Annotated in this window: 54 protein-coding genes, 1 tRNA gene and 1 pseudogene (2 of these 56 cut by a window edge); 21 read left to right on the plus strand and 35 right to left on the minus strand. The window is 43.6% G+C overall.

Features of this window, described 5'->3' with window-relative positions:
* From DX073_RS12710 to DX073_RS12720, 3 genes are all read left to right on the plus strand, one after another.
* A protein-coding gene (locus tag DX073_RS12710) for a DNA-directed RNA polymerase subunit alpha (RefSeq protein WP_065255087.1) crosses the window boundary here: on the plus strand, positions 1-16 show its 3' portion. 989 nt of this gene lie to the left of the window's left edge; the window shows 16 of its 1,005 coding nt (coding positions 990-1,005); its start codon lies beyond the left edge, outside the window; the stop codon is at positions 14-16.
* Between the two features lie 18 nt (positions 17-34).
* Complete coding sequence (rplQ, locus tag DX073_RS12715) at positions 35-394, plus strand: 50S ribosomal protein L17 (RefSeq protein ID WP_029102652.1); 360 nt, start codon at positions 35-37, stop codon at positions 392-394.
* 479 nt (positions 395-873) lie between these two features.
* Positions 874-2,400 carry a fumarate hydratase gene (locus DX073_RS12720; RefSeq protein ID WP_115008397.1) on the plus strand — a complete coding sequence of 509 codons (1,527 nt, stop codon included), beginning with the start codon at positions 874-876 and terminating at the stop codon, positions 2,398-2,400.
* 72 nt (positions 2,401-2,472) lie between these two features.
* On the opposite strand, the gene DX073_RS12725 is transcribed toward DX073_RS12720, so the two are convergent.
* Positions 2,473-3,123: a phosphoglycolate phosphatase gene (locus DX073_RS12725; RefSeq protein WP_115008398.1), complete on the minus strand. Its 651-nt coding sequence runs from the start codon at positions 3,121-3,123 to the stop codon at positions 2,473-2,475.
* Between the two features lie 781 nt (positions 3,124-3,904).
* Here DX073_RS12725 and DX073_RS12730 point away from each other — a divergent pair.
* Complete coding sequence (locus DX073_RS12730) at positions 3,905-4,459, plus strand: porin family protein (protein WP_065255084.1); 555 nt, start codon at positions 3,905-3,907, stop codon at positions 4,457-4,459.
* Between the two features lie 466 nt (positions 4,460-4,925).
* On the opposite strand, the gene DX073_RS12735 is transcribed toward DX073_RS12730, so the two are convergent.
* From DX073_RS12735 to DX073_RS12745, 3 genes are all read right to left on the minus strand, one after another.
* Positions 4,926-6,281, minus strand: coding sequence for an FAD-dependent oxidoreductase (locus DX073_RS12735; RefSeq protein ID WP_309473758.1), 1,356 nt, complete (start codon positions 6,279-6,281; stop codon positions 4,926-4,928).
* Positions 6,282-6,300: 19 nt separating this feature from the next.
* Positions 6,301-7,419, minus strand: a complete 1,119-nt coding sequence (locus DX073_RS12740) for an acyl-CoA dehydrogenase family protein (RefSeq protein ID WP_115008400.1) — start codon at positions 7,417-7,419, stop codon at positions 6,301-6,303.
* A 109-nt stretch (positions 7,420-7,528) separates the two neighbouring features.
* Positions 7,529-8,884 (minus strand): anthranilate synthase component I family protein, encoded by a 1,356-nt coding sequence (locus DX073_RS12745; RefSeq protein WP_115008401.1) that lies wholly within the window; start codon positions 8,882-8,884, stop codon positions 7,529-7,531.
* 136 nt (positions 8,885-9,020) lie between these two features.
* Here DX073_RS12745 and DX073_RS12750 point away from each other — a divergent pair, with 136 nt between their 5' ends.
* Positions 9,021-9,323, plus strand: coding sequence for a type II toxin-antitoxin system HicA family toxin (locus tag DX073_RS12750; RefSeq protein WP_115008402.1), 303 nt, complete (start codon positions 9,021-9,023; stop codon positions 9,321-9,323).
* Positions 9,310-9,645, plus strand: a complete 336-nt coding sequence (locus tag DX073_RS12755) for a type II toxin-antitoxin system HicB family antitoxin (RefSeq protein ID WP_115008403.1) — start codon at positions 9,310-9,312, stop codon at positions 9,643-9,645. Before DX073_RS12750 ends, DX073_RS12755 begins: the two co-directional genes overlap by 14 nt.
* Before the next feature lie 33 nt (positions 9,646-9,678).
* Here DX073_RS12755 and DX073_RS12760 read toward each other — a convergent pair whose 3' ends face one another.
* The 5 genes from DX073_RS12760 to DX073_RS12785 all read right to left on the minus strand — a co-directional run bounded on the left by DX073_RS12760 (position 9,679) and on the right by DX073_RS12785 (position 15,627).
* Positions 9,679-10,143 carry a hypothetical protein gene (locus tag DX073_RS12760; protein ID WP_115008404.1) on the minus strand — a complete coding sequence of 155 codons (465 nt, stop codon included), beginning with the start codon at positions 10,141-10,143 and terminating at the stop codon, positions 9,679-9,681.
* A 186-nt stretch (positions 10,144-10,329) separates the two neighbouring features.
* Positions 10,330-11,562, minus strand: a complete 1,233-nt coding sequence (locus DX073_RS12765) for a beta-ketoacyl-ACP synthase II (protein ID WP_115008405.1) — start codon at positions 11,560-11,562, stop codon at positions 10,330-10,332.
* Between the two features lie 1,247 nt (positions 11,563-12,809).
* Positions 12,810-14,354 (minus strand): PepSY-associated TM helix domain-containing protein, encoded by a 1,545-nt coding sequence (locus tag DX073_RS12775; protein ID WP_115008407.1) that lies wholly within the window; start codon positions 14,352-14,354, stop codon positions 12,810-12,812.
* A gap of 236 nt (positions 14,355-14,590) precedes the next feature.
* On the minus strand, positions 14,591-14,905 hold the full coding sequence (locus DX073_RS12780; protein ID WP_079323883.1) for a hypothetical protein: 315 nt from the start codon (positions 14,903-14,905) through the stop codon (positions 14,591-14,593).
* On the minus strand, positions 14,905-15,627 hold the full coding sequence (locus DX073_RS12785) for a DUF4198 domain-containing protein (RefSeq protein WP_115008408.1): 723 nt from the start codon (positions 15,625-15,627) through the stop codon (positions 14,905-14,907). Before DX073_RS12785 ends, DX073_RS12780 begins: the two co-directional genes overlap by 1 nt.
* 427 nt (positions 15,628-16,054) lie before the next feature.
* Between DX073_RS12785 and DX073_RS12790 the strand changes: the two genes are divergently transcribed.
* On the plus strand, positions 16,055-18,271 hold the full coding sequence (locus DX073_RS12790; protein ID WP_115008409.1) for a TonB-dependent siderophore receptor: 2,217 nt from the start codon (positions 16,055-16,057) through the stop codon (positions 18,269-18,271).
* 710 nt (positions 18,272-18,981) lie between these two features.
* On the opposite strand, the pseudogene DX073_RS14805 reads toward DX073_RS12790, so the two are convergent.
* The 5 genes and pseudogenes from DX073_RS14805 to DX073_RS12815 form a co-directional block, all read right to left on the minus strand.
* Positions 18,982-19,587 (minus strand): annotated as a pseudogene (locus DX073_RS14805) (single-stranded DNA-binding protein); the annotation flags it as partial.
* A gap of 257 nt (positions 19,588-19,844) precedes the next feature.
* Positions 19,845-20,162, minus strand: a complete 318-nt coding sequence (locus tag DX073_RS12800; protein WP_115008411.1) for an H-NS histone family protein — start codon at positions 20,160-20,162, stop codon at positions 19,845-19,847.
* 208 nt (positions 20,163-20,370) lie between these two features.
* Positions 20,371-21,441, minus strand: coding sequence for a 5'-nucleotidase (locus DX073_RS12805; protein WP_079326736.1), 1,071 nt, complete (start codon positions 21,439-21,441; stop codon positions 20,371-20,373).
* A 286-nt stretch (positions 21,442-21,727) separates the two neighbouring features.
* Entirely contained in the window at positions 21,728-22,153 is a 426-nt protein-coding gene (locus tag DX073_RS12810; protein ID WP_115008412.1) for an MAPEG family protein, read from the minus strand.
* A gap of 2 nt (positions 22,154-22,155) precedes the next feature.
* Complete coding sequence (locus DX073_RS12815; RefSeq protein WP_115008571.1) at positions 22,156-22,569, minus strand: OsmC family protein; 414 nt, start codon at positions 22,567-22,569, stop codon at positions 22,156-22,158.
* A gap of 328 nt (positions 22,570-22,897) precedes the next feature.
* Here DX073_RS12815 and DX073_RS12820 point away from each other — a divergent pair, with 328 nt between their 5' ends.
* Entirely contained in the window at positions 22,898-23,389 is a 492-nt protein-coding gene (locus tag DX073_RS12820; protein WP_062499708.1) for an RNA pyrophosphohydrolase, read from the plus strand.
* A gap of 224 nt (positions 23,390-23,613) precedes the next feature.
* Here the strand turns inward: DX073_RS12820 and trxA are convergent, their stop codons facing one another.
* Positions 23,614-23,940 carry a thioredoxin gene (gene trxA / locus DX073_RS12825; RefSeq protein WP_220186770.1) on the minus strand — a complete coding sequence of 109 codons (327 nt, stop codon included), beginning with the start codon at positions 23,938-23,940 and terminating at the stop codon, positions 23,614-23,616.
* A gap of 223 nt (positions 23,941-24,163) precedes the next feature.
* Here trxA and DX073_RS12830 point away from each other — a divergent pair, with 223 nt between their 5' ends.
* Entirely contained in the window at positions 24,164-24,907 is a 744-nt protein-coding gene (locus tag DX073_RS12830; RefSeq protein ID WP_115008414.1) for an RluA family pseudouridine synthase, read from the plus strand.
* Positions 24,908-25,031: 124 nt separating this feature from the next.
* Here DX073_RS12830 and DX073_RS12835 read toward each other — a convergent pair whose 3' ends face one another.
* The 10 genes from DX073_RS12835 to rnr form a co-directional block, all read right to left on the minus strand.
* Positions 25,032-26,273: a hypothetical protein gene (locus tag DX073_RS12835; protein WP_115008415.1), complete on the minus strand. Its 1,242-nt coding sequence runs from the start codon at positions 26,271-26,273 to the stop codon at positions 25,032-25,034.
* 85 nt (positions 26,274-26,358) lie between these two features.
* Positions 26,359-27,297, minus strand: coding sequence for a D-2-hydroxyacid dehydrogenase (locus DX073_RS12840; protein WP_115008416.1), 939 nt, complete (start codon positions 27,295-27,297; stop codon positions 26,359-26,361).
* A gap of 76 nt (positions 27,298-27,373) precedes the next feature.
* Positions 27,374-28,342, minus strand: coding sequence for a leucine-rich repeat domain-containing protein (locus tag DX073_RS12845; protein ID WP_115008417.1), 969 nt, complete (start codon positions 28,340-28,342; stop codon positions 27,374-27,376).
* A gap of 580 nt (positions 28,343-28,922) precedes the next feature.
* The gene (gene hemJ, locus DX073_RS12850) at positions 28,923-29,348 is read right to left on the minus strand and encodes a protoporphyrinogen oxidase HemJ (RefSeq protein WP_115008418.1); all 426 of its coding nucleotides are present in this window, start codon (positions 29,346-29,348) and stop codon (positions 28,923-28,925) included.
* A 56-nt stretch (positions 29,349-29,404) separates the two neighbouring features.
* A complete protein-coding gene (locus DX073_RS12855) occupies positions 29,405-31,240 on the minus strand; it encodes an autotransporter domain-containing protein (RefSeq protein WP_115008419.1) in 1,836 nt (611 codons plus the stop codon).
* 359 nt (positions 31,241-31,599) lie between these two features.
* The gene (locus DX073_RS12860; RefSeq protein WP_115008420.1) at positions 31,600-32,427 is read right to left on the minus strand and encodes a substrate-binding periplasmic protein; all 828 of its coding nucleotides are present in this window, start codon (positions 32,425-32,427) and stop codon (positions 31,600-31,602) included.
* Between the two features lie 141 nt (positions 32,428-32,568).
* The gene (bioB, locus tag DX073_RS12865; protein WP_115008421.1) at positions 32,569-33,627 is read right to left on the minus strand and encodes a biotin synthase BioB; all 1,059 of its coding nucleotides are present in this window, start codon (positions 33,625-33,627) and stop codon (positions 32,569-32,571) included.
* A gap of 157 nt (positions 33,628-33,784) precedes the next feature.
* Entirely contained in the window at positions 33,785-34,069 is a 285-nt protein-coding gene (locus DX073_RS12870; protein ID WP_258556961.1) for a roadblock/LC7 domain-containing protein, read from the minus strand.
* Positions 34,023-34,154 carry a hypothetical protein gene (locus DX073_RS14810; RefSeq protein WP_258556962.1) on the minus strand — a complete coding sequence of 44 codons (132 nt, stop codon included), beginning with the start codon at positions 34,152-34,154 and terminating at the stop codon, positions 34,023-34,025. The genes DX073_RS12870 and DX073_RS14810 overlap by 47 nt, the downstream gene beginning before the upstream one ends.
* Before the next feature lie 368 nt (positions 34,155-34,522).
* Positions 34,523-36,763 (minus strand): ribonuclease R, encoded by a 2,241-nt coding sequence (gene rnr, locus DX073_RS12875; protein ID WP_115008422.1) that lies wholly within the window; start codon positions 36,761-36,763, stop codon positions 34,523-34,525.
* Positions 36,764-36,846: 83 nt separating this feature from the next.
* Here rnr and rimI point away from each other — a divergent pair, with 83 nt between their 5' ends.
* On the plus strand, positions 36,847-37,326 hold the full coding sequence (gene rimI, locus DX073_RS12880; RefSeq protein ID WP_115008423.1) for a ribosomal protein S18-alanine N-acetyltransferase: 480 nt from the start codon (positions 36,847-36,849) through the stop codon (positions 37,324-37,326).
* Between the two features lie 22 nt (positions 37,327-37,348).
* Here the strand turns inward: rimI and DX073_RS12885 are convergent, their stop codons facing one another.
* Positions 37,349-37,924 (minus strand): NUDIX hydrolase, encoded by a 576-nt coding sequence (locus DX073_RS12885; protein ID WP_115008424.1) that lies wholly within the window; start codon positions 37,922-37,924, stop codon positions 37,349-37,351.
* Between the two features lie 48 nt (positions 37,925-37,972).
* Between DX073_RS12885 and DX073_RS12890 the strand changes: the two genes are divergently transcribed.
* Positions 37,973-38,713 (plus strand): NUDIX hydrolase, encoded by a 741-nt coding sequence (locus DX073_RS12890; RefSeq protein ID WP_258556963.1) that lies wholly within the window; start codon positions 37,973-37,975, stop codon positions 38,711-38,713.
* A gap of 29 nt (positions 38,714-38,742) precedes the next feature.
* Here the strand turns inward: DX073_RS12890 and rsfS are convergent, their stop codons facing one another.
* The 3 genes from rsfS to DX073_RS12905 are packed head-to-tail and all read right to left on the minus strand — an operon-like array spanning position 38,743 to position 40,606.
* The gene (rsfS, locus tag DX073_RS12895) at positions 38,743-39,114 is read right to left on the minus strand and encodes a ribosome silencing factor (protein WP_115008426.1); all 372 of its coding nucleotides are present in this window, start codon (positions 39,112-39,114) and stop codon (positions 38,743-38,745) included.
* Between the two features lie 32 nt (positions 39,115-39,146).
* Positions 39,147-39,815 carry a nicotinate (nicotinamide) nucleotide adenylyltransferase gene (gene nadD / locus DX073_RS12900; RefSeq protein WP_115008427.1) on the minus strand — a complete coding sequence of 223 codons (669 nt, stop codon included), beginning with the start codon at positions 39,813-39,815 and terminating at the stop codon, positions 39,147-39,149.
* A complete protein-coding gene (locus DX073_RS12905) occupies positions 39,815-40,606 on the minus strand; it encodes an NYN domain-containing protein (protein ID WP_115008572.1) in 792 nt (263 codons plus the stop codon). Before DX073_RS12905 ends, nadD begins: the two co-directional genes overlap by 1 nt.
* 283 nt (positions 40,607-40,889) lie before the next feature.
* Between DX073_RS12905 and DX073_RS12910 the strand changes: the two genes are divergently transcribed.
* From DX073_RS12910 to tuf, 5 genes are all read left to right on the plus strand, one after another.
* Positions 40,890-42,677: an EcsC family protein gene (locus tag DX073_RS12910; RefSeq protein WP_115008428.1), complete on the plus strand. Its 1,788-nt coding sequence runs from the start codon at positions 40,890-40,892 to the stop codon at positions 42,675-42,677.
* 188 nt (positions 42,678-42,865) lie between these two features.
* The gene (gene rpsL / locus DX073_RS12915) at positions 42,866-43,240 is read left to right on the plus strand and encodes a 30S ribosomal protein S12 (protein ID WP_029102685.1); all 375 of its coding nucleotides are present in this window, start codon (positions 42,866-42,868) and stop codon (positions 43,238-43,240) included.
* 152 nt (positions 43,241-43,392) lie between these two features.
* Positions 43,393-43,866 carry a 30S ribosomal protein S7 gene (gene rpsG / locus DX073_RS12920; protein WP_062500173.1) on the plus strand — a complete coding sequence of 158 codons (474 nt, stop codon included), beginning with the start codon at positions 43,393-43,395 and terminating at the stop codon, positions 43,864-43,866.
* A gap of 121 nt (positions 43,867-43,987) precedes the next feature.
* On the plus strand, positions 43,988-46,114 hold the full coding sequence (fusA, locus tag DX073_RS12925) for an elongation factor G (RefSeq protein WP_115008429.1): 2,127 nt from the start codon (positions 43,988-43,990) through the stop codon (positions 46,112-46,114).
* A gap of 107 nt (positions 46,115-46,221) precedes the next feature.
* A complete protein-coding gene (tuf, locus tag DX073_RS12930) occupies positions 46,222-47,412 on the plus strand; it encodes an elongation factor Tu (RefSeq protein ID WP_115007405.1) in 1,191 nt (396 codons plus the stop codon).
* A 107-nt stretch (positions 47,413-47,519) separates the two neighbouring features.
* On the opposite strand, the gene DX073_RS12935 is transcribed toward tuf, so the two are convergent.
* The 6 genes from DX073_RS12935 to DX073_RS12960 form a co-directional block, all read right to left on the minus strand.
* A complete protein-coding gene (locus tag DX073_RS12935) occupies positions 47,520-48,674 on the minus strand; it encodes a cytochrome P450 (RefSeq protein ID WP_220186761.1) in 1,155 nt (384 codons plus the stop codon).
* A 289-nt stretch (positions 48,675-48,963) separates the two neighbouring features.
* Positions 48,964-50,106 carry a 5-methyltetrahydropteroyltriglutamate--homocysteine S-methyltransferase gene (locus DX073_RS12940; protein ID WP_115008430.1) on the minus strand — a complete coding sequence of 381 codons (1,143 nt, stop codon included), beginning with the start codon at positions 50,104-50,106 and terminating at the stop codon, positions 48,964-48,966.
* Positions 50,107-50,228: 122 nt separating this feature from the next.
* On the minus strand, positions 50,229-51,170 hold the full coding sequence (locus DX073_RS12945) for a reverse transcriptase family protein (protein WP_115008431.1): 942 nt from the start codon (positions 51,168-51,170) through the stop codon (positions 50,229-50,231).
* Positions 51,163-51,450: a helix-turn-helix domain-containing protein gene (locus DX073_RS12950; protein ID WP_065255233.1), complete on the minus strand. Its 288-nt coding sequence runs from the start codon at positions 51,448-51,450 to the stop codon at positions 51,163-51,165. The genes DX073_RS12945 and DX073_RS12950 overlap by 8 nt, the downstream gene beginning before the upstream one ends.
* 76 nt (positions 51,451-51,526) lie before the next feature.
* A complete protein-coding gene (locus DX073_RS12955) occupies positions 51,527-51,784 on the minus strand; it encodes a hypothetical protein (RefSeq protein ID WP_115008432.1) in 258 nt (85 codons plus the stop codon).
* Positions 51,785-52,137: 353 nt separating this feature from the next.
* Positions 52,138-53,445 carry an MFS transporter gene (locus tag DX073_RS12960; RefSeq protein ID WP_115008433.1) on the minus strand — a complete coding sequence of 436 codons (1,308 nt, stop codon included), beginning with the start codon at positions 53,443-53,445 and terminating at the stop codon, positions 52,138-52,140.
* A 264-nt stretch (positions 53,446-53,709) separates the two neighbouring features.
* Between DX073_RS12960 and DX073_RS12965 the strand changes: the two genes are divergently transcribed.
* The 5 genes from DX073_RS12965 to nusA form a co-directional block, all read left to right on the plus strand.
* Positions 53,710-54,942 (plus strand): multidrug effflux MFS transporter, encoded by a 1,233-nt coding sequence (locus DX073_RS12965; RefSeq protein WP_258556964.1) that lies wholly within the window; start codon positions 53,710-53,712, stop codon positions 54,940-54,942.
* Positions 54,943-55,248: 306 nt separating this feature from the next.
* Positions 55,249-55,325 (plus strand) — tRNA-Met (locus DX073_RS12970).
* A 205-nt stretch (positions 55,326-55,530) separates the two neighbouring features.
* A complete protein-coding gene (locus DX073_RS14815) occupies positions 55,531-55,653 on the plus strand; it encodes a hypothetical protein (protein ID WP_258556965.1) in 123 nt (40 codons plus the stop codon).
* 106 nt (positions 55,654-55,759) lie between these two features.
* Positions 55,760-56,257: a ribosome maturation factor RimP gene (rimP, locus tag DX073_RS12975; protein ID WP_029103945.1), complete on the plus strand. Its 498-nt coding sequence runs from the start codon at positions 55,760-55,762 to the stop codon at positions 56,255-56,257.
* Positions 56,258-56,281: 24 nt separating this feature from the next.
* Positions 56,282-57,671, plus strand: partial view of a transcription termination factor NusA gene (gene nusA / locus DX073_RS12980; protein ID WP_115008434.1) — the 5' portion only. It continues 92 nt past the right edge of the window; 1,390 of the gene's 1,482 nt are visible here — the first part of the coding sequence; its start codon is at positions 56,282-56,284; its stop codon lies beyond the right edge, outside the window.

The following is a 57,671-nucleotide window of genomic DNA, read 5'->3' on the forward strand; positions in this document are numbered from 1 at the left end:
TTACCGTAGCCGTTAATTTTAAAGGATACTGACCATGCGACATCGTAATAGCGGAGTCAAGCTGGGTCGCACCAGCAGCCATCGTAAGGCTATGTTCCAAAACATGACCAATTCATTGATTGAACATGAGCTAATCAAAACCACGTTGGTAAAAGCAAAAGAGCTACGTCGTGTAGCAGAGCCACTCATCACTTTGGCAAAAGAAGACAGCGTTGCTAATCGCCGTCTTGCTTTTAACCGTACTCGTAACAAGGCAACCGTTGGTAAGCTTTTCAATGAGCTAGGACCACGTTACAAGACTCGCCCAGGTGGTTATTTGCGTATCATCAAATGCGGTTATCGTGATGGCGATAATGCACCAATGGCTTATGTGGAATTGGTTGACCGTCCATAATAGTCACTATTTCTACGAAAACCAAACCTTTTTAAGGTTTGGTTTTTTTATTGCATGGATTTTGGTTTGTTGGTGTTTTTGACAAATAAAAAGACGATTGATGTCAAATTATAGTTGAAAACTTTAAAACTAGGACGAGTCTGACTTTGCTATTTTCCATGCAAAAATTGATTGAGTCATCAAATTTTTATCATGTCTATAAAAATATTACCAATAGTGAGTGCGTCTTGTTAATTTGTGCTGTATTAAATTTAATTTTAGTAAGTGGTCATGTCAAACTTTCTATTAAACATAGTAGAGTGAGAACTTTGTAAAATGGGTCTTATTTTAAATACTTGTTGTTTTGTGGGATGTGGTACAATTGCTCTGTGCGGTAATTAGGAAAAACATTTTAAAGCGGTAGTAATCTATGCTACAATAACACCGCTTTTTAGCAAAATCTAGCCAGCTTTTTAGCCAGCCAATCACAAGGAACTCACATGACTGTCATCAAAAAAGACGACTTTATCCAGTCCATCGCAGACGCATTTCAGTACATCAGCTACTATCACCCAACCGATTACATCGAAGCCCTGACCGAAGCCTTAGAGCGTGAAGAAAACCCTGCCGCCAAAGACGCCATGACTCAAATTTTGGTAAACAGCCGTATGTGTGCCGAGGGCAAACGCCCGATTTGCCAAGACACAGGGATTGCAACTGTATTTTTAAAAGTCGGCATGAACGTAACGTGGGACAGTGACATGAGCGTGGCGGACATGGTCAACGAAGGCGTTCGCCGTGCCTACAATCACCCTGATAACACCCTGCGTGCGTCTGTACTTGCCGACCCTGCGGGCAAACGAGTGAACACCAAAGACAATACCCCTGCCGTCATTCACATGGAAATCGTGGCAGGCGATAAGGTGGAAGTTACCTGTGCTGCCAAAGGGGGCGGTAGTGAGAACAAATCCAAACTTACCATGCTAAATCCGTCTGACAGTATTGTGGATTGGGTGTTAAAGAGCATTCCTAAAATGGGTGCAGGCTGGTGTCCTCCGGGTATTTTGGGTATTGGTATCGGTGGCACGCCAGAGAAAGCCACGCTTTTGGCAAAAGAGAGTCTCATGAGCCACATTGACATTCACAAGCTAAAAGCCAAAGCCGAAAGCGGAGCAGAGCTATCTACCACCGAGAGCCTACGCCTTGAACTCTTTGAAAAGGTAAATGCACTAGGTATCGGAGCTCAGGGTTTGGGCGGTCTTACCACCGTGCTTGATGTCAAAATCCTAGACTATCCAACGCACGCCGCATCTAAGCCTGTGGCGATGATTCCTAACTGTGCCGCCACTCGCCATGTGGAGTTTGAGCTTGACGGTACAGGGGCGGTAAACCTAGAACCGCCAAGCATGGATATATACCCTGACATCACTTACAGCCCCGACAGTGGCAAGCGTGTCAATGTGGATACCCTAACCAAAGAAGAAGTGGCGACATGGCAAACAGGCGATGTGCTACTGCTTAACGGCAAAATCTACACAGGGCGAGACGCTGCTCACAAACGCATGACTGACATGCTAAATAATGGCGAAACCCTACCTGTGGATTTCACTAACAAACTCATCTATTACGTTGGGCCTGTGGACCCTGTGCGTGATGAAGTGGTGGGGCCAGCAGGGCCGACAACTGCCACTCGTATGGATAAATTTACCCGTCAAATGCTAGAACAAACTGGTCTTTTGGGTATGATTGGTAAATCCGAGCGTGGTAAAATCGCCTGTGAAGCCATCGCTGACAACAAAGCAGTGTATCTCATGGCGGTGGGCGGTTCGGCATATTTGGTCTCAAAAGCCATCAAAAATGCCAAAGTGGTTGCTTTCCCTGAGCTTGGCATGGAAGCGATTTATGAATTTGAAGTTAAGGATATGCCTGTAACGGTGGCGGTAGATAGCAATGGCGTATCGGTACACGCCACCGCCCCAAAAATCTGGCAAGCCAAAATCGGTAAAATCCCTGTGGTGGAAGGCTAAACATCCAAAATGTTCGGTCAATAAACCACAGCACACACCCCAAGCAAGGTCTTTGGGGTGTGTTTTTGTGAGTTATAAAAGAGATGCAACCAAATCGCCAAAATTATCAAACACCCCATCAGGGCGACTGTCCGCAATCGGCTCGCCATAGTTATAACCATAGGTTAGGGCGAGCGTGGTTATCCCTGCATTTTGCCCTGCTGTGATGTCATTTTTGGAGTCGCCCACCATGACCGCTTGCGATTTGTCTATGCCAAGCGTGGTGCAAATATGCAAAAGCGGAGCAGGGTCAGGCTTTTTAGTAGGCAAACTGTCGCCCCCAATGACACAGGCGAATTTGTCCGTCCAGCCCATGTTATTTAAAATGTCGGGCAAAAATTGAGCAGGCTTATTGGTACACAGGGCAAGCGTCAAGCCTTGTTTGATAAGGCGGTTTAATCCGTCCGTTACCCCATTGTACTCCATCGTTTTGCCTTGACAAGTGGCGTATTCTTTTAAAAATATCTCATGGGCGTGGTGCAAATTGTCAAGTGATAGCTCCGCCCACACTAATGCCCGCTCCACGAGTTTCACCGAGCCATTACCCACCCACGTCCGTACGTTATCCGTGCTAGCAGGGGATTTGTCAAAATGAGCAAGCATTTTATCCACGCCGTCCGCCAAATCAGGCACGCTGTCAATGAGTGTGCCATCCAAATCAAAAATGATGAGTGATTTTGTCATAAATTTGCCTATTTTTTAAAATTTACCAAAAGATTTAACTTAGATTTTATCAAAAAATTAGGGCGTGCCTACCGTTGATAGCATTCTCATAAGATATGGTAAAAATTTGATGATTTCAATCCATTTTTGCATGAAAAATAGCTATCTGACCACTTAAATCGTGTAAAATTTTAAGGTTTTTACTTAATTTTTTAAATTTAAGTGGTCGGATTGTGGCTCGAAGTCAAAATCCTTGTCGATATTTCAATATCAACTGCGGACTTTTCCTTGAAAAACGGGCGATTTCTCCTATTTTTCATTGCAAATACCAAAGGCAGGCACGCCCTGTAACATTGACCAAAAAACTGGCGAAAATGGGCGTAAATTGTAACAATTTATGTAAAACTTGCCGATTTTGCCCAAATTTGACTGTTTTAATGACGTGCTTTGTCAAAAGGCTGGGCAATTTTTTTAAAATTTATCAAAAAATTTTAAAAAATGGCGTTATTTTGGGATTTTTGGCTGTGAAATGGGGTAAATAAGCTGAGTTTTGGGATAATTTTGGCAAAATAACGCAATATTTGAGCGTGAATTGTGATAAAAGTAACAAAATATTGCAAAAGACATCCAATGTAAAAGGGGGTGGGGGTAAATTTTGCAAAACTTTACATTTAACACCACAAATACGCACAGTTTTTTAGAAATATTTTGTTACTATACACACATCGGCACTGATGATGAATTCGTCAGATGGCGACATAATAAACAAACTCGGTGCTTGCACCATAATTGGAGAGAAACCATGAAAACATTAAACAAAGCCCTACTAGCTCTTGGTGCGTCATCACTATTGGCAATGAGTGCCACTGCTGCTGTAAGCTACGGTGCAAATAGTGTGGGTCAGCCTTATGTGGGTGTAAAAGTAGGTCAATTTGACGTTGATAATGCTCGTGGTCATAAAGGTGACTTGACTGCTTATGGCGTATATGGTGGTTATAACTTCGACCAAAACGTCGGTGTTGAGCTAGAATACCAAGGTGCTGACAGCGAAAAATATAACCATAATGGCAATGAGTACGAACTAAAAGCGAAGACTTATGGTGCGTATGGTACTTATCGTTACCACTTCAACAACTCACCAGTCTATGCCAAAGGTAAATTGGGTCTGTCTAAAACAGAAGTTGAAAACAAAACAACCAACAGCAACCTATATTCTAGCGAAACAGACAAAACGTCAATCGCTGGTGGCGTGGGTCTGGGTTTCCAACCAACCGCTAACTTCGGTATTGAAGCAGGTTATAACTACCTAAACTCTGATGCCAACATGTGGGGCGTAGGTGCTCACCTAGCATTCTAATTTCGGCACTCCACGACATGAACAACCGTAGAGCGATTTACGGTTGTTTTTTTGTTGTTCAAAGTATCGTAAATTCAATTATAATCGTTTAACTTCAAAATACACCACCAAAGGGCGTGTTCAACACGCCCCTACAAGGTATTTTTCAAGATTTGGCATTGGTGCAAATTGGGCTTAATTTACTATAAAATATCGTAGTTAGGGCGTGTTGAACATTGATAACATTCTTTATAAAATAAGATGAAAATTTAACGCTTTTATCAATTTTTGCATGAAAAATGGCTAAATCTTGTTTTTCATCGTCAAAAACTTGTCTGATAGAATGACTATCAGCCTACGTTTTTTCCTTGAAAAACATGCGATTTTTCTCATTTTTCATTGCAAATACCAAAGTTCAACACGCCCTAATAAAAAAGGGGCAAATCATCGCCCCAATTTTTTATTTTTGCATTTTTATTTTTGATTGCTATGGCGATTTTATCGTTGCTGTTGCCACGACATTGCCATGTTCTCTCATCTCAAGCACAAGCCCGTTTTCATCATCGCTAAGCACATGCCAGTCGCCCACGCCTTTGGGCAGACCGTTGGCGGTGACGCTGATGCATTTATTTTTTAGGCGAATCATCGGTGGGGTGTGTTTGTAGATGGTGCCTTGTCCGTCTTGTTGGATGATTTGCCCTGCAATCACACTCGCCTGTGAGCGGTGGGGGGCGACATAGCGACAAGGCACGCCATCAATGCTAATACAGTCGCCTAGGGCGTAGATGTCAGGCACGCTCGTTTGCAGGGTTTGGGGATTGACGGCGATGCCTGTGTGTTTGTTAAAGGTCAGATTGGCACGCAAGGGCAGGCGTTCGTGAACGTGAAGTCCTGTGGCGACGATGATTTCATCGACCAGCAAGGGACTGACCGTCTCGCTGTCGCAGTCAAATAAGTCAATCTCATAGCCGTGTGCGGTGGCATTTACGCCTTTGACCATGCTATGACCAAGCCAATTTACCCCAAGGGCTTCGATGGCATTTAAAATCCGCTCGCCCGCCACGGCAGGCAGTAGGGCGGATAAAGGTCTGGGGTGTACGTCAATGAGACTGACCTTATGACCTGCCTTTATCAAGTCTTCGCTAAGCTCGGTGCCAATCATGCCTGCCCCGATGATGGCGACGTGCTTGGGGGTGGTTAGACGGGATTTGAGTTCGTCAAACCGTTCCAAATGATTGACGTGCCATGCCATCTCTTTGGCGATGGTGGGCGGATAGGCAGGGCTGGCACCGATGGCGAGAATGAGTTTGTCATAATATACCGTGCCACGGGTGGTGTGCAGGCTCTGGGTGTGAGTGTCGATGTTGGTGACGTAGGTGTTGGCAAGCAGACGTACGTTGTTATCAAGGGCAGACTGACTGCCCGTGGCACGCACCAGTTCGGCTCGTCCTTTGTTTTGGGATAGGGCGACCGACAGCATGGGCTTGTGATAACGGTCGGCGTCATCGGCACTGATGAGTGTGATGAGCAAATCCTTGTCCAAAGCACGCAAAGCGTCTACCATCGCCCAACCTGCAAGACCCGCCCCAACGATGACCACGCCACGCTCGGTGCGGTCAAAGACGACGGCAGGGGCGATGTGGCTTGTCTCTTCATAAGGCTCAAAGTCGCTTTTGCGTACGCCACACAGCGGACATTGCCAATCATCGGGAATGTCTTCAAAACGAGTGCCAGCAGGCAAGCCGTCTTCGGGGTCGCCCAGTTCTTCATCATAGATATAGCCACAGGCAAGGCAGATAAATTTACGCCATGCACCACGACCATCGGTGGGGGAAGTTGTCATGATTACCTTTTTATATAAATTAAATGAAATACTCAATCGGCTTAACTTTGGGTTCATCCATCAGCTGATGAGACAGATAACGCAAATGCTTGATGGCAGGCGTGACAATCGCCACAAACTGAGCTTCACGCAGACGGCGTTGGGGGTGGGCAGTCATCAGATAGCCTTTCGCCCCTTGATGAAGCATGGCAGATTGGGTGGCTTTTAGGGTCAGCATTGCCCCTTGTTCACGCACGTTTAGCACGTCTAAGAAAAACTCTTTGTCGCTGTTAAAGGGGTCTTTGCCAAGGCTTAGGGTTTTGGCGACCAGATTGTCAAGCTCCAAGGTCAGACTGCCTGCTTGATCTTCTAAAAAGGCGTTGGAGACCGCCGTGCCTTCTTTGATGTCGTCAATGGCTCCCATGATAATCCCTGCTCCGATACCAAGTTGCATGAGTACAAATGCCGAGCGAATACGGGCGATGAATGCTTTGCAGGGCAAGGCGATGATGTCATCGGCACTGATGGGGTAGTCGGTCAGCTCAATACGTAGCGTGCTAGACCCTTCCATGCCACTAAACGCAGGGCAGGGGTGCAGTTGCCATGAACTTTGTCGTGCTTTATCAAACTGCAAAAGGAAAAACACTTCATCGTCCGTGCCATCTATTTGTGCCACGGCACCGCAGTATTGACCGTCTTTGATGTGACTAATCCACGGCAGAATGCCGCTAACTTTGTAGCCGCTGCCGTCCTTTTTGGCGACAAATTTCATGCTCTCGATGTTCGCCCATGTCTTCATCGGGTTGGACAGAGCGGTGCCGCCAAAGGTGTGGGCAAGGGCGTGGTTGTCCAAAAATTCGCCCTTTAACAGGCTGTTGTCCGATTGATCAATATACAGTCCCATCACTTGATGACACCACGTCAAAAAAGCGGTCGTGCCACACACTCGCCCCACGTTGGCATTGGCAAGGATTGCCAAATCAAAGCGGTTGCCGTGGGCGTTTAGGTGTGGGGCGAACAGTCCTGCCTTGCCCAGCTCAGCCATCTCAGCTAGGGGATAATAACCCTTATCGATGTCGATGACTTTGGGGGCGATGTGTGTGTTGGCAAGTGTGGCGATGTTGTCTAAAAAGGCAGTTTGGTTGGTAAAGTGAAACATGAAAAGGCTCTTATGTCGTTTTGGAATAAGTGGTATTATAAAATGAAAGAACGGGCTTATTATTTTCCAATTTGGCATAAGTATAGCATATTTGGGAACATGGGTGCATTTATTCGCACTCGCCATGTATCATCTGCAATATATTCCCCACTTTATCCAAACATTCTTGATATTCACTCTCCATATCCGATTTTATGGTAATACCGCCTCCTGCCCAAAGCTCTACTTTGTCTGATTTTTGCAACGTGCGAATTAGCACATTCCAATTGCCTGTGCCGTCAAAATTCATATAACCCATGGTTCCGCAATACGCCCCACGGGGGGAGATTTCTAATTCATGGATAATCTCGCACGCCCGTTTTTTGGGTGTGCCTGTGATTGACCCTGCGGGCAAACTGCCAAATAAGACTTCTAGGCTATGCACGTCTTTTAATTGGGCGGTAATGGTGCTGACCATATGATGTACGTTTTTAAAACTTTCAATGGCAAAGCGTTTGGGTGTTTTTACCGTGCCGATATGGGCGTATTTGCCTAAGTCATTACGCAGTAAATCCACAATCATTAAATTTTCGCTAATGTCTTTTTCGCTGTTTGTGAGTTCGTTTTTTAATTTATCATCAATAATAGGGTCGCTGTGGCGGGGGCGTGTGCCTTTGATGGGTTTGGCAATCAGATGAATATTGCCATTTTCCCCATAAAATTCAAAAAACAATTCAGGAGATACCGACAATAATTCAAAATTGGTTAATTGTAAATAACCTGCAAAAGGGGCATTCATTTGATGTTGTAAATTGGGTAAATGGCTGGATAAATTAGCCAAATCCGCTTGCCAACTTTGCGTTAAGTTAATTTGATAAGTATCGCCTGCTTTGATGTATTCTTGGGTTTGGTTAAAGGCGTGATTGTAATCTTGATTTTGCCATGATGATATAAATTGGGCGGATGTTGGTTTTGGTGATTTTTTATTTAATAAATCAGCCAAACTATTTTTTATTTCATCAAAAATATCTTTATCAGCATTTATGCCAATCAAGTCAAATCCATGCTCGCACGGCTTAATATAAATATCATAATGCCCAAAATAAGCACAAGGCTGGTTGGGCTTGATAGCGATGTTAGGATTTAATTCGTGAGCCGATATGTCATAGCCAATAAAGCCCATTAAGCCGTGGGTGTATTCGTCTTTTTGGCTGGGGCAATCCAAGTTTTTGCCATAGGCGATGAGTTCATTTTGCCAATCGCTATAAGTGGTGGCGTAGGTGGTGGTTTGCCCTGCATGGCGGTTGTAGCGGTGGGCAGTAAATGTGTCGTCAAATTCAACCTGCCAGGCGGTTTTTGGGCAAATGCCAATCACGGGGCGATGATTGTTGTTCAAAAAACACACCTGCCAATCGGGGCAGTGCGTGGCGATGAGTGCGACAAGCTGGCTTGGGGTGTGCGTGGTGGTAATGGGGTGTGTGAGCATTTTTAAAAGAATAGGGAAAAAAGTGAATTGTAAGGGAAAATGGGGAAAAGGGAAAGGGGTTTTTCTTGAATTTGAAATTTGACAAAGGGCGAAGTGGGGCGTTATAATGCAACCAAAAATAGTTGCAAGGCATTTTATGACCGAATCTGATAAATTAAAAGCCAAATTGTATGGCGATGTACGAACTTTTGTATTTAGTGATTTGGTTACTTTATTATCGCAATTAGGTTATGAAATGCACGAACGGGCAGGTTCTCGTGTGGTATTTGTTCATTGTGATGATAATAGCGACCGCATTCATTTGCATAAACCCCACCCCGAAAATACCATTAAAGGTGGAGCATTAAAAGCGGTCAAAGCCTATTTGTCCGAAAAAGGCTATTTTGATGAATGTAATGATGATGTGTTAAATCAGGAGCTTAAAAATGATGACTTATAAAGGCTATATTGGCGAATTTACGCTTGATAATGATGATGAAATGTTTTATGGTAAACTTATTGGCATTAATCAGCTTGTTACTTTTGAAGCAGACAATGCTCACGATTTAAAACAAGCCTTTTATGACAGCGTGGACGATTATTTGGCGTTTTGTGCTGAACAAGGCATAGAGCCTGATAAGCCTTTTAAGGGTTCATTTAATGTACGTATTGATAGCGAATTGCACCGCCGTGCTTATATGGCAAGCCGTGACAGTAGTTTAAATGCGTTTGTAGGACAAGCCATTAGTGAAAAGCTAAATAGAATGGCGGTATCAATATAAAATAAAACCCTATTTTAATAATAGGGTTAATCATCATAAAAATGGCTTATCAATGCGAACAGCCAGCCAAACTTTTTCAGCTTTGCAATTCGGAATGTTAATGATGTTATTGGCTAAATAGCCATCATAGTTACTTTGTGAACCGCCAACGCTGACTTTGTCGCCAAGTGTAAATTTTTCACCGTGATTATTGCCAATCCAAAACGGCTCATTTTGCCAATCAACATACAAACCCGTTACCACAATCAACAGGTCATCAATGTACAAACAGCCATTTTTGGCATTGAGTGTGCCTGTATAAAGTGCCGCATCACCTTCCGCTTGCCGATTGGTTGAATACACGACAAATATTGATGGTTCTGACGGAATTGTTTTGCTTGGCTGAGCCGTGTTAATGGTTGCTTGCTCGGTGGGTTTGGGCGAGTTTTGTGGCTGACACCCCAAAAGGGCAAGCAATAAAACTCCAAAAATACTTTTGTAAATATGTTTATTTGGCATATAACACCTATTTTAATGAAATTTTAAAACCCTACAAGTTTAAATTATTGTTTTTACTTTTCAAATGAACATAATATACCCAAAGCACTTTAAAATTGGTGCAAAATTGGTTTTGTGAGTAAGGTGCGTATCACGCACCATTAAAGACTTTGGGGCAAAAGCGGTGCGTTGTACGCACCTTACGGTTTAACCTTCAAACTTTTTAACCACCAACGCCGAATTGGTTCCTCCAAAACCAAAGCTGTTACTCATTGCCGAGTTAATCTTGGTTTGGCGAGTGGTCTGTACGATGTCAAAGGCTTTTGCTCCGTCATCAAGCTCAGTGATGTTAATGCTTGGAGCGATAAAGTCATTATTCATCATCAGCACACAATAAATCAGCTCTTGCACGCCCACCGCTCCTAAGCTATGCCCTGTCATGGATTTGGTGGAGCTAATGGGTGGGGTTTTATCCGCACCGCCAAACACCTCTGCGATGGCGTTTAGCTCAGTAATGTCGCCAAGTGGCGTACTTGTGCCGTGCGAATTGACATAGTCCACCGTGTCAAGCCCTGCCTGCGTTAGGGCAATCTGCATACAGCGAGTTGCTCCTTCTCCGCTTGGGGCGACCATCTCCGCCCCGTCCGATGTCGCCCCATAGCCGACAATCTCCGCCAAAATGTTTGCCCCACGAGCAAGGGCGTGTTCTAGGCTCTCCACGACCACCATACCGCCACCGCCTGCAATCACAAAGCCATCACGGGTGGCATCATAAGGACGGCTAGCGGTCTGTGGCGTGTCGTTATACTGGGTACTCATCGCCCCCATCGCATCAAACATACACGACTGCGTCCAATGCTCACTCTCGCTACCGCCAGCGATGACCATGTCCGCCTTGCCAAGCTGTATCAGCTCCATCGCATGACCGATACAATGGCTTGATGTGGCACAAGCAGATGACAGCGAGTAGCTTATCCCTTTGATTTTAAGCCCTGTGGCAAGCGTGGCTGACACGGTGCTGCTCATGATTTTGGGTACGCTCATCGCACCCACACCACGAAGCCCCTTGTCTTTCATATTATCTACGGCTGTTACCACATCAGATGTGCTTGCCCCGCCAGAGCCTGCCACGACCGCCACACGGGGGTTGTCGGCAACATCAGCAGGTGTCAGACCTGCGTGTTTGATGGCAGAGAGTGCCGAAACATAGGCATAAAGACTTGCCTCACTCATAAAGCGTTTGAGTTTTCGGTCAATGTCTGTGGTATCTAGGGTGCTTTGGTCAATAGAGCCTGAAACGCACGATTTAAAGCCATGCTCGGCATAGCTTTGGTTAAAGATAATGCCTGATTTGCCGTTTTTTAGGCTATCGGTAACGGTAGCTAGGTCATTGCCGATATTTGAGACAATGCCCATACCTGTGATGACGACTCTTTTCATAAATATTTTCCAAAAAAGTTTGCTAAAAGTTTACAAATGTAATGCTGATATTGTAACAAATTATGACCTAAAAAGGTAGGGTGTGTCTACCCTTTATAATACTATTTACATTTTAGAAAGTTTATAGAAATAAAATGATGTTTTTGCATGAAAAATGGCTATCCGACCACTTAATTTGAAAAATTAAGTTAAAATCTTAAAAATTTACCCAGTTAAGTGGTCGGATTGTTTTTCATCGTCAAAAACTTGTCTGATAGAAAACTCACAGCCTTTGTTTTTTCCTTGAAAAACATGCGATTTTTCTCATTTTTCATTGCAAATACAAAAGGTAGGCATGCCCTAATTTTCAATCAAATTTATCACGCATGATAAAAAGGGTAAAAAACGAACATAAAAACGGCGACCGTAGCCACCGTTTTATTTCAATTGGAGCGTGCTTGCCCTTGGTATTTCAATAAAAATAGAGAAAAAACACAGCCTGATAGTCACTCTGTTAAATAAATTTTTGACTTCAAATCACAATATTTGTGCATTTTTCATGAAAAAATAATCATTATATGTATTGAAAGATAAAAATGCAAACTTGTACAAAATGAATTTTGAAAAAAATCAATGACTGAAACAATCTATTTTTTTAGAAATTCATCATGTATTACTAACCCTATATATATAATCCCTGCAGAAATAGAAGATAATATCAATATATTCATCACAAAATATACTTTTAATAAACTAAAAAATATAGGCAACCATCCACCAATTAATATGATTAAACCGATTATTTTTAAATTCTTAAATCCAATCAGGTGTTGAAATTTTGATTGATGACGAGAAGTGCTTATCGCCAATAAAAAAAATCCAATCATATAAAATATAAAAATAACAAGGTAAATCATATATATCCCAGTTTTTTATTAAAGAAATGAAAGTTAATTGACTTAAATATCATCTTGAAGAATTTAATAAATATCTTGCAAAGATTGATTATTTGTTTATAAATAAATATTCTAATCAATAGAGAAAAAGAATATTTATCAGACTTTAGACGTACTGCGAAATAAAATATTTACACGTTCAAGCCCTGATATTTTCTAGGGTTTAAAAATTGAAAAATGCTGCAAAATCATTATTTCGCAGTGGCTCTTTTGTATAATTGTTTTTATTTTTATTTTTCATAATTTTGCCAATATTTAATAATTCTTAGATTTATCAAAATAAGCATAATATCATTTTCTATTTCTCATTATTTATACAGATTTAATTCTATTATTTTTTACAAAATAATAAATATAGTAAAAAAATATAGAAAATAACAGAATAGTTAAATCAAAAAAAACAAAAACCCAATCATTAGAAAATATACTATTAATTATTCCTCGATTTGTCAATATTATACTTAAAATAGGAAATGCAAAGCATAATAATGAAGTTGTTAAAGCCAAAATCATCCACGATTTTTTGGCATTTAAAAATAAAGATATCATTATTGATGTAGCAAGAGAAATAAAAAATATCAATATCTCTGTTTTGTCTCTATTAATCATATCATTAGGCAATAGGCGATTTGCCCACATAAATATAATGGTAGCTAATGGTACTCCTATGATGACACCAGCGTTTGTTTTATTTGTTAGGTAAAAACCAAGATGTTTTTTACCTTTTAATTGATTTTTCTTTTTTACTGTCCACATTACTAGACCTGTCGCTATCATCGCCGTACCCGACAATCCTAGTAAAAACAACGCAAATCGCATGGGCATGCCCATGACTCGCCCTTGATGCATGCCTACAATAGCATTTTGTGCCAACAATCCTTTTGGGTATTTTGGATTGCTTCTTATAAAATTGCCTTGATAATCATAAATATTAAAAGTGCTCAATCTTGAAAAATGCTTATCGTTTCGTGTTTCTATAGAAATCTGTGCCGAAGTGGTATTAAAATGGTTGATACTAACAATCTTAATATCGTGGTTTGTATGGAGTCCCCAAGATGATTTGGCATGATGAATAATCGGTAGGATGTTTGGAGTTGTAGCAGGTTTAGCTTCATCCGTTTTTTTTGCCCACCAATCAAAAGCATAATATTGGCTATGAGTATCGGGAGATATATTGGCAATTTTTTCCGAATAGGGTAAATACATATTGACGAGTGTAATAATGCCTGTAAACGCGATCATTAAATGAAAAGGTAGGGGAAGAGCCGATAAAGCATTGTGTGCATCCAGCCAAGAACGATGTCCTTTTCTTGCACGAAATGTAAAAAAGTCTTTAAAAATTTTTTTATGTATAATCACGCCTGTAATAATAGCAATAAGCATCATAAAGCCTGCAATGCCCACCAAGTATCTCGCCCAAATGACAGGTATATAGTGCAAATCAAAATGCAGACGATAAAAGAATTCACCGCCAAGGCTGTGTCCGCTACTTTGCAGAAAGCCTTCTCGTGTCGCTACGTACTGTTTATAGTTCTCTCTACCTCCACTGGTTTGAACACCGATTCTTAAAGGATTGCGTTCATCACCAGAGTAAATAAAAACCCTATCAGCGTCAGAATGGTGTGTATCAACATAATCTAATGCTTGCACAATATCATTATCTGTGGTCTTTCCAATTGTTTGGTAAGCATGAGGCATTGTTATGATATTAATTTCATCTTTAAAATAACTTAATGTGCCCATAAAAAACATAAAATATAATAACCAACCCAATAGCAAACCCATCCAGCTGTGTACGGGGGATAGCAGTTGGCGAATACTGGGAGCTTTTACTTTTTTTCGGTGTACTGAACTCATGGATTTTAAATGGATTTATAAAAAGAAGGATTGGCTGTATGGATTAGTATCCAACAATACCAATGATTAATTGTATTTGGAAATCTAATACGTGAGAAGATATTATTAGACTTCTTAAGAAATTATGATTTTGTTGAGTTTGTAAAAAAATTTAATTTCAATAAAATTAAAGTTTTTAAAATAGAATTTTTTGAGCTTCATAATTCATAAAAAATATAACAAATGGTTTTTGGTTTTCATTTGCCAATAAAATTAGTGAAATTTGGCACAAAATACCAGCAAAGAAAAAATAAGAAAAAATTCAGGATTATCATAAAAATCCAAGCTTTTTTCAAAGAGTAAATGCAAAAAATCAATACAAAAGTGAATGAACCTCCAACCACCCCAATGATTTTACCCCAAGCAACTGCTGATACATTAAGTATTGGCAAGGCTAATGGCAATACTGAAATCAAAAAAGCTGTCAAATAAGACCCAAAAATTGCCAACAAAATACGGCTGGCAATTTTTGATTTTTGATAAATGGTTGATAAATTGCAGATAGGGTTCATTACTTATATTTATGCATAAATAAGTTGAAGGCTAATGTACTGTTATAATAAGTTTTGTCTGACAATTTTTTGTTTTGGTTCTCTACCTCATGACCAACTTGCAAAACGGTAATGCCTGTGCTTTGCACCACAATATGTGCCTTGCCATTGTCGTCTGTTACAATAAATTCGCCCTTGGGGTTATTGATATAGTCTTGAGCAATCTTAGCATTAGCAAGTGGTTTGCCCTCAAATAATACTTGAACAGGTAGCTTGTCACCGATGTTTAATTGAAAAGGGTCTGACAGTGCGATAATTTGTAACTGTAGCTCATCTGCCGATGACATGGGCTTATCTTGGTTGTCAAACAAGGTGATGTTATTTTGTACATAGACCGTGCCACTCACCGCATCTTTCACCTCAAGTTTGGATTTACGGTGCCATTCACCCTTATTGTCCTGAGTGTGGTAACTAGGTTTGTAGGTGCTGATGATGGCACTAACATCTTTGGGCATATTAACAGTGATGTTGTTTTTATTGGCAGTTGTACTAATGGCGATTGATTTGCCTTGTTTATCCAAACCACGAATGCTGTCTAAAACATCTGTATCATAACTGGCATCATCACCCCATTCTCCAAAGACTATGGCAAGCTCTCCTGCACGCTTATCAATCCAAAATCCGTGTGCCATGGCAGTGGATGTCATAAAAGATAAAATTAAAGCACCTAGTAATTTTTGCATACTCACACCTTTTGTTTAATAACTGTATAAAAACCTAGCATCCTGATAATAAGTGATAGATTTATTGAAAATAATAACAATTATTATTAAAAATGTCAATATATATTTTAATTTTTTTAAATTTTTGTTAAAAAATATTTTAAAATGTTATTGACTAAAATAAAAATAAGAATTATTATTGTAATCGTTTGTAAATAAATATTTTTACTGACAAGTATCGATTGTTGTTTATCCACTATTGTGTATCTATCACACAATAGGTTTCCTACAAAATTCTGATTTAAAACCGTTTGTGGTAAGCCTGTCGAACCATGACGGTTTTCTAGCCTGAAGGCATGGCTCAGGGCGAGCAGAATATCTAATATTGTAGGAAGTCCAATCATTAAAGGGCTCATCCTGTTATTCCACCCATGTAATAAGGCTTAGTATGAAAAAATTTTCTCAGAAACATCTTAGCATTGCAATATCCGTCGTTTGTTTTAGTCAGACTGCTTTTGGCGAAAACATTCCTGTTAATATGAAAGAGCCACACGTAGTTCTTGCTCATGAAACCATTAATTTTGAGGACTACAATCGCTACACTGTCCCCAATTCAACAGCTTCGGCAGGGCTAAGTCTTAGCAATACCGAAACCCCTCAAATGGTCAGTATGCTCAATCAGGCTCGTATCAAAGACCAAAATCTACAAACCATGAAAGAGGTGTTGGATAATACCACTGGTATTAATGTGGGCAATATAGATGGCGGTAGACTAAGTTTTAGTTCTCGTGGTTTTAATATTGAGCAGTTTAGTGCTGATGGAGCGGACATGGATTTTAATGCCCAAATGTCTGTAGGGGAGACCTTGGTGGGAACGGATATTTATGACAGGGTTGAAGTTACTCATGGTGCTACTGGGTTGCTGACAGGCTCAGGAGAGCCATCCGCTCGTGTTAATATGATACGCAAAAAAGCCATTTATAATACACCTACAGGAGAGGTATCTGCCAACGCAAATCGTTTTGGTAATTACGGGGCAAGCCTTGACTATGGTCAAGCTCTAACCAAGAGTGGCAATGTTCGTGGTCGCATGGTGCTTAACCACCAAGATGGTGAGACGTTTATTGATGGTGAAAAACGTGGGCGTACTTCTTATTACGCCACGGTGCAGGCTGATTTAACAGATAAGACTACATTTGATATTGGTGCCGTTTATCGAAAAAATAAGCAACATGGTGTGATGTGGGGTGGTTTGCCAACATATTTTAGCGATGGCTCTAAGACAAATTGGGAGTCTAACAAGAACAATAGTGTGGATTGGACTCGTTGGGACAATGAAACTAAAGAGTATTTTGGTAGTCTACAACACCACTTTAATGATGATTGGGAGCTTAATTTAAAAGCATACCATATGGACACCAAAGGCAATCCAAAATTACTTTACCATAGCTATAACACCGTAGACAAAATCACAGGGCTTCCATCTAATGTTAGAGACCCTGCATGGACATACAATAGCTACATTGCCAAAAATGCCACTAAGCAGACATTTTATTCTGCCGACATTAAGGGGTGGTTTGATTTGTTCGGTAAGGAACATCAGCTTACGTTTGGTGCAAGTCATCATACCGACAAGCGTGATGCCCGTTCAGTCAGCCTTGGTAGTGACCCAAATGCCCTTACAAGTCTTTATGATTGGCATGGTGGTAGTTATCCCGAACCAATATGGCCCACCCTGCCAGATACGCCACAAGCTGAAGTGAAGACTAAAGAAAAAAGCATTTATGGTGCAGTGCAATTAAAAATTGCTGAACCTCTAACACTGGTATTGGGTTCACGCCTGTCTGATTATGATAAAACTGGTTTTCAGTGGGGCAGAACAGTGACTGCAAAAGCCGATCATGTTTGGACGCCTTATGCGGGTATTATTTACGATATTAATGATAGCCAATCAGTGTATGCTAGCTATACCAGTATATTTAAGCCTCAAAGTGTGCGTGATATTAATGGAGACTACCTTGATGCAGAAGAAGGCAACACCTACGAGTTGGGTTTCAAAAGTGGTAGCCCAGACGGCAAACTGCAAGGACAGGTAACACTGTTTCACGTCCAAAAAGACAATATGGCACAAGCCATGGTGGGAGATTGTAACGCAGGGCGTTCATGTGTACAAGGCACCGAAAACAGCACTAAAGAAGTGGCTTATACCACCACAGATGGTAATACCAGTACTGGAATAGAGGTGGAAGTTAGCGGCAAGCTTAGCCCAAATTGGCAAGCAATGATGAGCTTTTCCCAATTTAATGCTAAAGATCGCAATGGAAAAGCCATTAATACCACATCATCTGACCGCATGATTAAGCTTTGGACGATACATGATATGAGTCGTTATATCAATGGTCTAAGCATTGGTGGTGGTGTGAATTGGTATGGGGAACGTTATGCTTACCTAACCAACCCTGCAACAAACACACAGGAAAAATACGGTCAGGACAGTATATTTCTCGTCAATCTAATGGGGCGTTATCGTGCAAATCCCAACTTAGATTTCCAGCTCAATATAAATAATGTGCTTAATGAAAAATACTTCTCTGGAACAGGGTTTAATCAAATTACCAATGGTGAACCCTTGAATGTCTCGGGCAGTGTAACTTACCGATTCTAATCTGTAGCCACATCAGCTGTTGTTGTATTAAACCGTTTGCCTCAATTTATTAAAGGTAAGCGGTTATTTTTGTGATAAGTCGTGGGGCAACACAATCATTAATCTCTTAAAGACTGATAATGAATTATGCAAAAGGACAGGCGAGGTTAGGTAGTTATCTATCTATCTATCTATCTATCTATCTATTTCCTAGATACTGCCAACTCCAATAACAATATCATCTATGTTTAGTCTGTAAAACAGTTGTTTGTGGTTTGGATAAGATTACAAAGCACACCCTCGTTGCAACTCCATCAATGTCAAGAAAAACAGTAAAAGCAAGATGATGTAGGGATGATTTGGTGCATTTTATTGAGAGTTTTTTGTGAGATGATGCTCAATTTATGTAAGAAAACCACTCAATACATCCTTGCTTATTAGTAGGAAAGATGTCCATTATGTCAAATGAATAAAAAAGAAAAGCTATGACTTCCTAGCTTTTCTTAAAATTCTCCGATTTGGTTTTTGGCAATATTTTTACAGAACTAAAAAGGCATGTCATCGTCTGCCACGCCACTGGCTGATGGCGGAGTAACTGCTTTGGGGGCAGGTTTGTCACCCATGAATGGATTGGCTCCATTTTGAGCGGGGGCGTTATTGTCTTGACCGCCCTGATTGGCATTTTGGTTCATGCCTTGGTTCACGTTCATGCCTTGATTGGTGTGCTGTGGGGCTTGACCGAAGCCTTGATTGGGGTTGTTATTTTGGTAGCTTGGGGTGTTTTGCCCAAAACCATTTTGGGAGTGGTTATTAAAGCCGTTTTGATAGCCGCCTTGTTGCGGTGCACTGCCACCAAAGCCATTATTGCCCTGATAACCGCCATGCTGACCGCCCCCGTTACCCCATTGGTTATTTTGTTGGTTGTTGTAGCCACCGCCAAAGTTGCGGTTGTTGTAGCCTTGATTGCCCTGCCAGTCGCCACCATTGCCACCGCCATTATTGTCACGTCTGTCAAGCATTTGCATTTGATTGGCTCGCACTTCGGTGCTATAACGCTCTATGCCTTGTTGGTCGGTGTATTTCCTAGTGTGCAGACTGCCTTCGATATACACGAGCGACCCTTTGCGTAGGTATTGGGCGGCAATCTCGCCTAGGCGGTTAAATAGGCTGATACGGTGCCATTCGGTCTGCTCTTTTTGCTCGCCTGTATTTTTGTCTGTCCAGCGGTCAGAAGTCGCCACGTTAATACTGGTCAGGCTACCGCCATTTTGGAATTGACGTACTTCTGGGTCTTGACCCAAACGACCAACAATAATTACTTTATTAATACTTGCCATGATGGTTACTCAACTTTTGATGTTTAAAAATAATGATTTGATTCAATAAATTTGTTTTAAATAAACGGTTAAATTCACATATTTAGTGTGACGATATTTTCACTAAATGGATTTACTTTTTTGGTTTGTCTTTTGGCATGCCGTCGCTTTTATTTGTGCATTGTGTTGCCATTATCTTAATTAAAATAAGTCAGAATAAGATATCCTGACTTATCTATTTGCAGTCAAGGCGATAATCTCTTATCTTATTTTACTGCTTAGTTTACTTTGTAGTCTTCTAGTTTTTTGCCTTTGGCTAGGGCTTCTTCTAACCAACCTGGCTTACGACCACGACCTGCCCAAACGTTTTTTGGGTTTTGTGGGTCACGGTAAGCAATAGATGCTTCTTTTTGAGCCTTTTTGCCTACTTTTAGAATCTCATCGATGGTGGTGCCGTTTTCTTTGGCGATTTGTTTAAATTGCAAGTAAGCATCTTTTAGACCTTGGGCTTGCTTTTGTTTGATTTTGGCTTGGGCATCTTTGGTAAGTGCTTCTAGCTGTTCTACGCTAAGTGCGTCAATATTTACATTAGACATGGTATTTCCTCTTTAAAATAACCGTGAGAATAATCAAAGGTAAATCCATCAATGTGCATACATCAATACATCCGATGATCATTGGTGGTGCCAGTTGGGATATTTTAGGTTTATTAAAAATAAATTTAAAATATCTCTATTTAAAAAGATAAAAACGCTGATTTTTATCGTATGATTATATTAACACATTTTATTTTAAAAATACAAATCATTTATTCGTCTTTTTGGGGTTTTTTAACACTTTTTTATCAGTTTTGACAAATTGGGCATGATCGATATTATCAATGACCGCCTTATCAGGACTGTGGTATTCATTAAGTAAAGACGTGGAATGATAAGGCACTAAGGCAGACGGCACAACCGATTTAGCGGCGTCAATATGCTTAATAGAATCATCAAAAAAGATATGCGGAGCAAATGTTTTTAATACCCTTGTTTTTTCAATACCGCCCAAGAAAAACGCCAAATCCACATCCACACCCCATTCCCTTAATGTCTTAATGGCACGCATGTCGGCAGGGGCATTACGAGCGGTCACAAGGGCGATACGAATCGGATTGTGGGTGCTGTCTAGGGTGTCGTGGGGCAGGCTCTTTTGTAGGGCGGAGAGCTTGATTAAAAAGTCGGCATAAGGACCTTTGTCGATGGGCAAATCCGCCATGCTCTCTTCGCGATGATGAAAGGCTTGTAGTCCTTCTTGTTTGAACACCAGCTCGCCTGAGTCGTCAAACAGCACTGCATCCCCATCAAAGGCAATACGGAGCTGTTCGGTGTCCAGCTCCAATATCTCCACAGGCGTGGCATCCAACACCGCACAGGCACACAGGCGAGCATCGGTGACGGCTTGAGCATCATCGACGTTGGTCGTCAAAAACAAATCCACATCAAAATCATCAATATAATCCGCCACACTCGCCCCCGAGATGAATGCCGAGCGAGTAATGCCCAGCCCATGCGTGCGTATGGCGTTTAGCACTTGTATGCCTAGGTCGGGGGTGGATTTTGAGACGATGACGACTTCGACAAAAGGCGACTCATCGTGGTAGTCTTTGGGTGGTTGGTATTTGTTTAGGTTTAGCAGGGCTTCGATGAGTGGGTAGCCTGTGCCTTTTTGTAATGGCTCGTTTTCGACCGATTTCATGTAGTCGCTAAACCGAGCGGATGCGGTGGCTTTGTCTTCTGCCAAAAAGCGTTTTAACATCTCATCATGCTCTTTTAGGTCAAATAATGCCGTCGCTGAGATTGCCACGATGAGTGTGTTTGAAAAATTAACCGCCATGATAAAGTCCTAGTTTTAAATAAATGCAAGGCGTGGTTTTAAAATTTATTTATGATGATTAAATGGTTATTAACAGGGATATAAAATCGGTGGGTAAATTTTGCCTTTGTTAATGTGGTTAATTTGGTTTTGTGGGTTTTAAATATGAAAAATCTTACCAAAACATCATTTATCTATCATGTTTATCTATCATGCCCAATCTTAATCCATCAAAACAACCATTTTAAATAACAACAACAAAGCACGCTCACGCCAAAAGCAAAAACCCATCCACAGGACAGGCTTTTTACCAAATCATCTTTATCGCAAAATAAAATAACTGCAAACAGCAAACCAGCGACAAACCCCAAATCACCGAGCGAAATGTCGCCAGATTCATGGCATATGCCACGCCATAGATAAGGCGTAACACGACATAAAGCCACGCCATGCCATTCACCACGTTTTGGGGGACAAAACAGTACATGGCGACCAGCACCGCCCCGATAAAGATAGGCAGGCTCTCAAAGCTGTTGGCTTGTACGGCATTTAGGCGAGCCGATAGCCCTGTGGTCTGTGCTAGGAATGCTCGTGGGTTGTGGTTGTCGGCTTTAAAGTCAAATCCGCCAGCCATCTTTGCCAAAAACGCAAAGACAAAGGGCAACACGCAAGCGACCATGAGCGCCACAATCGCATAATGCGTGCCGTTCGGCACGTGCAAAATCCAGTTCATGCTTATGTCATCGCCACTATTTCAAAATCATGGGTGATGTTCACCCCGCCATCGGCGAGCATTTTTGATGCTGAGCAGTATTTATCTGCTGACAGTTCAATGGCTTTGGCGACCTGCGATTCTTTGATGTTCTCGCCTGCGACGATAAAATGCAGATGAATGTCGGTAAATACCGCAGGCACGCTGTCGGCACGGCGGGCGGACACTTCACAGCGAACATCGCTAATGGCTTGGCGGGATTTTTTTAAAATGCTTACCACATCATAACTGGCACAACCGCCCAGCCCCATTAGGATAAGCTCCATCGGTCTTGCCCCAAGCTCTTGGGCTGAGTCAATGATGACTTTATGTCCCGAACCGCTCACGGTCTCAAAATTAATCGCTTCGTTATTTAGCCATGTTACACTGGCACTCATGTCGCTCATGGGATTACCTTTTTTTGATAAATTTTAATAAATATAATTAAATATAATGGGGCATTGTAGCACAAAATGACAAGGCGGTAAATTTTTGAGCGTTAAAGGTTGGGTTTGGTTTTTGTGCATTTTGGCAACAATGACGATGATAAACGGGGCAATTTTACCAACAAACACACCCAAAATCGGCATTTATTGCCATTATTTACCATTTGCAACATTTTTAAGCAAAATAATGTTACACTTTTTGGCAAAAATTTGGTTTAATAGACAGCAATAATTTGCCAAAATTTTGGCGTTCTTTAAATTTATTACATTAAGGTTAGTCATGATTGATTCAGACGGCTTTCGAGCCAATGTCGGTATCATCTTGGCAAATACAGAAGGGCAAGTGCTTTGGACAAAACGAATCGGACACGACAGCTGGCAATTTCCACAAGGTGGGATTGACAGGGGTGAAACACCGCTTGATGCGATGTACCGTGAATTGTATGAAGAAGTGGGCTTATGTCCGCACCACGTGGAAGTGCTGGGGGTGACACATGATTGGCTTCGTTACCGCCTGCCTAAGCGTTATGTGCGACTGGGGCAAGAGCCACTCTGTATCGGGCAAAAACAAAAATGGTTTTTGCTACGCTTGGATGAAAAAAACACCGACTTTATCCGCTTTGACACCGCAACCCCTGAGTTTGACGAATGGGCGTGGGTGAGTTACTGGTATCCTTTGGGGCAGGTTGTGCCGTTTAAACGGGGCGTGTACCAAAAGGCATTGTTAGAACTTGCCGAGCGGTTGCCCCTAAAAAAGGGGCTAAGGCTTTGATAAGGCTTTGATAAGGCTGTGATATAAGTTAAGTCACAAAAACAAGTCATGATGGTCATGGCTTGTTTTTTTATGCAAAAAACAAAAACCTGCACAAGGGCAGGTTTTTGGGTGTGTTTGACATTATAATCAAAGAGCTTAAAAATTGATACATTTTATAAGGGCGAATATAATTCGCCCCTACGGATTATGGTTAATTTATGTACCAATTTAAGACTTGTTGATTATAAATGCTTGTTTAGCAATTCAACAAACTCTGATTTAGGACGGCTACCAACCACGGTATCGACTTTTTCGCCATTTTTGAACACGAACAAAGTTGGAATGCTACGAATGCCAAAGCGTGCTGATGTCTCTGGGTTGTCGTCCACATTGACTTTGACGATTTGGAATTTGTCGCCATATTCGGCATCTAGGTCTTCTAGGACAGGGGCAATGGCTTTACAAGGACCGCACCACGCTGCCCAAAAGTCCACAAGAACGGGCTTATTGGCTTGTAGTACGTCTTGGTCGAAGCTTGCATCGGTGGTGTTAATAATGCTCATGGGTATTACCTTTGTAAATAAGTGAATGCGTGTATAATGGGGGTGTCTTGATGACTTTCAAGTGTGTGATGATAAGTCCTATTAATCGGTGGATTAGGGCAAATCAAATCATCACAATATCCCCAAAACTTCATGCTATAATAACAAACTTTTTGCCAGATGATGATTAAATTTACAAAAATCATCAATTCGCCCCGTTAATCCAAATCATTAAACGACCCCAAAACCCATGACCGACCGCCACGACCGCCTATCTGATGACAAAATCGCCCTAATGAACGCCCAAGAGTGCGAATATAATGATGAATTTTTTAAAAATTTTATCCACTCAATCACCGTCTATGAAGACGATGACATTTGGGTGGGGGATAAGCCTTTTGGGCTACTTAGTGTGGACGGACGCTCGTTGAAGGTCAGTTTGCAAAGCCGACTTTTAAAGGTTTATCCCAATATCAAGCTCGTTCATAGGCTTGACATGGACACCTCTGGCTTAATTATTTTTGCCAAAAATGAGTTTGCTCAAACGCACTTATCCAAGCAATTTGCCGAGCGAATGGTCAGCAAAGAATATCAAGCGGTCGTGTTTGGCACGATAGAGCGGGCGGGCAAAAAAGGCGTGATTGACGTGCCTGTTCGCTACGAACCCACCACCAAGCCCCGTCATATCGTGGACATGAATTGGAGCAAGCGAGCTTTGACACATTATGAAGTCCTGCACCACGAGCTACGCACCGACAAGGCAGGCAAGGCTCATGCCGTAACCCGTCTGGCTCTGCGTCCCATCACAGGCAGAAGTCATCAGCTACGAGTCCACTGCGTACATATCGGTCATGTGATGATTGGCGACCCGATTTATGCTGAAAATATCGCCTTAGAGCTTGCCCCACGTCTCAATCTACACGCCCACAAACTTCGCCTAAAACACCCCACGCATGGGGCTTGGCTCGATTGGGAAAGCGAAGTGCCGTTTTAGGGTGTTATTAAAAACGCTTAAATATGGGCGTGTAGGGGCGAACACAACACTCAAAAACAATCTTTACATAGGGCAAATTCAATTTGCCCCTACAAAACGGTTCAGCATGGAGTGAATTCACCCTTTAAAGATTTAAACACTCAAATTTCTCATCTCGTTTTTTCGTTTCGGTGGCAACCCTATCATTGCTTACAGGATTTTGTAGGCAAATGTGGGTTTTCTCTATGACACTGCCTGTCAATGTCGGAGCAAATACATTATTTAATGGCGTGCCATTGATATGATGATTGGCGATAGTGATAAGATTGTCTAGGGATTTTATCCTAACCGCATAATGACGATAATCAGACGGGGCGATATTGGCAAGCGTGCTACCGATATAATTAGTATAATCAATCTTTGGCGGTGTCAATTCGTCATCAAACCGCTTAGCGATTTCTGGGGCAGATAAATTGACGTGGTCAATACCTTGTTGATAAAAATTGGCAACTTGATTTAAAGTTTTATTTTTATTATAAAGCAATGTCATTTTTAATTTTTCAAACACACCATAATCCAACCTTTCAAGATTTTCAAAAGTTTCATAATTCATCATAAACTCTGCTGTCCATGCGTGATTTAAACTTAACTCATCAGCAGTTAAAGGTGGTATGATGTCGGTGGTCAAATCAGGGTTTTGACTTTTAAACAAAGTCATGGCTTGAAGCTGATTGATGATAAGATTGGCATAAATCATTTTTTCTATCAATGTATTAGCATTTGCCAAATGCTGTCTTAATAACGCCAATTCTTGTGATAATGCCGTCATGGATTGTTTGGGGTCATTATTTAAATGATGAATCAGATGAGCTCTTTGTCCATAAACCAATACCCGATAATCGGGCATTTGTACATCCACTCTCATGCTATTTTTAATAAGAGCAGGTGGATTTGTTAAAAATGTCAAATACCGCTCATGAATGATAGGATAAGGCGAAATACCAGTATCACTTTTGGCTAAACTTTTAAAACAATCATGGGCGTTATCATTATCAGACGTGATTTTACAAAATATGTCATCATCTGTTTTTATTTGCTTAGATAATCCATTAAGGTCATGTTTTTGATTTAATTGGCGGATATTTTCATCTAAATTACCAGATTGATTTAATACAAGCCCCAACTCATCATGATACGCCTTACCCGCCTGTAACGGCTCATCACTCGCCCCAATACCCAAAAGATAATAATAGCTGTCTTTTTGGGCGGTCGTGGCGGTATTTTGGCGGTCGTGATAGTTTTGGATAAGCGTGTCGGCATTTTGGTTTAGCGGTACATCACTACACGCTGATAGCAAAAGGCAGGATAAGATGAATGATTTTTTCATAATGGTTTTTGAGTATATAGATTAAACGCCACGCACCGAATAATTGCCAATTAAACGGTACGTCATTATTTTAATATTTTAGCAATCAACCCCCAACAAACTCACTCACCTGCTTACACAAAATCCCCCAAAGCCGACTTTGTGCTGAGTGGCTTGCCCATGCGTTGTGGGGCGTGATAATCACTCGTGGGTGGTTGTGTAGTGCCAACAGTGGCTCATCGGCAGGGGGTGGCTCTTGGGAGAATACGTCTGTGGCATAGCCTGCAATCTGCCCACGCTCAATCCCACGCACAACCGCCCCACTATCCACAACCGCCCCACGAGCGACATTGATGATAAGCGGTTTTTTGCTCATTTTGCCAATCGTCTCATCATTGATTAGGTGGTGCGTGTCGTCTGTTAATGGGCAATGCAGACTAATCACGTCCGAACGTGCCAGAACGTCATCAAAGGCGGTGTAGCTGTCATCTCTTGGCGGTTTGCCTGCTCGTTCGGCATATAGTACATTCATGCCAAAAGCGGTGGCGATTTGTCCGACTTTTTGTCCGATTGCCCCTTTGCCGACAATGCCCAGCGTCCGCCCTGCCAAATCAAAAATGGGCGTATCAAGCAAACAAAACCGCCCGTCCGCTTGCCATGTGCCGTCCGTGGCTTGTCTGTGGTAATGCACCCCTGCACGCATGGCGGTGAGCATGAGCATAAAGGTGTGTTCAGGCACGCTGTCTACCGAGTAGCCTGCGACATTTTTGACGGCAATGCCACGCTCATCACAAGCGGTCATATCCACGTTGTTCATGCCTGTGGCGGTGAGCTGGATAAGTTTGAGATTGGGCAAGCGGTCAATGACGGCACGGTTTAATATGACTTTGTTGGTGATGATAATGTCGGCATGAACGCACCGCTCCACGATAATATCATCATCTTGGGGCGTGCTGTCATACACGGTATAATCGTCAATGCCGTCTGGGGCGGGCAAGGCGACATTGTCCGAGAAGGTGGCACGGTCTAAAAATACGGCTTTCATAACTTATCCTAAAAATAAAAACACGCCTAATGTATAACAGCGTGTTTTTAATGTCAATCGTTCAATGATAAATGGGTTAATCACAACAATCATCGCCAAAGCAAATATTACACTCGGGCAGTTGTTCTTGGAGCCATGCTATGTCATTGGCATTTACAGGGTTGCCCTTTAAACTAAGCCAAAGCAAGTTTTTCAGATTGGCAAGGGGGCGAATGTCGCTGATTTGGTTATAGCCCAGATACGCTTCAGTAAGATTGGTCAGCTCTGACAAAGCAGAGACGTCGCTAATTTGGTTGCGTCTTAGGCTCAGCGAACGCAGTTCTGTCAAATTAGCCAATACACTGATGTCTGATATTTGGTTGTAGGACAAATCCAGCGTGTTAAAATACGCCAAACAGCCCACTTGTTTTAGTGCAGAGATGTCACTAATCTCATTATTGTTCAGATATAAGTATGACACCAAAAACAGCTTCGCTAAGGGCGAGATGTCTTTGATGTTGTTATCAGATAATGCCAATGTTTTTAATCGACCAAGCGAAGATAAGGCAGAGATGTCAGCAACTTCGTTATTCTCAATATTAATCAGCTCCAATCGAGACAAGTCAGCAAAGGCAGAGATGTCTTTGATTTGGTTGTGGTCAAGTCGGATGTGAGTCAGTTGCTTTAAAAGTCCCAATGGCTCAATATCGTTGATTTGGTTGTAACTCAGGTTGATACGAGTAAACTGTTTTAGGTTGGAGAGGGCATTGACATCACTAATACCCTGATAGGACAAATCAAGATCAATCTGTCGAAAACGTTGGCGAGGTGATGGTGGTTCGGTTCTGATTGTCCCTGTCAGGCTTTGTGAGCTTTGATTGCTTTCTGGGTCCATGATGGGGTCGCCAAAGTCAATGGTAATCACGCCTTTGTCGTTGCGTAAAAATGGGCGATGATTGCTTGATTTGGATTCTATGACATCAAAGATATTCTCAACATCAAGCCTGCTTTCATAGCCAGTATCATAACCCTGTGGCGTAGTCGTAGAAAAGTTGTCTAATCGCATAGGTTTGCCCTTATCATGCTAAATTTGTTTAAAGATGCATCAAATCTATGTTCTTTTTGATGATATAAACAAATCTTAAGCCATTAATAACTTCATTTATTTGTGATTGAAATCACAAATAAATGAAGTGCTAAATAATATTTTATAATATCGGTATTGTTAAATAAAGATAGATTTTAAGGTTTTCCGTTCGGACTGAGCTTGTCGAAGTCTAGGAAAACCGTTATGGTTCGACAAGCTCACCACGAACGGCTTTCTAGAAAAGTATACTCAATTAACAATACCAATAAAAGGGTATTGTTAAATAAAGATAGATTTTAAGGTTTTCCGTTCGGACTGAGCTTGTCGAAGTCTAGGAAAACCGTTATGGTTCGACAAGCTCACCACGAACGGCTTTCTAGAAAAGTATACTCAATTAACAATACCAATAAAAGCACTAAATAGCACTTAAATAATAAATTAAATATTGATTTGTTAGCAAGAATTAACCCAAATGATTTATATAATTTATCAGAAATGAGAATTGCATGAGAAATCTATGGCAGTTTAAAGAAAAAATAACGAGATGGCATGACAATAGTCAAAACGGCTTTACCACCACCAAAATGACCACCGCAATCAAGATAAAGACAGGGATTTCATTAAACCACCGCCAATAGATGTGGGTCTTTAGTTTGGGGTTGTCGGCAAGGCGAAGACGAAATCGTCCGCAAGCGATGTGATAGATGGTAAGTAGGATAACGAGCGTGATTTTGGCGTGTAGCCAGCCTTGGGTTTTGTAGATTTGCCAATTCATGATGACCATAGACAGCCCCAGTACCCACGTTGCCATCATTGCAGGATTCATGATACCACGGTAGAGTTTACGCTCCATGATAGCAAACCGCTCTTGGCTAATCTTATCATCGCTCATCGCATGATAAACAAACAGCCGTGGCAAATAAAAAATCCCTGCAAACCAGCAAACCATGGCGATGATGTGAAAGGCTTTGATGTACTCAAACATAGATTTTTGGCAAAATAAAAAGTGGCATGATACCACTTTTTATCTTTAAAAGCCAATCAAAACATCAAGCGAACCCCAAGCGAACCACCCACGTCTGTATCGCTGTCTTGGTGGGTGGCGTGAATCCCTGCATGAATATTTGCCTTGCCAAGTTGCCCTTGTACGCCCAGATGGGCGGTGGTGGCGTGAGATTTGTCGGTGCTAATGCTTGTATTAAAGCCCTTCGTGTATTCACGAATGGAGGTTAAAGTGGCATTAATGGTGCGTTCATCATCGTTAAACTCATGAGCGTGAGCGATACCGCCCGTCAGAGTCAAAGCGGGGCTAATCGGATAAGCCACATCGACGCCAATCTCGCCTTGCAGGGACTTTTGTTCTTGCTCACCAAAACGCATGGCGGTGGATAAAGTCGGTTCGCTCTCGGTCATGTCATTTACTTTGACTTTTTGGGCATGTACGCCGATAAGCGGACGCACAGTGGCTTTGCCCATGTCTATGCCATAGCTGGCTTGTAGCCCTGCATGAAAACGTCTGGCGGTGGTATCTGCGGTGTGCGAACGCCTTGCTCCCTCCCAGTCGATATGGCGGTGCGTATCCACGCTAAGTCGGTCTATTCCTGCCACGCCTTTTAGGCGGACATTGCCGATGTCATGACGATGATACACCCCCATGCCAATGGTTTTGACATCCGATGATAGGGTGTCATCCAGAGCATAATCTTGGTTTTGGTGAGTCAGATACGCCCCTGTATGGCTTGATGAACCCGCCACGTCCAAGCCGATTTGGGTGGTGGGGTCGGTACGGTCGCTGGCATGGACGCTTGCCCAAATGCTGTGTGAATTACCCAATTTGTCAAGCTGACGATACGTTTGGCGGTCGTGGGCAGAGCCTGTTTTGACAAGTTCGCCTGAGAGTTTACCCATGTGAGTAGGGGCGTCCATGATGGAGCGGTAATACTGTGCCAAAATACGGTGAGTGCGTCCCGATGGGTGAATTAAGTCAGCGAACATGTAGTTTTCGCCTGTCGCACCTGCCATGAGTGAGTTTTCATTGCAAGCCAATGATGACGATGTTGGGTTGATGTTTGGCTTATTGTGACATGCCACGCCATTGGCATTTTCAAAGCCAAAAGCTTCTTTATTTGCAACCGCTTCTTGAAGCAGGGCAAAGGTATTGGCAGGTACGACGTTGGCGGTAGTGCCATTTAGAATGTTAAATACGCCACTATTATACATCTGAGTTAGCAGTTGCACCTGTCCTTTTTGGGCGGATAATGCAGGGTGGTTTTGCACAAGTGGTGTGAGTGACAAATCAGGAATGTTTGGCACCAAGATGATTCTCGCCCCTGCTTGATTTAATGTTTCTATGTCAGTTGCGGTCGCTTGAACGGCATTGGCAACTTGTGCAGGGTTGGCATGTTCGATGGCATAGAACAAATCATTCGCCCCAATCCATATCGCATACAGTGCATTGGGGTCGGTCTGACCGTTGGTATTTGATAGATAATGCTTGATTTGGTCGTTGGTGGTGGGAATGTTTACGCTGACCGCACCACTTGTATCTGTCCATATGGCAGTGCGTGCCGACTGGGAACCGCCCACAGTGTAATTGGTGCCAGTGGGATTGTCGGGCGTGTTGGGACTGGCGGTTTTGCCATAACTTTGGGCAAATAAGCTTGACCATACAGGATCGGGGTTGGTGGTAAAAGATGGCTGTAAGGCATTGCCATGCGTGCCATCTTTTCGGGCGACCATATCTTTTAGGCGACCTGTGTCGGACAAGCTGTCCCCAAAAATGATGACTTGGCTAAACTCTTTGGCGTGAGCGGTGTGCAGGCACATCCCGACCATTAGGGCAAGTGCTGAGTATTTGGCAAAAGCGGATTTTTTCATTATTACTCCCTAGGTTGCTTTCAAAATAAAAACACTTGTAAAGTGTAACAAGATATTACAACAATTACAAGTGTTTTTTGATTTATGCTTGCTTGGTCTTTGATGGGTTATCTGCCAATGCCAATTACTTGCCAGTACCGATTTGCTTTAATTAGGGCGTGCCTACCATTGATAACATTTTTATAAAATAAGATGAAAATTTAACGCTTTTGTCAATTTTTGCATGAAAAATGGCTAAATCTTGTTTTTCATCGTCAAAAACTTGTCTGATAGAATAACTATCAGACAAGTTTTTTCCTTGAAAAACGTGCGATTTTTCTCATTTTTCATTGCAAATACCAAAGGCAGGCACGCCCTACTTATTTGGCGGTAGGTAGGGTCAGATAACGTGAGACGATTTTATCTATCTCACCTGAGTTTTGCAGGTTATTAATGCCTGCATTGAGCTTATCTAGCAGCTCTTGGTCGCCTTTTTGGGTGTACATAACAATATCTGCTGCGTTCGGAGTTTTGTCATACTCTACCACGCTCATCTGATGATCGGGATAATTAAGAGCGATATATTCTAAGAAGTATTTGTCTTGCAATACCGCGTCATATTTGTCTTGAACTAAACCTTGATACAATTGAAATACTGTATCTACGGTCTCGTGTGATGCAACAGATAACTCGTTAATGAGTTTTTCTTGCGTGGTATCTTTCATGGTTGCCACACGCAACGGTTTTAGGCTTGCGATGTCTGTTACCGCAACGTTGGGCTTATGCATGATGATGGATGGGTTTTGCAAGTAGGCATTGGTGTGACCGAATTTAGCAATACGTTCAGGTGATGGAGATAAACCACTAATGACAACTTGATATTTACCTGCTTCTAGATTGGGAAGCATGTCAATAAATCTTTCTTTGTGTAGCTCCACCTTAAAGCCTTGGTCCTCACCGATGGCGTGAATGATATCCACATCTATGCCAGTTAGGTTGCCATTTTCGTTTAAAAAGGTTAAGGGTGGTAGAACCCCTGAAGTCACAACCTTTACCACAGGGGCATCATCAGGCAGATTGCTTGGTCTTTCGGCAGGGGCGGCGGTGGTTGTCTGCTGGCTGTCGGCTGGGGCGGGCGTTTCGACAGGCTTATCGGTGCATCCAAATAACCCTGCACATAAGGCAAAAGAAAGCGTGATTTTTTTCATGACTTATCCAATAAATTGATAAAAATAGATGCCTATTTTAACAAACCTTTAAGACTTTTGTAAACTTATATCTTTTTATGTTTATGATGACAGAGCAAGCATAAATTTTATTGGGCTTAAGGGTTTGTTATTGTTTTGTTATCAAGCCGACAACGGACAACCCTGCGGTAAGTCATGAAATTCATCAAATTCTGCCTTGCCCGTCATGGCGTTCACGATTTTGGGTTTGGGGGTAGGTTTTTCGGCAACAAGCCCAAGCATTGCCATAAGTCTGTCATCGTTGGCTTGGGACTGATTGCCTGTGGTAAGCAGTTTGTCGCCATAAAAGAACGAGTTCGCCCCTGCTATAAACGCCAACGCTTGTTCACCGTCCGTCAAACTCTCACGCCCTGCCGACAGTCGCACGTAGCTTGTCGGACAGCAAATGCGAGTAACGGCAATCGTGCGTATCCACTCAATGACAGATAGTTTACCTTCTTCTAGCACCTTATCGCCAAGCGGCGTGCCTTTGATGGGGACGAGTAGGTTTACGGGAATGGACTGGGGTGGTATGGGCATTTGGGTTAATTCATGTATCCAGTCTATCCTATCATCACGGCTCTCGCCCATCCCCACGATTGAGCCACTGCACACATTTATCCCTGCACGGCGAACGTGTTCAAGCGTCTCTAGGCGGTCATCATACGAGCGGGTAGATGTTACTTGACTATAATAATTGCGAGAGGTATCAAGGTTGTGATTATAATAGTCAAGCCCTGCGTCTGCCAAAGTCTGGGCTTGGTCGGGTTTTAGCATGCCCAAAGTCATGCACGTCTCAAGCCCTAACGCTTTGACTTCACGGATAAGCTCCACCAAATACGGCATGTCCTTGGCTGATGGGTGCTTCCATGCTGCCCCCATACAAAAGCGAGATGAGCCTGATGCTTTGGCACGCTTTGCCGATGCCAAGACCTTTTGGATTTCAAGGCGTTTTTCGGCGGTTAGCCCTGTCTTATCCCGATAATGTCCCGACTGCGAACAGTAGCCACAGTCTTCAGGGCAGTTGCCTGTTTTGATGGATAATAGTGTGCTGATTTGGACTTCGTTGGCACGAAAATGCTGACGATGAACGCTTTGGGCTTGCATGAGCAAATCCATGAGCGGTAAATCAAACAGGCGAGCGATGTCTTGGCGAGTGATCGACTGATGGTTTGGTAGCATGATTTTTCCCTAATCAATAAATATTTAGTCAATGAGTAAGCGGTTATTTTAAAAAATAAGTGAATGATTGTAAAGGATTTTCATGACTTTATGAACCACATAATCAAAAAACGGCATTGCCTGCCGTTTGTGAATGGTTGTTAATGGCAGGTATGCTTTATGCTACCTGACCGTTTAGTACCGCTTGCACACTTTGCGATGCTTTTTTGATGTCGTGAAAGACCATGCCCAACTTGGCATCAGGACGCGCGACAACTGTCAATAACAGGTTCTCAGCCACGGCACTGACGATGACATAGCCCACTTTGCTTTGTACCATCACACGCTCGCTCTCACTGCCCGATAGCGTGTCAATCATACGTTCACTGACCGACAGTAGAGCGGCACTCATGGCACTAATCCGCTCTTCGTTCACACCCATGGGCAGGTGTGATGCCATCATCAGTGATGAGTGCTGATGCTTCAATCTCGGCAGAGTCGGCGTGTAATTCATCTAAAATTTCATTAAATTTGGCGATGTCTAGCATTTATTTATACCCCACTATTTTGCATATGATATTTTAGAAACTGATATTGAGACTAAAATACAAATGCCATAATTTATTAATAATTATAAAACAGATAAATTAATTTAAAAACAAAATACAATTGTTAAATAAATTAATTGCTATCAAGTGTAACCATTATACGCCCATAAAATGCAAATGCAAGTCATTTTTTAAATAAATCCATAAAAATTTTAATGAATTTACTGTCGTGTAAGTGATTGATAAATATGAATTAAAATTTATTAAGATTTGCTAAATAATAAAAATCATTATAATAAAAAAGACAAACTGCCATAACGAACAGTTTGTCTTTATTGGGGTGGATAATCGCCCTTTTGTGGGATAAATCAGCTTTTCTTTCTGCTCGCCTTTTTCTTAGCAGGCTTAACCACCTTCTCATCTCCCACTTTCTCCACCAACGCAAAATCTACTTGGAGCAAATCCATATTCACGCCAGCAACCTTAATCAAAAGCTGTTCGCCCAGTTTAAATACTGAGCCACGCTCGCCGATGAGTGCTTGCTCTCGCTCGTTGTATTCATAATATTCTGCTGACAGGTTGGAGATGTGAATCAGCCCATCAATGAACAAGTCATTTAAAGTGATAAACAGTCCAAAATTAGTAACGGTGGTAATTGTTCCCACAAATTCATCGCCCAGATGTCGCCCCATATAATGGCATTTGAGCCATGTTTCCACATGACGGCTCGCCTCCTCAGCACGGCGTTCGGTGGTGGAGGTTTGCTCGCCTGCCTCGTCTAGGGTTTTATAAATCGCAGGTTTGGGCTTGTTGCCTGTTACTTTGTCCTTAATGGCTCGGTGGAGCATGAGGTCAGGATAACGGCGAATCGGACTGGTAAAATGGCTATACTCATCATACGCCAAGCCAAAATGTCCGATGTTGTCAGGGCTATAATTGGCCTGCATCATCGAGCGAAGGAGCATGGAATGAATGCTCTCGGTGTCCGTTCGCCCTTCGGTTGCCTTGATGATACGCTGATAGTCGGCATGGGTGGGCGACTCGGTGGGGAATGCCAAACCAAAGGATTTAAGATATTCGGCAAGTTTACTGCTTTTTTCATCAGAGGGCTTATCGTGGTTGCGGTAGAGAGCGGGCAAGTCGTGTTTTAGGGCGAAATTTGCCCCACAAGTATTGGCAAGGAGCATCATCTCTTCGATGAGCTTGTGAGCGTCGCCACGAGTGCGTTTTTTGATGTCTTTGATGTCGCCGTCTTCGCCAAAGACGATGTAGCTTTCTGCCGTCTCAAACGCCATTGCCCCGCGTTCCTCTCGTTTTTTATCTAAAATCTGATAAAGCTGATACAAGGTATCTACCGACTTGCATACGTCAGGATTTTTGACCAAATCATCAGGCAGAGTTTCGTTCGTTGGGTCGTCAAAATAGGCATTGACTTGGTTATAAGTCAGGCGAGCCTGTGAGTGCATGACCGCAGGGTAGAACTCATAGCCTGTTACCTTGCCCGCACGAGACAGCTTGATGTCGGCAACCATGCAGAGGCGATCCACCTTGGGATTTAGCGAACATAAGCCGTTGGACAGCACTTCTGGGAGCATGGGGACGACACGGTGGGGAAAATACACGCTCGTGCCACGCTCATAAGCGTCCACATCAAGCGGAGATTGGGGCGTTACATAGTGGCTCACGTCCGCAATGGCAACCACGACACGATAGTTACCGCCTGAGCGTTTGCAGGCATAGACCGCATCGTCAAAATCTCGGGCATCTTCGCCGTCTATCGTGATGAGTGGCAAGTCCCTTAAATCCACACGTCCTTTCATGTCCTTAGCAGTCGGCTCGGTATAAGCATTGGCTTGCTCTATGGTGGCACGGCTAAATTCGTGCGGTATGGCGTGGTTTAGTAGAGTCGTTTCAATGATAAGCTCACGGTCATTAAGATTGGTCAAAAGCTCGCCAATCTTGCCTGTGGCGTACTCTTGATAAGTGGGCATGTCAATGATAGCAACTTTCACGCTGTCGCCCACGCTCGCCCCGTGATGAGCCACGTCATCATCGCTTAGGGTAATGGGTTGATGAGCGTTCGCCCCTGATAATTGGACAAAATAGCCGTCATCGTCCTTATCAAGCACGCCCACAAATTCGGTGCTGGCACGGTGCAGTACGGTTTGGATACGGGCTTCGGGCTTGCCACGAAACTCGGTGGCAACCGCTTCTACTGTGTCGCCGTCAAAGACCACACGCATTTGCTTTTCATGGATAAATAGGTCGGGTATATCGTCAAGCACGACAAAGCCAAAGCCCTTAGCATTTGATGACACCTTGCCTGTTACGGTGGTGGGTAGGGGGGCAATGCTAAAATGAATGCCGTCCGTGCGTTCTAGTTGGTTGTCCCGTAGCATGGCTTTTAGGCGGTTGGTTAGGGCAAAAAACCGCTCCTCATCACCCAAAATCCCAAAATGTAGCCCCAAACTTTCCATCGTGGCAGGTTTGCCCTCGTTATTCATCTGGGCGACAGTTTGCAGGATAAGCAGGCGTGAGGGAATGGGGTTTTGGTATTTGTTGGCTTCATCGGTGGCGTTGGGGTCGTTCCACGTTGGTGTTTTTTTCATACCTTTTCTCTTTATAAAAAATTGGTTAAATCTTCATGTTTGAGTTATCATAACATATTTAGCCACGAAATCATGTAACTTTTATGACAGTTTTTTTAAATTTTGCCACGCCCGACACCGCCCAATCATCAGGCTATTTGTCCGACATTGCACGGGTGGAGCGTGAGCTGTTTGATGATGCTTGGGACGGCTTGGCGGTGCATTCGGTGCTGGGGCAGTTTGGGGTGGGGGTGCTTGTCGCTTGTGATGACGATGATGAATGTGATGAAATGCTTGGTTATTGTATTTATCAAATTGTCTTTGAGACGGCAGAGATTTTACGCATTGCCACAGACAGCCGGCATCAACAGCAGGGCGTGGGCGGTGGTTTGCTTAGCGATTTTATCAAATTATGCAAGGACAAAGGGGCGAAGCGGATACTCTTAGAAGTGCGAGCCGACAACGCCCCAGCCATACGCCTGTACGAAAGACAAGGGTTTTATCAAATTGATGTACGAAAGGGCTATTATAAAGATGAATGGGGGGCGGTGGATGCGTTGATTTTGCAGAGGGATTTGGGTTAAAGAAATTGGGGTTGAATGGGTGCTAAGTTTCGCCCCATTTATCCAAACATACTTCATGCAAAGGATAACAACCAAAATCCCCACCATCTTTACCCAATGTTTCTAAGCGTTCTTTATCTGCCACATACCGTTCAATGGTTTGGCGTACCGTCTCAAAAGCGAGATTTTCCATGTCAATCTCATCAGGATAAAACAGCCGACATTCTAGGCTTTCGCTCCCCACACCAAATTGACCGTCTTTTAAATTGGCAAGATACATCGCATGAATCTGCCCCCATTGTGGCAAATCAAATAGGGCGTAGAGTTTCAAACCAATTGCCACGCCTTCGGCTTCTTCGACCGTTTCACGTTTTGCCCCGTCCGCCATGGTCTCGCCATTTTCCATAAAGCCAGCTGGGAGTGTCCACAGTCCATAGCGAGGTTCAATGGCTCGCCTGCACAGCAAAATCCGCCCCTCATGGACAGCAAGCACCCCACAGACCATTTTGGGATTTTCATAGTGGATATAACCGCAGGACGTGCAGACTAGGCGTGGACGGGTGTCGCCGTCTGGTATGACGTGCGTGGCGGGCTGACCGCATTGTAAGCAGTAGGACATAATGATATGATAAGCTAAATATCACAAGTTTAAATGAAAATGAGTAAAATGACAAATGATTTTATAGACAAACAAACGGTCAATGTGCCAGATTCGCACCGCTTTTATCCGCTCGCCCAAGCCTTAGCACAGTATCGTGGGGCGGATATTTTGCCCTTTACGGATAACAATGAGCTTTTGACAGGGTTTGTGCGTGAGCAAGCGATAAAGCGGTATGATAAGCTGATAAACGAAAGCCCCTTACCGCAGGCGTGCGTGCTTATCGTCATCACAGACGAATCTGTGCCAAAGCTACTTTTGACAAGGCGGTCAAACCATCTTAGTAGCCATGCAGGGGAAGTGTCCTTAGTCGGTGGTAAGCGTGATGAGACGGACATATCATCGGCAGATGTCGCCGTGCGTGAAGCGTGCGAAGAAGTGGGACTACATCGGGCGGACGTGGAGATTTTGGGGTATCTGCCCATGCAAATCTCCAAAAAAGGCTTGCTTGTCCGTCCTGTGGTGGCAAGCATACCGCCTGATGTGGTGGGGTCGCTTACGCCCAGCGAAGATGAGATAGCACGACTGTTTTGGCTACCCTTTGATGTGCTATATGGCACGCCTGTGGATGTTGTTTTTGACCGTCAAATCACGCACAGCACCGCCAAACTCCATACCCCTGCGTGGGTCTATGACTGCGATGATGACGGTATGCCCGAAGTGGTGTGGGGGCTGACAGGGCGGATACTATCAAGCCTTATGGAGATTGGTTTTGGGGTGGGGCATGAATGGTATTATCGCATAACATAAAAGGGCAATCACGCCCTTTTATTTGTGTATCACGCCTTTTGCATGGCAAGTGTTTGCAAGGCTTCTGACGATGACCATAGCCCTTCTAAGTCATAAAACTCACGAGCTTGCGGAGTCATGATGTGTACGACAATTCGCCCCAAATCCACAAGCGTCCAGTCGCTGTCTTTGTCGCCTTCACGCCCCAGTGGCATAAGCCCTGCTTCTTTGGCAGTGGCTCCGAGCTTGTCGGCAAGTGCCTTGACATGGCGTTTTGAGGTGGCGTTGGCGATGATGATACGCTCGGCAATCTCGGTCAAATGTTCAACCGTCATCACGGTGATTTCTTTGGCTTTTAAGTCGTCCAAGGCGGTGGTTACGAGCGTGATTTGCTCATCTAAGGATAGGTTATGTGTGGTCATGATGTTCAAATAAAATAAAGATTAACCGTCTATTATAGCACACTTTTATAAAGCTCGTGCGTTTTAATATAAGCAAAAATCGGCTTAGGCAAATGACATGGTTTGTCGTTTTGGGCTAGGGCGTGGCGGATTTGAGTGGACGAGACGGCAGGCACGGGCGATGTGTCATAAAAAATGCTTTTGGTGTTAAAAGAGTTATTGGTTTTTAACAAATCATCTTTTAAAAATTTATCAAAATCATCAGTCATCTTTGCCAACACATCAGCCACGACATCATCACTGCCAGCTCTGTCAAACGCCCAAATTTTAACGTACGCCAAAAGCTCTTTATAATCCCTCCACAAATGCAGACTTGCCAAACTGTCGCCCCCCATGACAAAAATCCGCTCATCATCAGGATAACGCTGTGCCAATGCACGCACCGTATCTATGGTATAGACGGGTGGGACTTGGTGGATTTCTGATGTGTCAATGCTTGCGGTAATGTCTTGATTTTTTAATATATCACACGCCAAAGACAGCATGTTTAGGCGGTGCGTGGGGTTGGTGGGTGTGCCTTTAAAGGGGTTGCCTGCGGTGGGCAAAAACGAGATGACAAAGGGCAAACCCAAAGATGATAGGCGATGATGGATAAGGCGTATCATCGCCAAATGCCCGTCATGCACAGGGTCAAAACTGCCCCCCAAAAACACCCGTCTCATCAAATGGTCAGCTCAACGTCAGTCAATAGGTCGTTACGGCGATTGCGGACGAAGACCACTTTGTGATTGTCGCCGTTGGGGTGGCGTTCGGTCAGCTCAAAGTAGCGGGGATATGCCTTTAAGAAGTCGCTAAATTTGTCATAATGGAACAGGCGAGCGTCAAAATCAGGCTCCACTTTTAGGATGTAGTTTTTGACAGGGGCGATGTTTGCCCAGCCTTGCTCGTCTGCCATGGTGGCGATGGCACTTTTGACCAATGCAATCGCCACGTCCACAGGCTTGAATTGGTTATCGCCTGAGAATAGCATGTCGGCTGAGTCATAAAAGTCCACGCTACTGGTCTTTTTCTGCTCTTCAAAGACTTCTAGGTAGGTAAAGCGGTCGCAGGCTTGCATAAAGGGCTTAGGCGTGTGCTGTTTGCCAAAGCCATACACCATAAGACCCTGCTCACGGATACGCTGGGCAAGGCGGGTATAATCACTATCAGATGACACAAGGCAAAAGCCATCAAACCGCTCGGTATAGAGCAAATCCATGGCGTCAATAATCAGGCTCGAATCGGTGGCGTTTTTGCCCGAGGTGTAGGCGAACTGTTGCATGGGCTGAATGGAGTGTGACAACAGCACGCTTTTCCAACTGGCAAGTTGGGGCTTTGTCCAGTCGCCATAAGCACGGCGAACGCTTGCCCGCCCAAGCGTGGCAATCTCATTCATGAGTGCTTCAAGGTAGGTTGTGGACGCATTATCAGCGTCAATCAAGACTGCTAGGCGTGCTTCGGCAGATGGCGACATGGTAAAATAAAAAAATACAAAAAAGCAAATGAAATTATTATAAGGTAAAATTTGCCAATTACCTATCATTTTTGCTGTTCATTTACAAAAAAGTTGGGTCGGCTTAGGCTGGTGTAGGATTTTTGGGTGTTTGAATGTGCCATGTTAGGGTGTGGCAAGTTTGCGTGAATGACTGGCTTTTACATTTTGTAGCGTTGTTTTACAATTTGGCACAGCAAATTTTTGATAATTTGATATGATGAGTTTTTATGCTATGTTAATTTGTTCATATTAAGGAGAAGTTATGAGTACACCAAAAACCCCACGCACCAAAAACCCCAAAACCACCAAAAAAACGGCGGTGGTTCACGATTTTATTGACAACCAAGAAGGGTTAAGCCACAGCGATGTGGAGGTGATTGCAAGTGATGTGGACATCGCCAATGCCAATGTATCAGATGTGGCAGTAGTTAAGGTTGGCAGTGATGAACCAAAGGATATCATTCATGAGATGGGCGATGATGATTATGGTGACCAAAAACCTAGTGACGAGAATCAAGGTAATGATAAAGATGACAAGGGTGATGAGAATAAGAATGCTCATGCCAATGACGACAAAAATACCGCCAAATCCGCCCAAGAGATAGCCAAAGAGACCGCCCAACACAAACTTGCTGAGCTGGCAAAACAGCTAGATGACCTAGATAATAAAGAGCAGGTAAAACAACAGGCACAGCAGGTGCTACAAACTGCCAAGGAACATCTCCAAGAGCTTACTGGTGATGACACTGATGAGACTGCACGCCTGGTCAATGACAAACTTAGCCATGCCAAACAAGAACTGCAACAGACCATAAGCGATGTCCAGGATAAGGCAGAAAAGGTGGTGCAAGATGTTCAAAAAAACACCCAAACGCTTGCCGAGCGTGCCAAAGAGACACTAGATGACGCCAAAGAGCAGGCAAAAGAGAGTTTAGATGGCATCAGCGAGCAGATCGCCAAACAAGCCGATGAACTGCTCGATAAGGCGGAGGACTTATTGAGCAAAGAACAGGATAAACATAAAGAACAAGATAAAGATGAAAAACATCAACCTACCAATGACCCAAACGCCAACAAGATCACCGATGAGCATGAACAAGCCCATGAACAAAAAACCAATGACAAATCGGTTGAAAAATCCCATGCTTTAAAAGGTCTGGGCGGGCTACTTGCCACAGCAGGTGCTTATTTAGGACGCGGTCATCAAGACAAGAGCTATCAGAGCGTGGATTTGGATGTCGATGCTACAACCAAGCATCCCTTTTACATCCAAGGTTCAACGCTTGGTGGGAGTTTTGTTAAGTCCATTTTGGGCAAAAAAGTCACAGCAGTGCATGGCTTGGCAGGCAGATTCATCTCCGATGACAAGCTAAATGCCGTCTCAGAGAGTATTTATCATAAGATTGCTGAGCTGGCTTGTGCATGGGCGGTCAAATCCGTGCCTACCGACCCCAAAATGCTTACCCCTGCCCAAAAGGACGAGCTGGCTCAAAGCCTTGCCGACCAAAACCGAGCTTTGGCAACGGCTGGCGGTGTGACGGGCTTTTTTGGGCTAAAAGGCGTGGTTATGGACACCGCGTGGCTACTGCTTGTGGCACTGCGAACAGTGTATCAGCTGTCGGTGGTCTATGATGTGCCATTGACAGGCAAAGACGGCATAAAAATGGCGTATGGCGTGCTGTCAGGGGCGAATTTGGATAAACTCCAAGAAAAACAAGTCATTCTGACCGCCCTTGCGTTGGCAGGCGGGGTATTGGCTCATGCCGATGAGGGTAGTCTAAAAGAAGAGCTGGTCAAACTTAGCTCGTCCAATACCACGATAAAAGACTTCGATGAGCTGTTAAAGCTTGCCCATTTGGACAAGCTTGCCGACAAATACGGCATTGACATTGACAACATCAACACAAGCTGGCTTCGTCATTTGGCGTCCATCTCCGCAGTTGGGGTGGGGGCGTATTACAACCGTGAACTTATTGATGAAGTTATCGGCACCGCCATGACGACCTTTAAAACAAATGCCATGCTCGCTGTTGAGTATCAAGGCGATTAAAATCAAAAAATAGGCAAAGCTCGGCTTAGACTGGGTTTTGCCTTTGTTTTAAAATGCCTTGATTTTCTTAAATAAAAGTATTATAATGCCAAATCCCATTTGGGATAAGTGCGTTTTTTGTGCAAATTTGCCTAAAAATTAATCAATTTTGCCAAAAACAAGTTTTTAATTAACGGGAGATATTGCCTATGGCAACTACAAACCAACTTATCCGTAAGGGTCGCAAGACCATTACAGAAAAGTCAAAAGTACCTGCACTACAAGCTTGCCCACAACGTCGTGGCGTTTGTACTCGTGTATATACTACGACTCCAAAAAAACCTAACTCAGCCATGCGTAAAGTATGTCGTGTTCGCCTAACTTCTGGCTATGAAGTATCTAGCTACATCGGCGGTGAAGGTCATAACCTACAAGAGCACAGCGTTGTGCTTATCCGTGGTGGTCGTGTAAAAGACCTACCAGGTGTGCGTTATCACACTGTTCGTGGTGCACTTGACTGTGCAGGCGTTAAAGACCGTAAACAAGGTCGTTCTAAGTATGGTGCTAAACGTCCTAAGGCGTAATTTAGCTTAATAACCCAAATTTAACCTGTGCATGGCTTGTGATGATGTGTGTTAATCTACCCCATGCCCACAATCATGCAGTAAGGCTGGCTAAATGCTTGATTTGTTTAAGATTGTATGCCAGATTTACCCTGAAGACATAAGGAACTATTATGCCAAGACGTCGTGTCGTCGCTGCCCGTGAAATTCTACCTGATCCTAAGTTCGGCAGCCAAACCATCGCCAAATTCATCAACCACGTTATGGTTGACGGCAAAAAATCAGTCGCTGAAAAAATCGTTTATGGTGCGTTAGAGAGCGTTGCTGCCAAGCGTAACATCGAAGACCCAGTGGCTTTCTTTGAAGAAGTGCTAGAAAGCGTTCGCCCAACGGTGGAAGTAAAAGCCCGCCGTGTTGGTGGTGCTACCTACCAAGTGCCTATGGAAGTCCGTCCCTCCCGTCGTACTGCCCTAGCCATGCGTTGGTTGGCTGACGCTGCTGCTAAGCGTTCTGAGAAGTCTATGGCTCTACGCCTAGCAGGCGAGCTAAATGACGCCGCCGAAGGTAAAGGTGCTGCCATCAAAAAACGTGATGACGTTCACCGTATGGCTGACGCTAACAAAGCGTTCTCGCACTTCCGCTTCTAATTTTATTAAAAGCGTATTTGACTTGCCAAACAATATCAGTCGTTTGTCATGGTGCGGTCGTGATTATGTCTTATCATGACAAACTGACACCCAATTACTCGCAATTTTTCTAGGAAAAATTATGGCACGTAAAACCCCCTTAAATAGATACCGTAACATCGGTATTTCTGCACACATTGATGCAGGTAAAACCACGACCTCAGAGCGTATTTTGTTCTACACAGGTAAAAGCCACAAAATCGGCGAAGTGCACGAAGGTGCTGCAACGATGGACTGGATGGAGCAAGAGCAAGAGCGTGGTATTACCATTACTTCTGCTGCGACCACTTGCTTTTGGTCTGGCATGTCTGAGCAGTTCCCAGAACACCGCATTAACCTAATCGACACCCCCGGTCACGTTGACTTTACCATTGAAGTTGAGCGTTCTATGCGTGTACTTGATGGTGCATGCATGGTGTATTGTGCGGTTGGTGGTGTACAGCCTCAGTCAGAGACGGTATGGCGTCAAGCCAACAAATACAAAGTGCCACGTCTTGCCTTTGTTAACAAAATGGACAGAACAGGTGCTAATTTCTTCCGTGTGGTTGAGCAAGTTAAAACCCGTCTGGGTGGTAATCCTGTGCCTGTGGTTGTGCCAATCGGTGCAGAAGACAGCTTTGAAGGTGTTGTTGACCTGCTTGAGATGAAATCCATCATTTGGGACGTAGAATCTCAAGGCATGAAGTTTGAATATGGCGAGATTCCTGCCGACCTAGTAGATACTGCCAACGAATGGCGTAACAACATGGTTGAAGCAGCTGCCGAGTCATCAGAAGAGCTGATGGACAAATACCTAGAAGAGGGCGACTTGTCTCGTGAAGACATCGTAGCAGGTCTTCGTGCTCGTACACTAGCGTGTGAAATCCAGCCAATGCTTTGTGGTACTGCCTTTAAAAACAAAGGCGTACAGCGTATGCTTGATGCCGTCATCGAGTTCTTGCCTGCCCCCACTGACGTTGAGGCCATCAAAGGCATTCTAGATGACAAAGATGAAACCGAAGGCAGCCGTGAGTCTTCTGATGACGCTCCATTTGCCGCCCTTGCATTCAAAATCATGAATGACAAATACGTGGGTAACCTAACTTTCGTTCGTGTGTACTCAGGTGTGGCAAAACAAGGCGACAGCGTTTACAACCCTGTTAAGATGAAGCGTGAGCGTATCGGTCGTATCGTTGAGATGCATGCCAACAGCCAAAACGAAGTTGATGAAGTTCGTGCGGGCGACATCGTCGCATTTGTGGGTCTAAAAGACGTAACCACGGGCGATACCTTGTGTGATAATGACAACATCATCACCTTGGAACGCATGGAATTCCCAGACCCAGTTATTTCGCTAGCGGTTGAGCCAAAAACCAAAGCCGACCAAGAAAAAATGTCTATCGCTCTAGGTCGTCTAGCCAAAGAAGACCCTTCGTTCCGTGTACGTACAGACGAAGAGAGTGGTCAGACCATTATCTCTGGTATGGGTGAATTGCACCTTGACATCATCGTTGACCGTATGAAGCGTGAATTTAACGTTGAAGCGAACATCGGTGCACCACAGGTTGCCTACCGTGAAACCATCCGTCAAACGGTTGAAGTTGAAGGTAAGTTTGTTCGTCAAACAGGTGGTCGTGGTAAGTTTGGTCATGTATGGCTACGTCTTGAGCCACTTGACCCAGAAGGTGATGTGGAATACGAATTTGCTGAAGAAATCGTGGGCGGTGTTGTACCAAAAGAATACCACGGTGCGGTAGATAAAGGTATCCAAGAGCGTATGAAGAACGGCGTTCTGGCAGGCTATCCAGTCGTTAACGTTAAAGCGACCCTATATGATGGTTCTTACCATGACGTGGACTCTGACGAGCTATCGTTTAAAATGGCGGGTTCTATCGCATTCAAGAAAGGCTTTATGCAAGCATCTCCTGCCCTGCTAGAGCCTATCATGAAAGTAGAAGTTGAGACCCCAGAAGACTACATGGGCGACATCATGGGCGACCTTAACCGTCGTCGTGGCGTGGTTCAAGGCATGGGCGACTTGCCTGGTGGCACCAAAGCCATCCGTGCAGAAGTACCATTGGCTGAAATGTTCGGCTATGCCACCCAAATGCGTTCTATGTCTCAAGGTCGTGCAACTTACTCTATGGAATTTGCCAAATACCAAGAAACGCCTAAGAATGTGGCAGACGAGATTATCAAGAAATTCACTGCCAAAGATGATGATGAGTAATCATAATCATCTCACTTAAATCCGTTTTGGTTTGTCCATAAGTGGCAAGCCAAAACAATCATTTATCAAAACCTTGTGCAGTTTGCACGAATCAAAAGGATATTATCATGGCCAAAGCCAAATTCGAACGTAACAAACCACACGTAAACGTTGGTACCATCGGTCACGTTGACCACGGTAAAACTACCCTAACTGCTGCTATCGCAACTGTTGCTGCTAAGCACCACGGTGGTGAAGCAAAAGACTACGCTGCCATTGACTCAGCGCCTGAAGAAAAAGCTCGTGGTATTACCATTAATACCTCTCACATCGAGTACGACACTGCTAACCGTCACTATGCACACGTAGACTGCCCCGGTCACGCCGACTATGTTAAAAACATGATTACTGGTGCTGCTCAAATGGACGGTGCTATCCTAGTTGTTGCTGCCACCGACGGTCCTATGCCACAAACTCGTGAGCACATCCTTCTATCTCGTCAGGTTGGCGTACCTTACATCATGGTATTCATGAACAAGTGCGACCTAGTAGATGACGAAGAACTACTAGAACTGGTAGAAATGGAAGTACGTGAACTTCTGTCTGACTACGACTTCCCAGGTGATGACACCCCAATCATCAAAGGTTCTGCTCTTCTAGGTCTAAACGGTGACGCTGGTCAATACGGCGAGCCTGCCATCCTAGAACTACTAGACACCCTAGACAGCTACATCCCTGAGCCTGAGCGTGACATCGATAAAGCATTCCTAATGCCAATCGAAGACGTATTCTCAATCTCTGGTCGTGGTACTGTGGTAACTGGTCGTGTTGAATCTGGTATCATCAAAGTAGGCGATGAAGTTGAAATCGTTGGTATCAAAGACACTGCCAAGACTACCTGTACTGGTGTTGAGATGTTCCGTAAGCTACTAGACGAAGGTCGTGCAGGTGAAAACTGTGGTATCCTTCTACGTGGTACTAAGCGTGAAGAAGTTCAACGTGGCCAAGTACTTGCTAAGCCCGGTTCAATCACCCCTCACACCCAATTTGATGCAGAAGTATACGTACTGTCAAAAGAAGAAGGTGGTCGTCACACCCCATTCCTAAATGGCTATCGTCCACAGTTCTACTTCCGTACCACTGACGTAACTGGTGCCATTACTCTACAAGAAGGTACTGAAATGGTTATGCCTGGTGACAACGTTGAGATGAGTGTTGAGCTTATCCACCCAATCGCTATGGACAAAGGTCTACGCTTCGCCATCCGTGAAGGTGGTCGTACCGTAGGTGCTGGTGTTGTTGCTAACGTTAAGAACTAATCTAACAAGATTGGCTTAAGAGTAAACAAGACTAATAGTCAAAACCAAACCCCCTGCCAGAGATGGTGGGGGGTTTGGGTTTTTGGAAAAGGAAAAAAGGGGTGAAGTCAATGAAGTATGACTTCCAAACGACTAAAACCTGACGCAGGATAGATGGCATGGTCAAAGTAGTCATCAGACGCAGGGCGAATCTTACCCACCTGCTCTGCCAAGCACTCTACTAATAGCCCTAGTTCAAGCTGTGCCAATGGCTTACCAGGGCAGACATGAATGCCATGTCCATAGACCAGATTGTTAGCTTGGCTTCGGTATGGCTCAAAACTGTCCGCTTGATGAAAGGCTTCGGGGTCACGGTTGGCAGACTGCCAGTTAATCGTGATTTTGGCATCTTTGGGAATGTCCACGCCATGTAGAGTGACAGGGCAGGTGGTGCGTCGTCTGTTGGTGATGAGCGGGTCGTGTAAACGCAGTATTTCTAAGACGGCATTATCAATGTCTTGGGGGTTGGCTTTTAGATGAGTCAAGACATCAGGATGATGAATAAAAAATTCAAAAATAATCCCGACCGCTGACGACATGGTGGACAGCTCGCCCACTGTCCAGTTACGAATGAGTGAGACAAGCTCTTCATCGCTCATTACTCGCTTGCCTTGTGACAGCATGACTACGTCGTTCATCAATTCAAAGGTCACATCATCAGGGCGTTTTGTCCGCTTGTCATCCAAAATCGCCTTGATATAACTGTCAAATTCTAAGGCGACACTGGCAATCTCATCCCGATTTTGGCTTAGTGTGGCTTTGCGGTTTTTCTCAATCCATGCGTTCAGCGGCGCTTCGGTCTCATCGCCCCAGCCCATAAAGGCATTTTGTAGCTTGACAGCATAAGTTTTGGCAAACTCTGCCATGATGTTAATGGGCTGATCCTTGGGCAGTTGGCTTACTAAGCTGTCAATCAGCTCTTTGGCGATGGGGCGAAATCTCGCCATGCGGTCGGCGGTGAAATATTTATCATTAATCGCACGAAATGCCGTATGAACAGGTGCGTCCATGCCGTTTGGCACAGCGATATGACGTTCTGAGACGTGATTGGAAAATGTCGTAGGGTTGTTTAGAATGTGCATGACATCGGCATGAGAAAACACGCTATAACCGAGCTTATCATCATGGGCGATGGGACAGCGTGCTCGCATGTCGTCGTAAGCACGACGCTGATTTTTCTGAACTTGTTCATCATCAGATTGCCAGTTGATAGAAGTGGACATAAATTATCCTTGGACGGTGAATGGTCTTGCCATTGTAATCAACGCATGATAATCCTGCTATTAGCCCTTGGGGGTAGGGTATGATGGTTTTGTTTTGCCAATAAACTTAAATATAGTCTGCCAACTTTGAAACAATACTGCGTCAAACTCGCTCGTAGTACTACTTGTACAACTTCGCTCGTTTTCCTTGTCTTATTTCAAAATTTGTTTGACTATAAAAAAGCGAAACTGCCAAATTGGTCAGTTTCGCTTTTTGTTTGTTATTTAAAAACAATTATTTTTAGGGAAATCATTCACCCCAAACTTCATCAGCAATCTCTCTAATCATCTTCACCTTCGCCCATTGAGCTTCTTCGGTTAGGATGTTACCTTCTTCTGTGGACGCAAATCCGCATTGTGGCGATAGGCATAGTTGGTTAATGTCCACGTATTGCGTGGCCTCACGGATACGGGCGATGATGTCGTCTTTGTTTTCAAGGTCGCCTGTTTTTGAAGTTACTAAGCCTAGCACGACTTGTTGGTCTTTGATGTGGGCAAGTGGGGCAAAGTCGCCTGCTCGCTCGCTGTCATATTCCAAGAAAAAGCCGTCCACTCGGCACGTACCAAACAGCACCTCGGCAATCGGAGCATAACCGCCTTCTGAGAACCACGTTGAGCGGAAGTTGCCACGACAGATGTGCATGGTGATTTGCATGTCGGCAGGTTTGGCGTCCACGATGCGGTTTAGCATGGCGACATAATCGACCGCCAATTTGTCAAAATCAATGCCTCGTTTGGCAAATTCTGCCTTTTTGTCCAACGCACAAAACTGCCCCCAACTGGTGTCGTCGAGTTGTAGGTTACGCAAACCCATCTCATAAAACTTGTGCATGGCTTTGATGTAAGCGTCTGCAATGTCTTGATATAGGACGCTCTCGTCTTTGTATCGTTCAATCGGCTCATAGTTCACATCACGCACGCACGCCACAAGGTGTGGCATAGAAGGCGATGGAATGGTGAATTTGGTGGGGGTGTCGCCAGCACAATCTTTTAGGATTTGGTAGGCTTTGACAAAGGGGTGTGAGTCCGAAAAATCAATCTTATCCACGATTTTGACGCTATAACTTTTTGGTTTGGCGTCCTTAAATTGCACCGAAAAATTCTCGGTCTCTACCCATTCCACGCCGTCCAATTCCGCCATAAAGTCCAAATGCCACCACACACGGCTAAACTCACCGTCCGTGACAGCGTGCAAGCCGTTTTCTTTTTGTTTGGCGACCAGTTTGCCAATTTCATCTTTTAGAATAACATCGTACTCATCTTGGCTTATCTCGCCAGCATTTAGCTTGGCTTTGGCATTCATTAAAGACTCAGTACGCAAAAACGAGCCGACCACATCATTACGATAAGGGGCGACATTGCGGGGTTTTGCATTTGGGAAAAGTTGGCTCATGGCTTACTCTCTTTGGGTTGGTTAAAAAAATGTTACAAAATTACAAAAAATAACTTACCATTGGTTTGGTATTGTAACATGATTTTAGAAATAGTTAAAAGGAAAGCTTTTTTGTAAAGTATTTAAGGGGCTATCTTATTGAGCTTATTTAATAATTTATCAGCTTCATCTTGATGAAATCTTCTTAAATTATACACCTTTCCTTTTATGCTGTTGTATAATTTTTTATATTCTTCCTTATTGTAATTTTTATAAAATTTTTCACAAAAATAAACTTCTGAGCGAATAGAATTACGCTCTTTTTTGCTTAAAGTTAGACGTTGTGTAGAAACATTGATTTGGGTAACTTTTTGCCTATCTTTGCCATTTTTCATAATAGAATGTTTTTTGCGATTTGGTTTAACATTGATACTTGCTAATAAACCATAAACTTTAGAGATAATTTCTGATTTCTCTTTGTTGCTTAATATTCTTTTACTGGAAATTGTTATATCATCTACAAATCGGGTATAAATCCAACCTTTTTTGCCAAACTCTTCGACCAGCTTAGGTTCTCTCTGCCATAAAACTAAATTACCAATATAACCACTTACCTTGCTGCCTTGAACTAAAGAGCCTTTAAAAGTAGTTATTTCCGCCAAACATTCTGCTACCTCATGAGAGAATTTAAAGAAGTTACTCCAAATTTGATAAACTAAATTCTTGGTGATGCTAGGGAAAAAGTTTTTTATATCTTCACTAATAATAGTTTTCGGTTGTAGGTGTTGTTTTGCATTGGTGATATAATCCCTCTTTTTGATTCCGCCATGCAAATAGCTAGGAAATTTCAATACATTGAAAAAATTTTTAACGATTTTTGCATGTACTTTTTTTAATTCTTCTTTTACATCATAAGTTTCACGAAAAGAGCCGTCTTCTTTTTTGACTCTTCCTTGCAAAAAGAAGAAGTTATCTGAATTTTTTTGTAAGAATAGCAATCTTTCTAGAGTGATATCCAAAGACAGAGCCAGACTTTTTAGGTTGGCTATTGGTTTATAAGGGTAGTGAAACGTATTGTTATCCATTTGATTCGTTCATTAAGGATAGGGCGAGATAAGATAATTTTTCTGACAACTCAGGACTGATATTTTTTCTTTCATCATTTTCCGTTGCCAAAAATATTAAAATGGTTGTTGGTATGTCCAAAGCACTGCATATTTTTTCAATGGACGAAATATTGGGATCTCTTTTTCCTTGCTCTAAAAGAGTCAAGTAGGAAATAGACAATCCAGAAATTTCTGCTAATTTAGTTTTAGTAAAGCCTTTTTGGTTGCGACATAGTTTAATTGCTTTGCCAATATTCATAATTAGGATTTCTTTGTTTTAAGATTAAAAAAATAATAAATAAAAGCAACCTGCTGTATTTCAGCAAAATAAAAAATCATTCATCTTTATGTGCATATTCAAAAAATTGATTTAATATTTCTGAACCTTCATTTAAGATGACAAAGCGAAGAATAATACCAATGACATTGCCAAGCCTTCTTAATATGTCTTCATTTTTAACATTCTGACAATTTTCAAGGTCTTGAATGATTTTCTCAAGTTTTGCCTTTCTACCACTATCCAAAGTATCATGCATTTCCAACTGAAGTTTTTTTAACTCTTCAATGGTCTGCTTTAAAAGATTGTTTTTCATTTTAAAAACCTTTATATTAACGGTGCAAAATTACACCAGTTGCCAATATAATATTGAACCGATAAGGAATGCTTTGGATAGTACAGGTTGCTTTCTCAATGGCTGGGTTGGCAGTTGCCTAGCCAACCCAGTACTCCGTTAGGCTTACGTTCTGCGTTTGGGAGAACGCCGATTTGCCCGAAAGTAGATTATCCAAGAAAGATAACCGACACTTAAATAAGTGCCACGTAGCAGTTCAACATATTAGGTTTTATCTTTTAAAGACGCATCGAGATGATTCATCTCGTCCGATAAAGGATATTATATACAAAAAATTTACTAAGTCAATAATTTTTTTACTGATAGTCAAAAAATCAACGCTCATTCGGCTTTAAAAAATACAATGCCACCACCGCAAGCAAAATAAACCCACTCGCCCCCAGATACAAATCATCTTTACCAATACCCATGTCCAAGAGCTTGCCTGCCAAAATGGGCGAGACGATAGAACCAATCCGTCCCACGCCGATTGCCGTGCCGACCCCTGTACTTCTAAATTCAGGGGCGTACAGCGTGGGGTTAATGGTGTATAGCCCTGTGATACAGCCATTGACAAGGCTACCGACCAAAATGGCAAAGACAAGGGCAAGCGTCAAAGTGGGACTAAACACAAAGCCGATAATGGCAAGGGACGACAGCACGACAAATGCCATGAGCGTGGATTTGGGGGCAAATTTACTCACCAAAAAGCCAAAGATGAGCGAGCCTATTGTACCGCCAATGCTGATTGCCATACCGACCTTTTGGCTTTGTTCTTTGGCAAGCCCTGATGATTCTAGTAGGGCAGGTGTCCACGAGCTGATAAAATAAAAAGACGACATCACGGCAATGAACGCTACCCAAATGAGTAGAGTGGTCTTTAATTGACCTTTGGCAAAGAGCTGGCTAATGGGGGCTTTGGGTTTGGCGGATTGGGTTTGGGCGGGCAGTTGCCAGTTGCCTTGTTTGCCGATTTTGTGGGCGATGTTGGTGAGTTTGGCAAGGGCGTTGGCAGGTTGTTTTTGATTTAAAAAATCCACCGATTCAGGCAATAGGGCGATGAGTGCAATGAGTGCCAGCCCCGTTAAAACTGCCCCTGTCATAAACACCGAGCGAAAGCCGAACTCATCTTGGAGCATGACCGCCGACAGACCGCCGAGCATTGCACCCACCCCAAAGCCACACGCATAAATGGCAATGGCAAGCCCACGCCATTTTTGGTTGGCGTATTCGCTCACGATGACGTTGGTGCATGGCAAAATACCGCCCACGCCAAGCCCTGTTATCACACGCCAAAAGCCGATACTTTCCACACTGTGCGAAAAATAAGTCATCAGCATACCCACCGCCGATAGGGCGGTTGCGATGATAAGTAGCGGACGTCTGCCAAATTTATCCGCCAAGGGAGCCAGCCCCATAGAGCCAATCGCCATGCCAATAAAGCCTGCACTCATGAGCGTGCCAATCTCTGCCCCTGTCAGCCCAAGCTCGCTCTGAATGCTTTTGGCGGTAAAGGCAATCGCCAGCACATCAAAGCCGTCTAGCATATTTAGAATAACAGCTAAGGCAACGATGAGCCACTGGTAGGCACTCATGGGCGTGTGGTTAATGGCGTGGGCTAGGTCGGTTTGGTGCGTGGTCATGGTGTATGATGATAAATGGTGATAAAGAGTGCGTTACTATAACAAAAAGTTTAGGATTAATCAATTTCAATGTTTTCAATATATGATGAAAATTTTTAAGGTTAAAATGTCAATGTCGGTATTGCAATTTTTTACCGTCAAAAGGGGCAAATCATGGTAAAATAGTCGGATTTTCTTGTTTGTTTTTAAAAAATTTTGGCTGATTGGCATAATAATAACCAATAACCACACCCATCAGTCAGCATTAAGATAAGTGATATTGATATGCCACATAATAATTCCCAAGACCAAGCCGCACACGCCAAGCCCTTTCCCACCCTGTGGGTGATGATGATGGGCGTGATGATTGCCATCGGTCCGCTTGCCATTGACATGTATCTGCCTGCTCTGCCAACCATGGCGGATGATTTTGGCGTGAGTGTGTCCGAGGTGTCCAAATCAGTGCCGTTTTACTTTATTGGTTTGGTGTTTGGACAGCTGTTTTATGGACCGTTTTCTGACCGTGTCGGGCGAGTGCTACCCATGTACATGGGTATGACGATATTTGTGATTGCGTCCGTCATCTGTGCGACCACCACGAGCGAGCTGGTGCTGTTTGCCGCCCGTACGTTGCAGGCGTTGGGGGCGTGCGTGACGGCCGTGGTAACCCGTGCCGCCATTCGTGACACCCTAAACCCAATACAGGGGGCAAGGGCGTTTAGCCTTATGGTGCTGGTCATGGGATTGGCTCCGATACTTGCCCCGAGTTTGGGGGCATTGATTTTGGGATTTGCCGACTGGCATGCTCTGTTTTGGTTTTTGGCGGGTTATGGGGTATTTAATATCATCTTGACCAAGCTGTTTTTAAAAGAAACACTCGTTCCAGAAAATCGCAATACCAAGCCCATCAGCCAAACTTTTGCCTCTTATCTTGACTTAGCCAAGGACAAGACGTTCATCATTCCTGCGGTTGCAGGGGGCGTGCTACAAGGGGCATTTTTCATTTATTTGTCCATTTCCAGTGAGCTGTTTATGGTCAATTTTGGCTTGTCTGAAAAACAGTTCGCCATCGCTTTTGGGGCGAATGCCTTTGGTTTTATCGCCTTAACGCAGGTCAATCAGTTTTTGACCAGTCGTTTTCGCCTTGTGCAGCTGCTACGCTTTGGGGCTCTCATGCAACTTGTCTCTGCCAGTTGTCTGCTGATGCTGGCATTGACGGGGCTTGCGTATTTTCCGCTGGTGTTTATGGCGATATTTTGCTGTATTGCAGGGCTTGGGTTTACTCAGCCTAACGCTACCGCCATCGCTTTGGCGTATCAAAAAAAGCGGGCAGGTATGGCGTCTGCCATGCAAGGGGCATTGCAGTTTAGCGTGGGGATTTTTGGGGGGTTACTGCTAAGCCTGTTTGATGTCAGTCCTGTGTTAAAGCTGGGTATTGTTATCACGGCACTGGTGTCGCTTGGGACGTTTTTGGTGTATCAGCTTGACCCTAAGATGGATTTGTCAAAGATGGATTAACCCGACTCCCAATTTAAATTTATGAACCATTGATTTTTTAATGATTATTTTTCAGATTGTGGGGGCAAATTGCAATTTACCCTTGGTAAATCAATGGACTGTACAAAGTTGAGAGTGGGGCATGGATTAGCAAATTCAATTAAAGCGTGTAAGAAAATGACCTAAACGGGCGATGATTTATTTTATAAACAAATCAGGGTGTGCCTGCCTTTTACATTTGTCATGAAAAATAATAAAAATCGCAAAGAAAATCAAATTTTCTCTTGACAATACCAAAAACCATGCTATAATGGCGTTCTAAATTGATGCGGGGTGGAGCAGTCTGGTAGCTCGTCGGGCTCATAACCCGAAGGTCGTTGGTTCAAATCCAGCCCCCGCTACCATTTTTTTAAATCCTTATTTAAAATTATTTATAAAATTGTAAAATAAGGTATCTTTCCATAAATTTATCATTTTTTTAAATTGATAAAGTAAACATGGTTAAGATGTCGGCGAGCAATGATTTTAGCCCACCAACGTGTTTTGTGGGTTTTTTTGTATTTGCAATTTGCCAAACCGCCTAGGGCGTGTTGAATATTAGTATTTGCCATGAAAAATGAGAAAAATCGCCCGTTTTTCAAGGAAAAAATGCAGGCTGATAGTCATTCTATCAGACAAGTTTTTGACGCAGAAAAACCAGATTTAGCCATTTTTCATGCAAAAATAGACTAAACCATCAAATTTTATCAAACTCCAATAAAATGTTATCAATGTTCAACACGCCCTAACTCTTTTTGATTTTTAATTTGTGCTTTAACATAGGATTAACCAAGCCAAAATGAAACCGTCTAGCAAGATTGCTGAACTTACCCAAATGATTGCCCCTGCGGTGTCCGCTTGTGGCGTAGAGCTTTGGGGGATTGAGTTTATGCCCCAAGGGCGTAAATCACTGCTCCGTATTTATATTGAAGTCAATGCCGATGCCCGTGAGCGTGGTGAGCATATCACCATCGAGGACTGCTCAGCGGTCAATCACCAAGTCTCAGGCGTACTAGAAGTGCATGACCCCATCGCAGGCGAGTATGTGCTAGAAGTGTCAAGCCCTGGCTTTGACCGTCCGCTGTTTACCCCCAAGCAGGTGGCGATGTTTGTGGGAGAGACCGTCAGTTTGCGTCTGATTCACGCCATCGGACAAGGCGACACCAAACGCCGTAAGGTCGTCGGTCGTCTGGTGAGTGCGAGTGAGACGAGCATGAATGTGGTCACCGAAGATAAACTAGAATTTGACATCGCTTTTGATAATGTGGATAAAGCCAATTTGATTTATCAAGACTAAAATTTAACCAAAAAGGTAGATAAGATGAGCCGTGAGATTTTGACCGTTGTTGAGACCGTCAGTAATGAAAAAGGGCTTGACCCTGATGATATTTTTGGGGCGATTGAACAAGCACTTGTTTTCTCAACCAAGAAAAAAGTCTACACCGACCAACCCGAGGTAGCGGTGCGTGTTGCCATTGACCGTAAGACAGGCGACTATGACACTTATCGCTACTGGACGGTGGTGGCAGATGAAGACCATGAGATGCCTGCTTGCCAAAAGGCGATTAGCGATTTGGACGAAAACGAATACCAAATTGGCGACATCATCGAAGAGCAGATTGAGTCCATTGAGTTTGGACGTATTGCCGCTACCCAAGCCAAGCAGGTCATCATCCAAAAAATCCGTGAAGCCGAGCGTGCCTTGATTGCCGATGCTTTTGAAGCTCGTGTGGGCGAGCTTATCACGGGCGAAGTCAAAAAAGCAAGCCGTGATGGTTATGTCATTGACTTAGGCGACGGGGCGGAGGGTTATCTTGCCAAAGACCAAACCTTGCCCCGTGAAATGCTACGCCCTAAGAGCCGTGTGACGGCACTACTTGCCAAGGTCAATCGTGATGGGCGTGGCAGTCAGCTCGTGCTATCTCGTACGAGCAATGAGATGCTTGTTGCCTTGATGACCAAAGAAGTCCCTGAGATTAGCGAAGGGATTATTGAGATTCGTGATGTGGCTCGTCTGCCTGGTTTGCGTGCCAAAATCTCGGTAAAAACAGGCGACAGCCGTATCGACCCTGTGGGGGCGTGTATCGGCATGCGTGGCACTCGTATCCAAGCGGTGCAACAAGAGCTAGATGGCGAGCGTATCGATGTCGTGGTGTGGAGCGATGACCCTGCCCAGTACATCATCAGCTCATTGGAGCCTGCGGATGTGTCTAGTATCGTGCTAGATGAAGATAACCAAACTGCCGACATCATCTTTGGGGCGAACGACCAGTTGGCTCGTGCCATCGGCTCACAAGGTCAAAACGTGCGTCTGGCGTCTGATTTGACCGGCTATAAGCTTAACATGATGCTAGAATCTGAATACCTAGAACGCCAAAAAAGCGAGTCTGAGGCGATTATCACGCTGTTCTACGAGCGTTTGGAAGTGGATAGAGATTTGGCGGAAGCGTTGGCGGAGATTGGTTTTACCACCATCGAAGAAGTGGCTTATGTGCCTGCTGAGACTTTCTATGACATTGACGGCTTGGATGATGAGACCATCGGTGCCATTCAAGATCGTGCCAAAGAAGTCATCATCAATGATGAACTTATCAAACAGCAAAACATCAAAGAACCTAGTGGCGAGCTACTTGCCCTAGAAGAGATGACTCCTGCCATTGCTTATAAATTGGCGGAGCGTGACATCATTACCCTTGACGACCTAGCCGAAC

It is taken from the genome of Moraxella lacunata (assembly GCF_900453205.1).
GTDB lineage: Bacteria > Pseudomonadota > Gammaproteobacteria > Pseudomonadales > Moraxellaceae > Moraxella > Moraxella lacunata_B.

What these genes read in the sequence shown, in the direction of transcription:
- DX073_RS12755 (WP_115008403.1), top strand. Translation starts at nt 9,310, where the DNA reads ATGATGACTTATAAAGGCTATATTGGCGAATTTACGCTTGATAATGAT.
- DX073_RS12890 (WP_258556963.1), top strand. Translation starts at nt 37,973, where the DNA reads ATGACAAATGATTTTATAGACAAACAAACGGTCAATGTGCCAGATTCG.
- DX073_RS12780 (WP_079323883.1), bottom strand. Translation starts at nt 14,905, where the DNA reads ATGAACCCTATCTGCAATTTATCAACCATTTATCAAAAATCAAAAATT.
- bioB (WP_115008421.1), bottom strand. Translation starts at nt 33,627, where the DNA reads ATGCTACCAAACCATCAGTCGATCACTCGCCAAGACATCGCTCGCCTG.
- DX073_RS12790 (WP_115008409.1), top strand. Translation starts at nt 16,055, where the DNA reads ATGAAAAAATTTTCTCAGAAACATCTTAGCATTGCAATATCCGTCGTT.
- DX073_RS12845 (WP_115008417.1), bottom strand. Translation starts at nt 28,342, where the DNA reads ATGCGATTAGACAACTTTTCTACGACTACGCCACAGGGTTATGATACT.
- rimI (WP_115008423.1), top strand. Translation starts at nt 36,847, where the DNA reads ATGACAGTTTTTTTAAATTTTGCCACGCCCGACACCGCCCAATCATCA.
- nadD (WP_115008427.1), bottom strand. Translation starts at nt 39,815, where the DNA reads ATGAGACGGGTGTTTTTGGGGGGCAGTTTTGACCCTGTGCATGACGGG.
- rsfS (WP_115008426.1), bottom strand. Translation starts at nt 39,114, where the DNA reads ATGACCACACATAACCTATCCTTAGATGAGCAAATCACGCTCGTAACC.
- DX073_RS12765 (WP_115008405.1), bottom strand. Translation starts at nt 11,562, where the DNA reads ATGAAAAGAGTCGTCATCACAGGTATGGGCATTGTCTCAAATATCGGC.
- DX073_RS12820 (WP_062499708.1), top strand. Translation starts at nt 22,898, where the DNA reads ATGATTGATTCAGACGGCTTTCGAGCCAATGTCGGTATCATCTTGGCA.
- DX073_RS12935 (WP_220186761.1), bottom strand. Translation starts at nt 48,674, where the DNA reads ATGTCCACTTCTATCAACTGGCAATCTGATGATGAACAAGTTCAGAAA.
- DX073_RS12965 (WP_258556964.1), top strand. Translation starts at nt 53,710, where the DNA reads ATGCCACATAATAATTCCCAAGACCAAGCCGCACACGCCAAGCCCTTT.
- DX073_RS12745 (WP_115008401.1), bottom strand. Translation starts at nt 8,884, where the DNA reads ATGCTCACACACCCCATTACCACCACGCACACCCCAAGCCAGCTTGTC.
- DX073_RS12960 (WP_115008433.1), bottom strand. Translation starts at nt 53,445, where the DNA reads ATGACCACGCACCAAACCGACCTAGCCCACGCCATTAACCACACGCCC.
- DX073_RS12810 (WP_115008412.1), bottom strand. Translation starts at nt 22,153, where the DNA reads ATGAACTGGATTTTGCACGTGCCGAACGGCACGCATTATGCGATTGTG.
- DX073_RS12800 (WP_115008411.1), bottom strand. Translation starts at nt 20,162, where the DNA reads ATGTCTAATGTAAATATTGACGCACTTAGCGTAGAACAGCTAGAAGCA.
- DX073_RS12775 (WP_115008407.1), bottom strand. Translation starts at nt 14,354, where the DNA reads ATGAGTTCAGTACACCGAAAAAAAGTAAAAGCTCCCAGTATTCGCCAA.
- fusA (WP_115008429.1), top strand. Translation starts at nt 43,988, where the DNA reads ATGGCACGTAAAACCCCCTTAAATAGATACCGTAACATCGGTATTTCT.
- DX073_RS12940 (WP_115008430.1), bottom strand. Translation starts at nt 50,106, where the DNA reads ATGAGCCAACTTTTCCCAAATGCAAAACCCCGCAATGTCGCCCCTTAT.
- DX073_RS12870 (WP_258556961.1), bottom strand. Translation starts at nt 34,069, where the DNA reads ATGATGGCATCACACCTGCCCATGGGTGTGAACGAAGAGCGGATTAGT.
- tuf (WP_115007405.1), top strand. Translation starts at nt 46,222, where the DNA reads ATGGCCAAAGCCAAATTCGAACGTAACAAACCACACGTAAACGTTGGT.
- DX073_RS12815 (WP_115008571.1), bottom strand. Translation starts at nt 22,569, where the DNA reads ATGAGTGCCAGTGTAACATGGCTAAATAACGAAGCGATTAATTTTGAG.
- DX073_RS12735 (WP_309473758.1), bottom strand. Translation starts at nt 6,281, where the DNA reads ATGACAACTTCCCCCACCGATGGTCGTGGTGCATGGCGTAAATTTATC.
- DX073_RS12730 (WP_065255084.1), top strand. Translation starts at nt 3,905, where the DNA reads ATGAAAACATTAAACAAAGCCCTACTAGCTCTTGGTGCGTCATCACTA.
- rimP (WP_029103945.1), top strand. Translation starts at nt 55,760, where the DNA reads ATGAAACCGTCTAGCAAGATTGCTGAACTTACCCAAATGATTGCCCCT.
- DX073_RS12830 (WP_115008414.1), top strand. Translation starts at nt 24,164, where the DNA reads ATGACCGACCGCCACGACCGCCTATCTGATGACAAAATCGCCCTAATG.
- DX073_RS12750 (WP_115008402.1), top strand. Translation starts at nt 9,021, where the DNA reads ATGACCGAATCTGATAAATTAAAAGCCAAATTGTATGGCGATGTACGA.
- rpsL (WP_029102685.1), top strand. Translation starts at nt 42,866, where the DNA reads ATGGCAACTACAAACCAACTTATCCGTAAGGGTCGCAAGACCATTACA.
- DX073_RS12805 (WP_079326736.1), bottom strand. Translation starts at nt 21,441, where the DNA reads ATGGCGGTTAATTTTTCAAACACACTCATCGTGGCAATCTCAGCGACG.
- rnr (WP_115008422.1), bottom strand. Translation starts at nt 36,763, where the DNA reads ATGAAAAAAACACCAACGTGGAACGACCCCAACGCCACCGATGAAGCC.
- rplQ (WP_029102652.1), top strand. Translation starts at nt 35, where the DNA reads ATGCGACATCGTAATAGCGGAGTCAAGCTGGGTCGCACCAGCAGCCAT.
- DX073_RS12785 (WP_115008408.1), bottom strand. Translation starts at nt 15,627, where the DNA reads ATGCAAAAATTACTAGGTGCTTTAATTTTATCTTTTATGACATCCACT.
- DX073_RS12840 (WP_115008416.1), bottom strand. Translation starts at nt 27,297, where the DNA reads ATGAAAGCCGTATTTTTAGACCGTGCCACCTTCTCGGACAATGTCGCC.
- hemJ (WP_115008418.1), bottom strand. Translation starts at nt 29,348, where the DNA reads ATGTTTGAGTACATCAAAGCCTTTCACATCATCGCCATGGTTTGCTGG.
- rpsG (WP_062500173.1), top strand. Translation starts at nt 43,393, where the DNA reads ATGCCAAGACGTCGTGTCGTCGCTGCCCGTGAAATTCTACCTGATCCT.
- DX073_RS12725 (WP_115008398.1), bottom strand. Translation starts at nt 3,123, where the DNA reads ATGACAAAATCACTCATCATTTTTGATTTGGATGGCACACTCATTGAC.
- DX073_RS12860 (WP_115008420.1), bottom strand. Translation starts at nt 32,427, where the DNA reads ATGAAAAAAATCACGCTTTCTTTTGCCTTATGTGCAGGGTTATTTGGA.
- DX073_RS12720 (WP_115008397.1), top strand. Translation starts at nt 874, where the DNA reads ATGACTGTCATCAAAAAAGACGACTTTATCCAGTCCATCGCAGACGCA.
- DX073_RS14815 (WP_258556965.1), top strand. Translation starts at nt 55,531, where the DNA reads ATGAAAAATGAGAAAAATCGCCCGTTTTTCAAGGAAAAAATGCAGGCT.
- DX073_RS12835 (WP_115008415.1), bottom strand. Translation starts at nt 26,273, where the DNA reads ATGAAAAAATCATTCATCTTATCCTGCCTTTTGCTATCAGCGTGTAGT.
- DX073_RS12905 (WP_115008572.1), bottom strand. Translation starts at nt 40,606, where the DNA reads ATGTCGCCATCTGCCGAAGCACGCCTAGCAGTCTTGATTGACGCTGAT.
- DX073_RS12945 (WP_115008431.1), bottom strand. Translation starts at nt 51,170, where the DNA reads ATGGATAACAATACGTTTCACTACCCTTATAAACCAATAGCCAACCTA.
- DX073_RS12740 (WP_115008400.1), bottom strand. Translation starts at nt 7,419, where the DNA reads ATGTTTCACTTTACCAACCAAACTGCCTTTTTAGACAACATCGCCACA.
- DX073_RS12910 (WP_115008428.1), top strand. Translation starts at nt 40,890, where the DNA reads ATGAGTACACCAAAAACCCCACGCACCAAAAACCCCAAAACCACCAAA.
- DX073_RS12885 (WP_115008424.1), bottom strand. Translation starts at nt 37,924, where the DNA reads ATGTCCTACTGCTTACAATGCGGTCAGCCCGCCACGCACGTCATACCA.
- DX073_RS12855 (WP_115008419.1), bottom strand. Translation starts at nt 31,240, where the DNA reads ATGAAAAAATCCGCTTTTGCCAAATACTCAGCACTTGCCCTAATGGTC.
- DX073_RS14810 (WP_258556962.1), bottom strand. Translation starts at nt 34,154, where the DNA reads ATGCTAGACATCGCCAAATTTAATGAAATTTTAGATGAATTACACGCC.
- DX073_RS12760 (WP_115008404.1), bottom strand. Translation starts at nt 10,143, where the DNA reads ATGCCAAATAAACATATTTACAAAAGTATTTTTGGAGTTTTATTGCTT.
- DX073_RS12950 (WP_065255233.1), bottom strand. Translation starts at nt 51,450, where the DNA reads ATGAATATTGGCAAAGCAATTAAACTATGTCGCAACCAAAAAGGCTTT.
- DX073_RS12955 (WP_115008432.1), bottom strand. Translation starts at nt 51,784, where the DNA reads ATGAAAAACAATCTTTTAAAGCAGACCATTGAAGAGTTAAAAAAACTT.